Source organism: Brachybacterium sp. NPDC056505, from assembly GCF_042794925.1.
Lineage (GTDB): Bacteria > Actinomycetota > Actinomycetes > Actinomycetales > Dermabacteraceae > Brachybacterium > Brachybacterium kimchii.
In genome coordinates this window covers 165,942-220,818 of record NZ_JBHTSV010000001.1, presented here as the reverse complement: position 1 = coordinate 220,818, position 54,877 = coordinate 165,942, and the positions used below count along the sequence as shown (strand labels likewise).

At 71.4% G+C, this 54,877-nt stretch carries 52 protein-coding genes (2 of these 52 only partly in view); 22 read left to right on the top strand and 30 right to left on the bottom strand.

Annotated elements, in window-relative coordinates; translation table 11 throughout:
• From ACFQ53_RS01045 to ACFQ53_RS01035, 3 genes are all read right to left on the bottom strand, one after another.
• Positions 1-662: the 5' portion of an HpcH/HpaI aldolase/citrate lyase family protein gene (locus tag ACFQ53_RS01045; protein WP_377854061.1), read on the bottom strand. Its footprint begins 160 nt before the window's first position; the window shows 662 of its 822 coding nt (coding positions 1-662); its start codon is at positions 660-662; its stop codon lies beyond the left edge, outside the window.
• Positions 663-768: 106 nt separating this feature from the next.
• Positions 769-1,875 (bottom strand): Gfo/Idh/MocA family protein, encoded by a 1,107-nt coding sequence (locus tag ACFQ53_RS01040; protein ID WP_377854058.1) that lies wholly within the window; start codon positions 1,873-1,875, stop codon positions 769-771.
• A complete protein-coding gene (locus ACFQ53_RS01035; protein WP_377854056.1) occupies positions 1,869-2,858 on the bottom strand; it encodes a Gfo/Idh/MocA family protein in 990 nt (329 codons plus the stop codon). Before ACFQ53_RS01035 ends, ACFQ53_RS01040 begins: the two co-directional genes overlap by 7 nt.
• A gap of 169 nt (positions 2,859-3,027) precedes the next feature.
• On the opposite strand from ACFQ53_RS01035, the gene ACFQ53_RS01030 reads away from it, so the two are divergent.
• Positions 3,028-4,167, top strand: coding sequence for a pirin family protein (locus ACFQ53_RS01030; RefSeq protein ID WP_377854053.1), 1,140 nt, complete (start codon positions 3,028-3,030; stop codon positions 4,165-4,167).
• Complete coding sequence (locus ACFQ53_RS01025) at positions 4,164-4,637, top strand: GNAT family N-acetyltransferase (protein ID WP_377854050.1); 474 nt, start codon at positions 4,164-4,166, stop codon at positions 4,635-4,637. The genes ACFQ53_RS01030 and ACFQ53_RS01025 overlap by 4 nt, the downstream gene beginning before the upstream one ends.
• A 61-nt stretch (positions 4,638-4,698) precedes the next feature.
• On the opposite strand, the gene dld is transcribed toward ACFQ53_RS01025, so the two are convergent.
• Positions 4,699-6,441 (bottom strand): D-lactate dehydrogenase, encoded by a 1,743-nt coding sequence (dld, locus tag ACFQ53_RS01020; protein ID WP_377854047.1) that lies wholly within the window; start codon positions 6,439-6,441, stop codon positions 4,699-4,701.
• Positions 6,442-6,601: 160 nt separating this feature from the next.
• Entirely contained in the window at positions 6,602-6,973 is a 372-nt protein-coding gene (locus ACFQ53_RS01015) for an MmcQ/YjbR family DNA-binding protein (RefSeq protein WP_377854044.1), read from the bottom strand.
• 214 nt (positions 6,974-7,187) lie between these two features.
• On the opposite strand from ACFQ53_RS01015, the gene ACFQ53_RS01010 reads away from it, so the two are divergent.
• Both ACFQ53_RS01010 and ACFQ53_RS01005 read left to right on the top strand, forming a co-directional pair.
• A complete protein-coding gene (locus ACFQ53_RS01010) occupies positions 7,188-7,499 on the top strand; it encodes a putative quinol monooxygenase (protein ID WP_377854042.1) in 312 nt (103 codons plus the stop codon).
• 321 nt (positions 7,500-7,820) lie between these two features.
• A complete protein-coding gene (locus ACFQ53_RS01005; RefSeq protein ID WP_377854039.1) occupies positions 7,821-8,705 on the top strand; it encodes an alpha/beta hydrolase in 885 nt (294 codons plus the stop codon).
• A 173-nt stretch (positions 8,706-8,878) separates the two neighbouring features.
• On the opposite strand, the gene ACFQ53_RS01000 is transcribed toward ACFQ53_RS01005, so the two are convergent.
• Together ACFQ53_RS01000 and ACFQ53_RS00995 are read right to left on the bottom strand one after the other, a co-directional pair.
• Positions 8,879-10,060, bottom strand: coding sequence for a PQQ-dependent sugar dehydrogenase (locus ACFQ53_RS01000; RefSeq protein ID WP_377854036.1), 1,182 nt, complete (start codon positions 10,058-10,060; stop codon positions 8,879-8,881).
• Between the two features lie 16 nt (positions 10,061-10,076).
• Positions 10,077-10,475, bottom strand: a complete 399-nt coding sequence (locus ACFQ53_RS00995) for an NUDIX domain-containing protein (RefSeq protein ID WP_377854033.1) — start codon at positions 10,473-10,475, stop codon at positions 10,077-10,079.
• A gap of 323 nt (positions 10,476-10,798) precedes the next feature.
• Between ACFQ53_RS00995 and ACFQ53_RS00990 the strand changes: the two genes are divergently transcribed.
• Positions 10,799-11,230, top strand: coding sequence for an acyl-CoA thioesterase (locus ACFQ53_RS00990; protein ID WP_377854031.1), 432 nt, complete (start codon positions 10,799-10,801; stop codon positions 11,228-11,230).
• Between the two features lie 233 nt (positions 11,231-11,463).
• Here ACFQ53_RS00990 and ACFQ53_RS00985 read toward each other — a convergent pair whose 3' ends face one another.
• The 6 genes from ACFQ53_RS00985 to ACFQ53_RS00960 form a co-directional block, all read right to left on the bottom strand.
• A complete protein-coding gene (locus ACFQ53_RS00985) occupies positions 11,464-12,477 on the bottom strand; it encodes a Gfo/Idh/MocA family protein (RefSeq protein ID WP_377854028.1) in 1,014 nt (337 codons plus the stop codon).
• 102 nt (positions 12,478-12,579) lie between these two features.
• On the bottom strand, positions 12,580-13,557 hold the full coding sequence (locus ACFQ53_RS00980) for a Gfo/Idh/MocA family protein (protein WP_377854025.1): 978 nt from the start codon (positions 13,555-13,557) through the stop codon (positions 12,580-12,582).
• A 133-nt stretch (positions 13,558-13,690) separates the two neighbouring features.
• Positions 13,691-15,076 carry an extracellular solute-binding protein gene (locus ACFQ53_RS00975; protein WP_377854022.1) on the bottom strand — a complete coding sequence of 462 codons (1,386 nt, stop codon included), beginning with the start codon at positions 15,074-15,076 and terminating at the stop codon, positions 13,691-13,693.
• Between the two features lie 138 nt (positions 15,077-15,214).
• Positions 15,215-16,591: an extracellular solute-binding protein gene (locus ACFQ53_RS00970; RefSeq protein WP_239205478.1), complete on the bottom strand. Its 1,377-nt coding sequence runs from the start codon at positions 16,589-16,591 to the stop codon at positions 15,215-15,217.
• Positions 16,588-17,508 carry a carbohydrate ABC transporter permease gene (locus ACFQ53_RS00965; RefSeq protein ID WP_239205476.1) on the bottom strand — a complete coding sequence of 307 codons (921 nt, stop codon included), beginning with the start codon at positions 17,506-17,508 and terminating at the stop codon, positions 16,588-16,590. Before ACFQ53_RS00965 ends, ACFQ53_RS00970 begins: the two co-directional genes overlap by 4 nt.
• On the bottom strand, positions 17,508-18,503 hold the full coding sequence (locus ACFQ53_RS00960; RefSeq protein WP_239205474.1) for a carbohydrate ABC transporter permease: 996 nt from the start codon (positions 18,501-18,503) through the stop codon (positions 17,508-17,510). The genes ACFQ53_RS00965 and ACFQ53_RS00960 overlap by 1 nt, the downstream gene beginning before the upstream one ends.
• A gap of 304 nt (positions 18,504-18,807) precedes the next feature.
• Between ACFQ53_RS00960 and ACFQ53_RS00955 the strand changes: the two genes are divergently transcribed.
• Positions 18,808-20,088 carry an ROK family protein gene (locus ACFQ53_RS00955; protein ID WP_377854017.1) on the top strand — a complete coding sequence of 427 codons (1,281 nt, stop codon included), beginning with the start codon at positions 18,808-18,810 and terminating at the stop codon, positions 20,086-20,088.
• A gap of 38 nt (positions 20,089-20,126) precedes the next feature.
• Here the strand turns inward: ACFQ53_RS00955 and fdhA are convergent, their stop codons facing one another.
• Positions 20,127-21,353, bottom strand: a complete 1,227-nt coding sequence (gene fdhA, locus ACFQ53_RS00950) for a formaldehyde dehydrogenase, glutathione-independent (RefSeq protein ID WP_377854014.1) — start codon at positions 21,351-21,353, stop codon at positions 20,127-20,129.
• A gap of 176 nt (positions 21,354-21,529) precedes the next feature.
• On the opposite strand from fdhA, the gene ACFQ53_RS00945 reads away from it, so the two are divergent.
• A complete protein-coding gene (locus tag ACFQ53_RS00945; protein ID WP_377854011.1) occupies positions 21,530-22,513 on the top strand; it encodes a DMT family transporter in 984 nt (327 codons plus the stop codon).
• Positions 22,514-22,539: 26 nt separating this feature from the next.
• Here the strand turns inward: ACFQ53_RS00945 and ACFQ53_RS00940 are convergent, their stop codons facing one another.
• From ACFQ53_RS00940 to ACFQ53_RS00930, 3 genes are all read right to left on the bottom strand, one after another.
• On the bottom strand, positions 22,540-23,901 hold the full coding sequence (locus ACFQ53_RS00940) for an MFS transporter (protein WP_377854009.1): 1,362 nt from the start codon (positions 23,899-23,901) through the stop codon (positions 22,540-22,542).
• Positions 23,902-23,944: 43 nt separating this feature from the next.
• Positions 23,945-24,640, bottom strand: coding sequence for a DJ-1/PfpI family protein (locus tag ACFQ53_RS00935; protein WP_377854006.1), 696 nt, complete (start codon positions 24,638-24,640; stop codon positions 23,945-23,947).
• A gap of 115 nt (positions 24,641-24,755) precedes the next feature.
• Positions 24,756-25,976, bottom strand: coding sequence for an MFS transporter (locus ACFQ53_RS00930; protein ID WP_377854004.1), 1,221 nt, complete (start codon positions 25,974-25,976; stop codon positions 24,756-24,758).
• Positions 25,977-26,104: 128 nt separating this feature from the next.
• Here ACFQ53_RS00930 and ACFQ53_RS00925 point away from each other — a divergent pair, with 128 nt between their 5' ends.
• Positions 26,105-27,112, top strand: a complete 1,008-nt coding sequence (locus ACFQ53_RS00925) for a GlxA family transcriptional regulator (protein WP_377854001.1) — start codon at positions 26,105-26,107, stop codon at positions 27,110-27,112.
• On the opposite strand, the gene ACFQ53_RS00920 is transcribed toward ACFQ53_RS00925, so the two are convergent.
• The gene (locus ACFQ53_RS00920) at positions 27,102-28,076 is read right to left on the bottom strand and encodes a LysR family transcriptional regulator (protein ID WP_377853998.1); all 975 of its coding nucleotides are present in this window, start codon (positions 28,074-28,076) and stop codon (positions 27,102-27,104) included. The genes ACFQ53_RS00925 and ACFQ53_RS00920 overlap by 11 nt on opposite strands.
• A 212-nt stretch (positions 28,077-28,288) precedes the next feature.
• Here ACFQ53_RS00920 and ACFQ53_RS00915 point away from each other — a divergent pair, with 212 nt between their 5' ends.
• From ACFQ53_RS00915 to ACFQ53_RS00905, 3 genes are all read left to right on the top strand, one after another.
• Entirely contained in the window at positions 28,289-29,125 is an 837-nt protein-coding gene (locus ACFQ53_RS00915; RefSeq protein ID WP_377853996.1) for an aldo/keto reductase, read from the top strand.
• A 250-nt stretch (positions 29,126-29,375) separates the two neighbouring features.
• Positions 29,376-30,308, top strand: coding sequence for an aldo/keto reductase family oxidoreductase (locus tag ACFQ53_RS00910; RefSeq protein ID WP_377853993.1), 933 nt, complete (start codon positions 29,376-29,378; stop codon positions 30,306-30,308).
• Positions 30,305-31,306, top strand: coding sequence for an HAD hydrolase family protein (locus tag ACFQ53_RS00905; protein ID WP_377853990.1), 1,002 nt, complete (start codon positions 30,305-30,307; stop codon positions 31,304-31,306). Before ACFQ53_RS00910 ends, ACFQ53_RS00905 begins: the two co-directional genes overlap by 4 nt.
• Positions 31,307-31,330: 24 nt before the next feature.
• Here ACFQ53_RS00905 and ACFQ53_RS00900 read toward each other — a convergent pair whose 3' ends face one another.
• The 3 genes from ACFQ53_RS00900 to ACFQ53_RS00890 all read right to left on the bottom strand — a co-directional run bounded on the left by ACFQ53_RS00900 (position 31,331) and on the right by ACFQ53_RS00890 (position 33,966).
• Positions 31,331-32,131: an ABC transporter ATP-binding protein gene (locus ACFQ53_RS00900; RefSeq protein ID WP_377853987.1), complete on the bottom strand. Its 801-nt coding sequence runs from the start codon at positions 32,129-32,131 to the stop codon at positions 31,331-31,333.
• A gap of 255 nt (positions 32,132-32,386) precedes the next feature.
• Positions 32,387-32,809 carry a hypothetical protein gene (locus tag ACFQ53_RS00895; protein ID WP_377853984.1) on the bottom strand — a complete coding sequence of 141 codons (423 nt, stop codon included), beginning with the start codon at positions 32,807-32,809 and terminating at the stop codon, positions 32,387-32,389.
• Between the two features lie 56 nt (positions 32,810-32,865).
• On the bottom strand, positions 32,866-33,966 hold the full coding sequence (locus ACFQ53_RS00890; RefSeq protein WP_377853981.1) for a LacI family DNA-binding transcriptional regulator: 1,101 nt from the start codon (positions 33,964-33,966) through the stop codon (positions 32,866-32,868).
• Between the two features lie 478 nt (positions 33,967-34,444).
• Between ACFQ53_RS00890 and ACFQ53_RS00885 the strand changes: the two genes are divergently transcribed.
• The 5 genes from ACFQ53_RS00885 to ACFQ53_RS00865 all read left to right on the top strand — a co-directional run bounded on the left by ACFQ53_RS00885 (position 34,445) and on the right by ACFQ53_RS00865 (position 39,532).
• Complete coding sequence (locus ACFQ53_RS00885; protein WP_377853978.1) at positions 34,445-35,485, top strand: carbohydrate ABC transporter permease; 1,041 nt, start codon at positions 34,445-34,447, stop codon at positions 35,483-35,485.
• Complete coding sequence (locus ACFQ53_RS00880) at positions 35,482-36,390, top strand: carbohydrate ABC transporter permease (protein ID WP_377853975.1); 909 nt, start codon at positions 35,482-35,484, stop codon at positions 36,388-36,390. The genes ACFQ53_RS00885 and ACFQ53_RS00880 overlap by 4 nt, the downstream gene beginning before the upstream one ends.
• Before the next feature lie 64 nt (positions 36,391-36,454).
• Positions 36,455-37,849 (top strand): ABC transporter substrate-binding protein, encoded by a 1,395-nt coding sequence (locus ACFQ53_RS00875; RefSeq protein WP_377853973.1) that lies wholly within the window; start codon positions 36,455-36,457, stop codon positions 37,847-37,849.
• The gene (locus ACFQ53_RS00870) at positions 37,849-38,829 is read left to right on the top strand and encodes a glycerophosphodiester phosphodiesterase (RefSeq protein ID WP_377853971.1); all 981 of its coding nucleotides are present in this window, start codon (positions 37,849-37,851) and stop codon (positions 38,827-38,829) included. The genes ACFQ53_RS00875 and ACFQ53_RS00870 overlap by 1 nt, the downstream gene beginning before the upstream one ends.
• A 253-nt stretch (positions 38,830-39,082) precedes the next feature.
• A complete protein-coding gene (locus ACFQ53_RS00865) occupies positions 39,083-39,532 on the top strand; it encodes a VOC family protein (protein ID WP_377853968.1) in 450 nt (149 codons plus the stop codon).
• A gap of 34 nt (positions 39,533-39,566) precedes the next feature.
• Here ACFQ53_RS00865 and ACFQ53_RS00860 read toward each other — a convergent pair whose 3' ends face one another.
• Positions 39,567-40,769, bottom strand: coding sequence for an AI-2E family transporter (locus tag ACFQ53_RS00860; RefSeq protein WP_377853965.1), 1,203 nt, complete (start codon positions 40,767-40,769; stop codon positions 39,567-39,569).
• Positions 40,770-40,920: 151 nt separating this feature from the next.
• Here ACFQ53_RS00860 and ACFQ53_RS00855 point away from each other — a divergent pair, with 151 nt between their 5' ends.
• Positions 40,921-42,522, top strand: a complete 1,602-nt coding sequence (locus ACFQ53_RS00855; protein ID WP_377853962.1) for a M81 family metallopeptidase — start codon at positions 40,921-40,923, stop codon at positions 42,520-42,522.
• Between the two features lie 37 nt (positions 42,523-42,559).
• Here the strand turns inward: ACFQ53_RS00855 and ACFQ53_RS00850 are convergent, their stop codons facing one another.
• Together ACFQ53_RS00850 and ACFQ53_RS00845 are read right to left on the bottom strand one after the other, a co-directional pair.
• Complete coding sequence (locus ACFQ53_RS00850; protein WP_377853960.1) at positions 42,560-43,171, bottom strand: DinB family protein; 612 nt, start codon at positions 43,169-43,171, stop codon at positions 42,560-42,562.
• 16 nt (positions 43,172-43,187) lie between these two features.
• On the bottom strand, positions 43,188-43,763 hold the full coding sequence (locus ACFQ53_RS00845) for a DUF664 domain-containing protein (protein ID WP_377853957.1): 576 nt from the start codon (positions 43,761-43,763) through the stop codon (positions 43,188-43,190).
• Positions 43,764-43,919: 156 nt separating this feature from the next.
• Here ACFQ53_RS00845 and ACFQ53_RS00840 point away from each other — a divergent pair, with 156 nt between their 5' ends.
• On the top strand, positions 43,920-44,876 hold the full coding sequence (locus ACFQ53_RS00840) for a helix-turn-helix transcriptional regulator (protein WP_377853954.1): 957 nt from the start codon (positions 43,920-43,922) through the stop codon (positions 44,874-44,876).
• Between the two features lie 18 nt (positions 44,877-44,894).
• Here the strand turns inward: ACFQ53_RS00840 and ACFQ53_RS00835 are convergent, their stop codons facing one another.
• The gene (locus ACFQ53_RS00835) at positions 44,895-45,449 is read right to left on the bottom strand and encodes a CGNR zinc finger domain-containing protein (RefSeq protein WP_377853951.1); all 555 of its coding nucleotides are present in this window, start codon (positions 45,447-45,449) and stop codon (positions 44,895-44,897) included.
• A 154-nt stretch (positions 45,450-45,603) separates the two neighbouring features.
• Between ACFQ53_RS00835 and ACFQ53_RS00830 the strand changes: the two genes are divergently transcribed.
• Entirely contained in the window at positions 45,604-46,767 is a 1,164-nt protein-coding gene (locus ACFQ53_RS00830; RefSeq protein ID WP_377853948.1) for an epoxide hydrolase family protein, read from the top strand.
• Positions 46,768-46,817: 50 nt separating this feature from the next.
• Positions 46,818-47,558, top strand: coding sequence for a 3-keto-5-aminohexanoate cleavage protein (locus tag ACFQ53_RS00825; protein WP_377853945.1), 741 nt, complete (start codon positions 46,818-46,820; stop codon positions 47,556-47,558).
• A 177-nt stretch (positions 47,559-47,735) separates the two neighbouring features.
• Here ACFQ53_RS00825 and ACFQ53_RS00820 read toward each other — a convergent pair whose 3' ends face one another.
• The 5 genes from ACFQ53_RS00820 to ACFQ53_RS00800 are packed head-to-tail and all read right to left on the bottom strand — an operon-like array spanning position 47,736 to position 52,833.
• Positions 47,736-48,854: a LacI family DNA-binding transcriptional regulator gene (locus ACFQ53_RS00820; RefSeq protein WP_377853943.1), complete on the bottom strand. Its 1,119-nt coding sequence runs from the start codon at positions 48,852-48,854 to the stop codon at positions 47,736-47,738.
• Complete coding sequence (locus ACFQ53_RS00815; protein WP_377853940.1) at positions 48,854-49,537, bottom strand: DUF624 domain-containing protein; 684 nt, start codon at positions 49,535-49,537, stop codon at positions 48,854-48,856. Before ACFQ53_RS00815 ends, ACFQ53_RS00820 begins: the two co-directional genes overlap by 1 nt.
• 4 nt (positions 49,538-49,541) lie before the next feature.
• Positions 49,542-50,465 (bottom strand): carbohydrate ABC transporter permease, encoded by a 924-nt coding sequence (locus ACFQ53_RS00810; protein ID WP_377853937.1) that lies wholly within the window; start codon positions 50,463-50,465, stop codon positions 49,542-49,544.
• 11 nt (positions 50,466-50,476) lie between these two features.
• Positions 50,477-51,487, bottom strand: a complete 1,011-nt coding sequence (locus ACFQ53_RS00805) for a carbohydrate ABC transporter permease (RefSeq protein ID WP_377853934.1) — start codon at positions 51,485-51,487, stop codon at positions 50,477-50,479.
• The gene (locus tag ACFQ53_RS00800; protein WP_377853931.1) at positions 51,487-52,833 is read right to left on the bottom strand and encodes an ABC transporter substrate-binding protein; all 1,347 of its coding nucleotides are present in this window, start codon (positions 52,831-52,833) and stop codon (positions 51,487-51,489) included. The genes ACFQ53_RS00805 and ACFQ53_RS00800 overlap by 1 nt, the downstream gene beginning before the upstream one ends.
• Positions 52,834-53,058: 225 nt before the next feature.
• Here ACFQ53_RS00800 and ACFQ53_RS00795 point away from each other — a divergent pair, with 225 nt between their 5' ends.
• Positions 53,059-54,663 (top strand): alpha-N-arabinofuranosidase, encoded by a 1,605-nt coding sequence (locus ACFQ53_RS00795; RefSeq protein ID WP_377853928.1) that lies wholly within the window; start codon positions 53,059-53,061, stop codon positions 54,661-54,663.
• 31 nt (positions 54,664-54,694) lie between these two features.
• Positions 54,695-54,877, top strand: partial view of a sialidase family protein gene (locus tag ACFQ53_RS00790; protein WP_377853925.1) — the 5' end (the start) only. It continues 1,089 nt past the right edge of the window; 183 of the gene's 1,272 nt are visible here — the first part of the coding sequence; it begins with the start codon at positions 54,695-54,697; the stop codon falls past the right edge of the window.

Here is a 54,877-nt window from a genome sequence, read left to right as displayed (position 1 = left end):
GTCTCGTTGATGACGCTGAGCTGGTCGGGCTCCAGGCAGAGCTTCCCCGTCATCCCCAGGGAGACCGCGGTCGTCGCCTGCTCGCGCAGGATCGGGTGGCTCGAGCCGACCGTCGGCCCGTCGATCGGCCCGGGGAGGTCACCGATCCGGCTCGCGACCACCAAGCGGGAGCGGGGGTAGGCCATCGCGAGGTCATCGGCGCTGGTGCCGGTGTCGCGGCGGTAGTCGCCGCTGCCGAAGGCGATCCGGAATGCACCGCGTGCGCGGGCGATCGGGACCGCCTCCTCGATGCCGAGCGCCGATTCGACGAGCGCGACCACGGGGGTGGCGCCGCCGAGACGCTCGAAGGTCTCGGTGACCTGCTCGGCCGACTCGGTCTTGGCGAGCACGACCCCCTCGAGCCCGGGCAGTCCGGCGAGCTCGTCGACGTCCTCGCCCCAGAACGCGCTGGCGCGGTCGTTGATCCGAACCCAGGCGGCGCCGTCCTGGAGCCAACGGGCCACGTCGGCCCGCGCCCCCTCCTTGTGCTGCGGATCGACCGCGTCCTCGATGTCGAGCACCACCTGATCGGCGCGGGACCGCGAGGCGGTGTCGAACTGGTCGGCGCGGCGTCCGGAGACCAGCAGCCATGAGCGCGAGAGCTCGGCGGGCACGTGTACCACGGGGGTGTCCTCCACTGGTGTCGGCGGTGCGGCGGCACCTCGGGCACGAGGCCCGAGGTGCTGCGGGTCCGTGCCGAGGCTACGTCAGCAGTGGTCCGCCGGCGCGTCAGGCGCCGCGGAGAGCGGCGAGCGCCACGGGCTGGCCCGAGGCCACGGACTCCTGCGCGGCGGCGACAACCTTCACGGTGCGCAGCCCCGCGTCGCCGCTGGGCTCGAGCACGGCGGGGGCGTCCGTGCCGGCCGTGCGTGCGTCCGCCCCGGCCGTGCGGGCACGGACGCCCGCGAGGAACGCGTCGAGCATGAGCGCGTCGAGGTCGGCGCCGTAGGGCAGCCACTGCCCGAACCCGCCCACGTGCTGCGAGAACGGGTCGATCGCCAGCTGGCCCTCGGTGCCCACGGCCTGGATGGTGACGCCGCCCCAGGTGGGGGCATCCGCCGGCTGCGACCACGAGCAGTCGATGGTCGCGACCATGCCGTCGGGGTAGGTGAGCGTGACGAGCCCTCCCGTCTCCGCACCGTCGCCAGCCCGATCGGCATAGAGGATCCTGTTCGTCACCGCGTGGACGGACTCCGGCTCACCGAACACGGAATCGAGGATCTGCGCGATGTGCACCGTGTGGTCGACGAGCGCGCCGCCGCCGGAGAGGTCGACATCGGTGAACCAGTCGCGTCCCGTGGGCAGCTTGCCGTTGTTGGCGCCTGTCACGCCGACGACCTCGCCGAGGCTGCCGTGCGCGACCGCCTCGCGCAGGGATGCGACCTGCGGGGCGAAGCGCACCGGGAAGGCGGTCATGAGCAGCACGCCGGCCTCGCAGCAGGCGGTGACCATCTGCTCGGCGTCGGCCACGGTGGTCGCGAGCGGCTTCTCGCACAGCACGTGCGCGCCGCGACGCGCGGCCTCGAGGACGAGATCGCGGTGGTGGGCGTTCGCGCTGGTGACCACGACGGCGTCCGGCCCGTGCGTGCCGCCGTGCCCGTCGGACCACGAGTCGAAGGCCGCCTCGTGGCTGCCCACGATCCGCGAGCGCTCGGAGACGTGCACGTCGCCGAAGCCATCGGGGTCGGAGACGACGAGGTCGACGTCCTCGCGCGCATCCAGCAGGGACGCGTAACCGGCGGCGTGGGTGTGGGCGCAGCTGAGCAGGGCGATGCGCAGAGGGCGGTCCTCCGCGCCGTCGTGCCGGTCGGCCACCTGGTCGTCCGCTGTCAGCATGCGATCCTCCGTCCGGTCGCGATGGATTCGAGGGCGGCGAGCGCGACCTCGACCGCGGTGACGCCGTCGGCCCCGCTCACGCGCGGGGTGGAGCCGGTCTCGAGGGCCGCGACGGCGTCGCGGATCTCGAGCGCGTAGGGGCTGGCCATGCCGGAGACGTCGGGCAGGTAGTCGCCGCCGGAGCTGCGGCGGGCGGTGGCGACCTCGTCCCAGGAGACGCCGTCACCGCTCCCGGAGTCGTACTCGAGGCGTCCGCCGTCCCCCGCGAGGGAGAACGTGTAGCGGAAGACGGTCCCGGGTGCGCCCCAGAGTCCGCGGCAGTGGCTGATCGCGCCGCCCTCGTGGGTGAGGACCACGTGGGCGGTGCGCAGGGAGCCGTCCTCGCCGCGCCGGTTCTGCTGTGCGAACACGCTGGTCACGGGGCCGGCCATCCAGATGGCCTGGTCGAGATCGTGGATCATCTGGTCCATGACGATGCCGCCCGAGCGGGACTCGTCGGCGAACCAGGGCTGCCTCGGCATCGCGCCGGTGCGCTCGAAGCGCAGCACCGCCGGCGTGCCGATCGCACCGCGCTCGATCGCCTGCTTCGCCGCCGCGTACTGCGGGAAGAAGCGGACCACGTGCGCGGGGAACAGGAGGCGCCCGGCGCGCTCGGCGTGCTCGACCAGGTCGCGGGCGTCCTCCGCGCGCAGCGCGAGCGGCTTCTCGCAGACCACGTCGCGCCCGGCATCGAGCGCCTGGTGGACGATCCCGGGGTGGCTGGGGGTGGGGGTGCAGACGTCGACGACGTCGACCGCGGCGAGCAGCTCGTCGAGGTCGTCGTGGAGGATCGCGCCGAACTGCTCGGCGAAGGCCTCGGCGCCCTCGAGGCTGAAGGCGTGCAGTTCGGCGTCGGCATCGATCCAGCCGGGGGCGTGCGCGCGGGAGATCCCGCCGGTGCCGATGATGCCGGCGCGCAGGGGGCCGGCGGGTGGGGCAGTCATCTCGCTCCTCGGAGGGGTCGTCGCGGAGGGTGCCGTGGCGCACTCGGCTGGTCCTCGAATCTACCGTCGGGCCCGACGACCGGCAACACGACTCGCAGCCCGTCCGACTGCCGGGCACGGATGCCCGCGCATAGGCTGGACCTGCGCCGGCGCGCAGAGGGAGGCGACGATGTCGACGACGGAGAAGCATCCGCGCGAGCTGCTGTGCTCGGCCGCCCCGGGCACGGACCGGACCTCACGAGCGTCCGGGCGAGGCGCCCCGCGCCCGAGCGTGCTCACCCCGCGCGACGTGCCGCTGGGCGGGCCGCGCGCGATGACCGTGCGCCGCACCCTTCCGCAGCGGGCCCGCTCGCTCATCGGCCCCTGGTGCTTCGTCGACCATTTCGGCCCTGACGACGTCGCCGCGACCGGCGGCATGGCCGTCCCCCGCCACCCGCACACGGGCCTCGCGACGGTGACGCTGCTGTTCGAGGGGCAGATCGACCACATCGACTCCACGGGGTTCGCGAACACGGTGCGCCCGGGCGAGGTGAACCTGATGATCGCGGGCCGCGGCGTCTCCCACTCGGAGTTCTCGACCGCGAGCACCACCGTGCTGCACGGCGTGCAGCTCTGGTACGCGCTGCCCGATGCCGAGCGGAGCGGCCCACCCGCCTCCCAGCACCACGTGGCTCCGCTCGTCGACGTCGGGGGCGCGGCGGTCCGCACCTATCTCGGGCAGCTCGCCGAAGGCCCTGCCTCCCCCGTCGTCACCCGCACCCCGGCCCTCGCCGCCGAGATCCTGCTCCCGGCAGGCGCTCACCTCGAGCTCGCCCTGGATCCGACCTTCGAGCACGGCCTGCTCGTGGACACGGGCGCAGCGCGCGCGGGAGCCGGCGCGGGTGCGGGAGGCGGCGCGGGCGCGGGCGGCGATGCCGCCGTCGACCTCCCTGCCGACCACCTCGCGCACGTCGAGGTCGGCGCCGACGCGCTGAGCATCGACGCCGGTCCGGAGCCGACGCGTCTGATCCTCCTCGGCGGGCCGCCCTTCGCCGAGGAGATCGTCATGTGGTGGAACTTCGTGGGCCGCAGCCACGAGGAGATCGCCGCATTCCGTGCGCAGTGGCAGCGCGAGATCGGTGGGGAGGACGACGACGCTGCGCCCGAGGCGGCTGGTCCGGCGGCGAGCCCGTCGGACATCCACCGCTTCGGACCGTTCCCCGAGCGCACGCCCGCTCCCCTGCCGGCGCCCACGCTCCCGAACGCGCGCATCACAGCCCGCCGCCGGCCCCGCAGACCCGCAGACCCTCACGAAGGAGATCCCCGATGAGCGAGAGCCAGATCCCCGAGACGCCCGGTGCGCCGGAGCCCGATGGTGCGCACCACGGCGCACCGGACGAGGCCGCGCCGGACACGACCGCGCAGGACACCGCCGCGCCCGAGGCGGAGGCCGACGGCACGCCCGATCGTGCCTTCATCCGCGACAACCCCGGGAAGAGGCGGTTCGACGTCTTCGTCGGCGAGCACCATGCCGGGTTCTCGAAATACCGCGACGTCGACGTCGACGGCGCCGACGCCCCGCAGCGCATCTTCTTCCACACCGTCGTCTTCGACGAGTACGAAGGCCGTGGGCTCGCCTCCACCCTCACCCGCACGGCGCTCGAGCAGACGGTGCGCGAGGGGCGGCGGATCGTCGCCGTCTGCCCGTACGTGGCGCGCTGGGTCGAGCACCACGAGGAGGCGGCCGCGCACGTCGACGCGGTGCAGCCCGAGCACCTGGCCGCGATCGAACAGGTGTGAGCGGGGCCCGCCGTCAGCTCCGGGCGGAGACCGACCGTCACCCGTGGGCAGGGAGCTGCCGTCAGCCGTGGGCCGGCGCGTCCGCCCAGTCCCTGTGCGCCGTGGTCTCCCCGACGCCCGCGTTGAACATGTTGCGCGGGTCCATCTCGCGGAAGTGCGCGACCATCGGCTCGGGGGCGGGGTAGATGCGCCCAAAGTTGTGCTCGGCGGGGACGGCGGCGCCGCGGTCCTCGAGCAGCGTCCTCATGCGCTTCTTGAGGGCCACGGGGTCCACGCCCGCCTTCGCCACGTGGTCCTGGTGCATCACGTGGCAGAAGAAGTGCCCGAAGTAGACGCTCTCCAGCAGCTGGTCGGCGATCTCCTCGGGCAGCACCTCGAGCCAGTCCTCGTCGTCGCGGCGCAGCGCCACGTCGAAGGTGACCATGGCCGACGCCTCCTCGCGGTGCATCGTGAAGTACCGGCCGGCGGCGCTGGCCACGCCGAAGCGGATGAGGGTGGCGCTCTGGGCCTCGTCGGCGTCGCACTCGAAGAACTCGCCCTCGTGCTCGGGCGCGGCGAAGAAGTCGGTGAGCAGGCGCTGCGTGGCCTCGCGCTCGCTGCCGCTGACGACGAGCAGCAGGTGATGCTCGAAGCGGTCGCGGAAGTCGAGCAGGCGCTTCGGGAGCTTCTCGGGGATCAGGCCGAAGAGTTTCTGGGAGATCTCGTCGGCGACCGAGGGCCCGAAGCCGGGGACCTTCTCGAAGACTCCGTTCGCCCAGCTCTTGAGCGCGAACATGCGCACCAGGGTGCGGCTTCCGGCGTGCTTGAGGGAGATGTAGGTGTCCTTGCCGTACTCGGCGGCGAGGTCGAAGGCGTGGGAGCTCATGTACTCCCCCGAGATCGGCAGCGGACCGTCGGAGGCGAGGAACGCGCGGCGCAGCGCCTCCAGATCGGAGGGGCGGTCGGTGCCGATGTAGAAGGTCGCCCTGTCCCTCTCGAGCGGGAACGTGCGGGTGCGCACCGCGAACACCATGAGCTTGCCGGCGCAGCCCGAGGCCTCGAACAGGAACTTCGGGTTCGCGTTGTACCGGGCGGGGGTGTCGGCGATCTCGCGCACGTGCTCGGCGTAGTCCGTGCCGGTCGAGTCCTCCGGCGGAGGGGTCACGTCGGCCGGGTCCCAGTCGCCGCGCTGGACCTTGTCGAGGATGTGCGTGGGGTCGGTGCCGAGGTCGATGCCCAGGTGGTTGACCAGGTGGATCGTGCCGTCCTCGTCGACCCGGGCGAACAGCGCGTGCTCGGTGAACGCGGGACCCTTGCGGATCTGGCTGCCGCCGGAGTTGTTCGCGATCCCGCCGACGACGGACGCGCCGATGGAGCTCGACCCGATCACCGAGTGCGGTTCGCGTCCGTGCTCGGCGAGGGTCTCCTCGAGCTCGAAGAGGGTGGCTCCGGCCAGGCAGATCGCCTCGCGGGCGTCGTTGATGAGATGGATCTGGTCGATGCGCAGCGTCGAGATGATGACGATGTCGCGGTCGTAGTCCTGGTCCCCGGGGCCGGAGCCGCCGGTCAGGCCGGTGTTGGCCGCCTGGGTGATGACGATGAGGTCGTGGTCGACGCACACCTGCAGGGCGCGCCACATGTCCACGAGGGAGCCCGGTCGCAGAACGGCCAGGACGTCGCCGGAGCCGAAGCGGTCGCCGGTGGCGTAGGGGGCGGTCGCGCGCTTCGAGGTGAGCACGTGCGAGGACCCCATGATCTGGGCGAAGGCGTCGAGGGCCTGCGCGGATCCGGCGCTCGTGGATCCCTGGTTCCGCCGTGTGCTCATGTCCGGATGCTCCATCGCTGTCGGGGATTCTGTGCGGCCGCGGGGCCATCGGCCAGCGTAACCATCCAACGACGGTCCGCCGGGAATGGCGAGGGCCGTTCTCGGACCGCGAGAGGCGGGAGAGGCGCAAGAGGCGGGGGCGCGAGAGGCGGGGACCGCTTCACTCCCCCGGGTGCAGGGACCGCGGGGCGCGCGCGTCCCACGCGTCCTCGAGCAGTTCGCGGAGGTCCTCGTCCTCGACGGTCTCCAGGCGGACCAGCACGCTCGGGTGGTCGCGGTAGTGGTCGGTGGTGAAGAAGCGGTCGGGGCGGGCGGCGATGAGCGCCTCGCGCTCACCGACGTCATGGCACCAGGCAACGAGGATCTCGGCGTCGGGGCCGACGAGCCGGTCCACGATCTCGGCGCGGCGCGGGCCGCGGACGGTCGCGAACACCTTCCCGGCCACGCGGAAGGCCGGGGAGCCGTAGGAGGTCGACTCCTCGACCTGGGGCAGGACGGTCGCGAGGCGGCGGACGTCGTCCAGAGTGCTCATCGTGGTCTCCTCCGACGGAGCGCGGGCCGGGTGCTCGGCGGCCTGCAGGACCGGGCGGCTCTGCTCGGTGCGATCTGGCGCGAGTGGTCCGCCCAGTGGTTGTCCCAGCATCGCACGGTCCACATCCTGGGGTGCGCTCGATGCCGCTGAGCTGGATTGATACGTTCGGGCCACCGGCGGGAGGCCGCCGGACCGACGCGAAGGAGCTGTCCCGATGACCGTCATCGTCACCGCCGTGTTCTACCCCCAGGCAGGGAAGAAGCAGGAGCTCGTGCAGGCCATGCAGCGAGGCATCGTCGCCGTCCACGAGGAGCCCGGCTGCGAGCTCTACTCGATCCACGACGCCGAGGACGGCACCATCACCATGATCGAGAAGTGGACGACCGTCCAGGACCTCGACACCCATGGCGCGGGCGAGGCCGTCGGCATCCTCAACGGGGACATCGCCGAGCTCATCGAGAAGCCCACCCTGGTCACCCGCATGACTCCGCTGCCCTCCGGCACCGAGGCGCAGGGCGCGATCTGACGGATCGGACCGGCCCTGCGGGCGAAGCCGAGCCGGAGATCTGGCCGCCCGCCGTCCCGAGCACTTCGACCGCACGGTCTCGACAGACCCCGTGCACCACGCGTAGTCATAGGTCGGGTCGCGTGCTCTATTCGTCGTGACCCGACGTATGACTACGCGAAGTGCACGCCCCCGCTGGAGACCGACTTTTCGGCCGGTGCGCGCGAACGCTGATTCCGCCCTTCAGACCGGCGGGAGCACATGGTCAGGACGCCCGGCCTGAGACTCGACCGCCCGGGAAATGCGTTGCCGGCTCGTGCCCTGCGCCCTAGCGTCAGCCGCGTGAGCACGATCGTCCCGTTCCGCGCCCTGCCCCTCGATCTCGAGGATGTCGTCTACGCGCACGGGCCCGATTCCGTGCGCGCCCCGGGCGTGTCCCCCGGCACGACCGAGGAGATCGCGCTCGAGGACAGCGCACTGTTCCCCGGTACTCACCGACGGATCTGGATCCACACGCCCCCGGGCATCGCCCCCGGTGACCCCACCGGTGTGGTCGTCTTCCAGGACGGCGGCTGGTACCTCGACCCCGAGGGCGAGGTGCGCGGCGGCATCGTCCTGGACAACCTGACCGCCTCCGGCGCCATCCCGCCGACCATCGGCGTCTTCGTCGAGCCCGGCACACGGCGCACCAGCGCTGAGCCCGGTTCGGAGCAGAGTGCGGAGCCTGCGCCCAGGCAGCGCAACCTCGAGTACGACGCGGCCGACGACACCTACGCCCGCTTCCTCCTCGACGAGGTGCTCCCCCTGGTGAGGGCGCGCAGGAGCATCCTCGGTGACCCCCGTCGCACGATCCTCTGCGGCGGCAGCAGCGGCGGCGACTGCTCCTTCACGGCCGCCTGGCACAGGCCCGACGCGTTCGGCGGCGCGATCTGCTGCCTCTCGAGCTTCGCGCAGATGCCGGAGGGCAACCCCTATCCGGCGCTGATCGCGTCGACTCCCCCGCGACCGCTGCGGTTCTTCCTGCAGATCGGCCAGCGGGACCTGAACCACGACCAGCCGCACATGAACTGGCTCGCCGAGAACCTGCGCACCGCGGCCTCCCTCGCGGAGGCCGGCTATGACCTGCGCGTCGAGCTGGGCGACGGCGGGCACAGCCCGAACCACGGCGGGGTGGTGCTCCCCGATGCGCTGCGCTGGATGCTCCGGGGCCCCGTGCACCACGCGTAGTCGTAGGTCGGGTCGCGTGCTCTATTCGTCGTGACCCGACGTATGACTACGCGAAGTGCACGCCCCCGCTGGAGATCGCCGGCCGGGAGCGTCCCGACTCATCCGGAACCGTGCCCTTGCGCGTCGGCCCGGGTCCCCCCCCACCCTCGGCCACTCCGCGAGAGCCCCGCACCTCATCCGGCGCTCACCCGCAGCAGTCGGTCGTCGCCGTCAAAAGGCGAGCCGCGACCGTCGGTGTTGTTCGTGAGCACCCACAGGGAGCCGTCGGGGGCGATGACGGCGTCGCGCAGCCGGCCATGTGCACCGACCAGTCGCGGCGTCGAGGTCGAGAGGTCGCTCAGGGGCACGTCGATGAGGCGCTCGCCGCGCAGGGCGGCGATGTGGATCGTGCCGTGGGAGATCGCGATGCCGCTCGGGCTGGCCTCCGAGGGGTGCCACTGCTGCTGGGGGTCGACGAGGCCGTCCTCGTGGGCGATGCCCTCAGCGGTGGGCCACCCGAAGTTCTTCCCGGCCTCGATGACGTTGAGCTCGTCCCAGGTGTCCTGCCCGAACTCGCTCGCGTACATCGTGCCGTCCTCGTCCCAGGCGATGCCCTGCGGGTTGCGGTGCCCGAAGCTGAAGACGGGCGATCCCGGGAAGGGGTTGTCCCCGGGCACGGACCCGTCGGCCTCGAGGCGCAGGATCTTCCCGGCGAGCGCGTCCACGTCCTGCGCGGCGTCCCGGTCCCCGGCGTCGCCGGCCGTCGCGTAGAGCTTCCCGTCCGGCCCGAAGGCGAGGCGCCCGCCGTTGTGGTTCGCGGCCGACGGGATCCCGTCGAGCAGGGTCGTCGCCTCGCCGAGCCCCAGCGACCCGGGTGCGCCCGTGATCCCGAAGCGCTGGATCCGGTTGCCGTCCGCGGAGGTGGAGTGCGCGAACAGCACCCCGTCGCGCACGGCCATCCCCAGCAGCCCGGCCTCCCCCTGCGGGGCGACGCCGGGGATCGTCGCGACGGTGCGCAGGGACCCGTCCGGTGCCCGTTCGAGGACGCGGGCGCTGTCGCGCTCGCTGATCAGCGGAGTCTGCCCGTGGAACGCGATGGACCAGGGCGCCTCGAGGCCCTCGGCGAGGACCTCGACGTCCTCGGCGCTGCGCGACGAGGGTCCGCCCTCGTCCGACGGCGATCCGCCTCCGGCCGACGACGACCCGCTGCTGTCGGTCGCACGGTCCTCGGGCTCGCTCCCCTGCGGTGATGTCCCCGTATCGGTGCAGGCGGCGAGCCCTCCGAACGCGAAGAGCGAGAACGCTGCCGCAGTCCGGCGGGTCAGGCGCGGTGCGCCGTCGTCGCTCTCTCGGTATGGATGGTCGGTGATGCGCATGCCGCCTCCTCGCGGTTCAGCGTCCTCCTGCGATCATCCCCGTGATCCAGCGCGGATGCACCCCTCCACCGAGCTGCTCGAGCGCAACGCGCGGGCTCAGCCACACGGGCTCGTAGGTGCCGTGGACCTCGGCGTCCCGATCCGTCTCGGGCCACCCCAGGCGCAGAGGAAGCCGGTGGCGGGCGCGTCCGAGGAAGATCCACTGCTCACCCTCGACGACGACCTTGCTGGTCACGAGCTCCACGTCGGCGCCTCCCAGTCCTGTCTCCTCGGTGAGCTCGCGCAGCGCGCCGGCCAGCGGATCGGCGTCGTCCGGTTCGAGGCCGCCCCCGGGGAGCACGCCATAGGGATCGCGACCGGGTCGTGTGCGCAGGACCATCACGATCGCCGAGTCGTCGGGCGAGAGGACGAGCATCCGCGCCCGCGAAGGAGCCAGGGCCGGGGGCTCCGCAGCGCGCCGGATCGCGACGTCGACATCCCAGCACAGACGCCCGGCCCCGTGTCTCCCATCCCCACCGGCTTCGCGACCTTCGCTGTCTTCGCTGTCTTCGCGATCGTCGCGGCCTTCGCCGTCCTCGCCGCCTTCGCGGTCCTCACTGACCATGCGCTCGATCCTGCCATCCGGCCTCCCGCCCGTGCCTCCTGCCCCACACCCGCTGCGCCGTCCAGCGCCGTCCAGTACAGGCTGCGCCACACAGGCTTCATGAGAGCGTGCGGCGATCTCTACGATGTCCAGACATGGAGACTTCCCCGTCCGAGCCGGTCATGTCCTTCCGCACCCGCAAGTGGGTGCGCCCCGAGGACCTCAACGCCAACGCCACTCTCTTCGGCGGCAGCCTGCTGCGCTGGATCGACGAGGAGGCGGCCGTCTACGCGATCATCCAGCTGGGCCACCAGCGCGTCGTCACGAAATATATGTCGGAGATCGTGTTCGTCTCCTCGGCCCGCGAGGGCGACATCGTCGAGATCGGCCTGGTCGCGACGAAGTTCGGGCGCACATCACTGACGATGCGCGCCGAGGCCCGGAACCTGTTCACCCAGCAGAGCATCCTCACGATCGACGAGCTCGTGTTCGTCAACGTCGACGCGGACGGGCGGCCCGCGCCGCACGGCTACACGGAGATCACCTACGACCGCGACCGGGTGCCCCGAGGCGATCTGCAGCGGTGAGCCGGTCCGCTGCGCGCGGATCACCACCCTCGACGACGCGCTGCCCGTGCACCTGCGTGTCGTGCGCGCCTGACGAGCTCCGGGGCATCGTGCGGGTGTGAGCGGCCGCGGATACAGCGGATCCCCCATCGGTCACGGGACGCAGAGGGAGGCCGGGTGACGCACGCTGTGCGACACCCGACCTCCCTCTGGTCCGCCGTGGAGCGGCGGGTGCCTGTTCTCAGCCCGAGGGCTCAGGCGCTCATGACCTCCGCAGCGGCACCGGTGCGGGCGCTCTCGTAGGCGGCGAGGATGATGCCGAGCACGGCGATGCCCTCCTCCTCGGTGTTGAGCGGGCGCTTGCCGGTCTCCAGGCAGGTCACGAAGTCGGCGATCTCCGCGGCGAAGGTGTCGATGGGCTCGGCCGCGTACACCTGCTCCTCGTCCTCCGCGCGCAGCTTCACGCGCAGGGTCGAGCCGTCGGAGCTCAGCGAGCCCTTCTCGCCGACCACGGAGAAGCGGTCGGTGCCGGGGGCAGCCTGGTAGGCCCAGGAGGTGACGAGCTGGCCCACGCTGCCGTTGTCGAAGCGCACCAGGACCTGCGCCGAGTCCTCGCCCTCCATGAACTTCAGGCGGTGGGTCGACATCATCGAGAAGACCTCCTTCGGGCGGCCACCGCCCGAGAGGTGCATGAGCAGGTAGGTCGGGTGGTAGCCGGTGTCGATGTACTCGCCGCCGCCGCTGGTGGCGGCGTGTCCGCGCCACCCCATCGACTCCGGGCTGAAGTCGTTGAAGAACGAGTCGGTGGTGCGCATCTCGTAGACGTCGCCCAGTGCGCCGGAGTCGATGACCTCCTTGGCCTTGGCGACGGCCGGCATGAACAGCTGGTTGTGCGCGCACATGAGTGTCACGCCGGCGGCGTCAACGGCCGCGCGGACCTCGGCGGCCTCCTCGGCGGTGAGGCACAGGGGCTTCTCGCACAGGATGTGCTTGCCGGCGCCCGCCGCAGCGACGATCGCGGGCTTGTGCAGGTGGTGGGGCAGGCAGATGTCGACGGCGTCGACGTCCGGGTCCTGCACGAGCTCGGTGAAGTCCGCGTAGCCCTTGGCGCCGATCTCCTCGGTGCGCAGGGCGAGGGTCTCGGGGTTCGCGTCGGCGATCGCGACCACGCGCGCGCGGTCGGGGATCGTGGAGTAGCCCTTGAGGTGGGCGTTGGCGATGCCGCCGCCGCCGATGAGGCCGATGCGGACGGGAAGGGTGACGGTCATGGGGGTGCTCCTTCGTGAGCGGATGTCAGGGGTGTGTCAGGGGTGGAGTGGGGCGGGCCCTGCAACGGGTGCAGGGTTCGGCGGACCGTGCGTGTTGCCTGGTCAGATCCCGGCGTCGGCGTTCGCGGCGACGACCAGTGCGGTGAGGGCGCGAGCCCGGGCGAGGTTCTCGAGCGTGGGCTCGCCGGTGCGGATCGCCTGGACCCACTGCCAGAACGGCGCGTCGATGTCGCTGGGGACCTCGACCTCGGTGGTGCCCTCACGGGTGGTCAGCAGCATCTTCTCGCCGCCGAAGCCGTAGAGCAGGGAGCCCTCGGTGCCGTGGACCTCGATGGTGAAGCCGCTGGCAGGGGTCACGAAGCCGGTCTCGATGACGCCGATGGCGCCGTCGGGCGTGGTGATCGTGACCGAGGCGTTGTCCTCGACGCCGCGCCCGGTGATGTCCGTATAGCTCGAGCGGACGCTCGAGGCGTCCTCCCCCAGGATCAGCTGGGTGAGGTAGACGGGGTGGGCGGCGAGGTCGGAGAACGCGCCGCCGATGGCCTCGGCCGGGTCGTAGAAGCGGGCGGGCAGCCAGTCGCGGGTCGACCCGTCGTGCGCGAGTCGCACGCGCGCGTAGGTGATGCGACCCAGGGTGCCGTCCTCGAGGATCTTCCGCAGGGCCACGGTGTAGCCGTGGGAGAGCCGGGGCAGGGACACGGTGAGCGCCACGCCCGCTTCGCCGGCCGCGTCGATGAGGGCATCGCAGCCCTTGACGCTGGGCGAGAGCAGCTTCTCGGTGAACACGTGCTTGCCCGCGGCGATGACCTTGCCGAGGATCTCGTCGTGCACGGTGGTGGCGGTGGTGTTGGTGACGCCGTCGAGGTCCTCGCGGGCCAGCAGGGCGTCGAGATCGGCCTCGAAGGGCACGCCCAGGCGCTCGGCGAGCTCCTGGCCGCGCGCGATGTCGTCGTCCCAGACGGCGACGAGCTCCGTGTCCGGATGCTCGATCGCCGCCCGACCGTACTCCTCGGCGTGCACGTGCCAGGCGGAGAGCACGGCGATGCGCAGGGGCGCTGCCGCGGTGGAGGGGGAGGTCATGGAGAAGATTCCTGCTTCCGTCTCGTGGGGTTGGTGCTTTCCTGACCGGCCGACGGGGCCGGGGGTCTGTGGTCCCGCCGGTGGGCCGGGGGGTTGTGGTCCGGTTCGAAGAGTGCGGCCGACGGGCCGGTGTTCACTTCTCACCATCGGGGATCTGCTGGGGTTTCCCATAGGTGTCGGGCATCTTGTAATCGGGGAAGAGCTCCATCTTCGGGACGACCATCGCCTGGTTCTCGTCGACGGCCTGCTGAGGGGTCTTGGAGCCGATGGCGACTGACGTCTTCGCGCGGTCGAGCGTGTCGGACGCGGCGGAGCCGACCGGGATCGGCGGCCGCGAGGTGGAGTTCGGCAGCATCTGGCGGAACAGCTCGGCGTCGGGGTCGTACTTCTTCTCGGTGATCGCCCGCAGGTGCGTGGGCAGGCTGCCGAGCTTCGGGACGACGATCGACTGTCCCGCGAAGCCCGTGAAGTGCTTCATGAACTCCCAGGTGGTGCGGGACATATTCGATCCCTTGGGCAGGACCAGCGAGAAGCCGCCGGACCAGGTGTACGTGGGGTCGCCGTGCTTCGCGACCGGCAGCCAGGTCCACTTCAGGGGCAGCTTCGGGGCGTACTTCTTGTTCCCGGAGATCTGCCAGGGCCCTCCCGTGGTGATCGCCAGGTGCTCGCCGAAGACAGCATTCTGGGTGGGCGGCGCGTTGGGCGGCTGATAGGTCGCGAAGAAGGCGTCGACCCGGGAGTAGGGGAACTCCTCGGCCCAGTCCGCATAGAGGTCGAACACGGACTTCCACTGCGGGGAGTCGAGCACCACCTGACCGGTCTCGTTGTCGTAGACCTGCGCGTCCAGGCCGAACGCCCAGGTGTAGGGCATGCCCTGGTCGGCCCAGGGTGCGAATCCGAGGCGGTCGTAGTTCCCGCGGGAGTCCTGGTGGGTGATCTGCCGCGCGGCATCCCGCAGCTCGTCCCAGGTGAGGACGTGCTGCTCGGGGTCGAACATGTCGAGGTCGACTCCGGAATCCTTCAGCACGTTCTCGTTGAAGAGCAGCCCGCGGGCGTCCGTCGATGTCGGAAGTCCGTAGAGCTTCCCGTCGTAGGTCAGCTCGTCGACGGCGAACTGGATCCACTGGGACTTGAACTCCTCGGGCGAGACGTCCTCGAACTTCTCGATGAGGGTGTCCACGGGCTCGAGCAGACCGATGGAGGCGTTCTGCACCGCATTGAAGCGGTCCATCCACCACACGTCCGGCGCGGTCCCGCCGCGCACCGCCGTGATGATCTGGCTCATGTCAGCCGCACCGCTGGAGGGCACCTGGTCGATGCTGACCTGCGCCCCTGCGCCGGCGTCGGTGGCCAGGAAGGCATCGCGCGCCGCTTCGTCCTTGTCCTTGTCCGCGGCGCCCATCCCCCAGTAGCGGACGGTGCGCGGGCCGGTCGGTCCGCTGCCCGCGCACGACGTCGCGCCCAGCCCTGCCGCGAGGACTGCGCCGGCACCGGTGAGGAGCTGTCGTCGGTCGAGCATCGGGCCTCCCTTCCGAAGGTGGTGCGAGTCCGAAGGCGGGGTGCATCCGTGACCGGGCGGGGCCGGGCATCGGGATGGCAGGGGAAAGAAGCGGGGCGCATCCCGGGCTGCGCTCGTCGGCCCGGGATGCGGCCCCGGTCAGCTGCCGGGGACGGGGCTGGGTTTGCCGTAGGTCTCGGGCATCTTGTAGTCGGGGAAGAGCTCCATCTTGGGCGCGATCATCTGCTGGTTGGACTCCACGGCCTGCTTCGGGGTCGAGGAGCCCAGGGCGACCGAGCTCTTGGTGCGCGTGAGCGTGTCCCACATGGCCGACCCCACCGGCAGCGGCGGGCGCGAGGTGGAGTTCGGGAGCATCGTGCGGAACAGCTCTGCCTTGGCGTTGTACTTCTTCTCCTGGATGGCCTTGATGCTCGTGGGCAGGTTCCCGAACTGGGGGACGACGATGCTCTGCCCCTCGAAGCCCGCATAGAACTTCATGAACTCCCAGAGGGTCTTCGTGATGTTGGCGCCCTTGGGGATGACCAGGCACTGCCCGCCCGACCAGGTGTAGGTGGGGTCCCCTTCCTTCGCGACCGGCAGATAGGTGAAGTCCAGGGGAAGATCGGGGGCGTACTTCTCGTTGCCGCTGATCTGCCAGGGCCCCGAGGTGTCCACGCCCAGGCGGCCGCTGAACATCGCCGTCTGCGTGGGCGGCGCGTTCGGCGGCTGGTAGGTCGCGAAGAAGGCGTCGACCGAGGCGTAGGGATACTGCTCGGCCCAGTCGGCATAGAGCTGGTACACCGACTCCCACTGCGGGGAATCGAGGGTGACGGTGGCGGTCTCGTTGTCGTAGGCCTGGGCGTCGAGCCCGAAGCCCCACGTGTATGGCCATCCCTCGGAGAGCCAGGGAGCGAAGCCGAAGCGCTTGTAGTTGCCGCGCTTGTCGATGTCCACGATCTTCTCGCAGGCCTCGCCGAGCTCGTCCCACGTGATGACGTGCTTCTTCCAGTCGAACAGATCGAGGTCGACCCCCGCATCCTTGAGGACGTCCTTGTTGTACAGGAGTCCGCGGGCGTCGGTCGTGGCCGGCAGCCCGTACAGCTGGTCGTCGTAGGTCAGCTCGTCGATGGCGAACTGGATCCACTGGGACTTGAACTCCTCGGGCGAGACGTCCTCGTACTTCTCGATGAGGCCGTCGATGGGCTCGAGCAGGCCGATCGAGGCGTTCTGCACCGCGTTGAAGCGGTCCATCCACCACACGTCGGGAGCTGTCCCGCCGCGCACCGCGGTGATGATCTGGCTCATGTCCGCGACGCCGCTCGACGGCACCTGGTCGACGTAGATCTCCGCGTTCTTGCCCGCGTCGGTCTTCTTGAAGGCGTCGATGACCTGGTTGTCCTTGTCGACGTCGGCCGCACCGAGGCCCCAGTAGCTGACCACGTTCGGTCCCGCGGCAGGTGCCGAGGCGCAGGCGCCCAGTCCGACGGCCGCACCGGCGGCCGTGGCTCCGGCCAGGAAGGATCGTCTGGAGATCACTTGAAGCCTCCGATCGTGATGCCGCGGATGAAGTACCGCTGGAAGATGAAGAACAGGAGCAGCAGCGGCAGGATCACCAGGAAGCTGGCGGCCATCAACTGGTTGAAGGAGACGTCCTGCGCGTTGACGGAGCGGAACGTCTGCAGACCGATCGAGAGCGTCTGGACCTTCTGGTCCTGCAGATAGATCAGAGGTCCCATGAAGTCGTTCCACGAGCCGACGGCCGAGAAGATCGCGACGGTGGTCAGCGCCGGCATCGCGGTGGGGAACGCGATCCTCCACAGGATCGTCCATTCGCTCGCGCCGTCCACCCGGGCGGCGTCGAGCATGGGCTGAGGGATCTGCTTGAGGAACTGTCTCAGCAGGAAGACGTAGAACGCACTGCCGAACATGGCCGGCAATATCAACGGGAACAGCGTGTTCACCAGCCCCAGTCGGGCCCACATGTCGAACATCGGGATCAGGGTGACGGGGAACGGGAGGAACAGCGTCGCGATGACGACGTAGAAGAGCTTGTCGCGGCCCGGCCAGTCGATGCACGCGAACCCGTACGCGATGATGAAGTTCGAGATCACCGACAGCAGCACCACCGAGATGGTGATGATCGCGGAGTTCGCGAAGAACTGCAGGAACGGCATCGCGGTGACGGCCTTGACGAAGTTCCCGAACTCGACGTTGTGCGGGAACAGCGTGGGCGGGAACTTCGCGAGCTCCTGGTCGGACTTGAGCGCGGAGACGATCATCCAGTAGAGCGGCATCAGGAACAGGATGCTGAGGATGATCATCACGATGCGCGCGATGAGCGTCGAGTGCCAGGAGCGCTTGGTGCCGTCGGCACGGCGGTTGTACTGCTCGGCGTTGGCCTTCTTGCGCCCGGGGACGATGTTCTCCGGGGGTGTCTGGATCATGGTGCTCATCAGCCGGCCTCCACGTCGTAGTTCACGAACCGGCGCGACAGCCAGTAGACGAGCAGGGCCAGGGCCAGCCCCACGAGGAACAGGATCACCGCGAGTGCGGATGCGTATCCGAGCTCGGCGAAGCCGAAGGCGTTCTTGTAGAGGTACATCATGTAGAACAGCGCGCCCGCGTCGGGATCGCCCGTGCCGTTGGTGACGATGAATGCCTCGGTGAACACCTGCAGGGACCCCGAGATGCCGGTGATCAGGTTGAACAGCAGAACCGGGGAGAGCAGCGGGAACGTGATCGAGAAGAACTGGCGCAGGGGGCTGGCGCCGTCCACTCGGGCCGCCTCGTAGATCGTCTTCGGGATGTTTCGCAGACCGGCGAGGAAGATGAGGGCCGCGTTGCCCGCACCCAGCTGTGCCATCAGGATGATCGCGATCTTCACCCCGGTGGGATCACCCAGGAGGTTGACGTTCGCACCCCCGAAGATCTTGAGGACCTGGTTGAACACGCCGAACTGGGGATTCAGGAACACGATGAAGATGAAGGACATCGCGAACGCCGGGATCAGCGAGGGCGCATAGAAGATCGTCCTGTACCAGGCGACCTCGCGCACGTTCTGGTTCATCGCGATCGCGAGCGCCAGAGCGATGATCAGTCCCAGCGGAACGGCGATGATGGCGTAGAAGATCGTGTTCGACGCCGCCTTGCCGACCATCGGGTCGGTGAAGGCCGTGACGTAGTTCTGAACTCCCACCCACGTGGGCGCCTCCATCCCGGAGTACCGCGTGAAGCTCAGGGCGATCGAGTACGCGACCGGGTAGATGATGAAGATGACGACCCCGATGATCCAGGGGGAGATGAACAGCAGGCCGGTGCGCAGCTTTCGGCGCTGGCCCGCATTCATCCCGCGCTTGCGGCGTGCGGGAGGGGCGGGCGCCGCACTGCCCAAGGCGCCTGAGGCGCTCGCGGGGCCGGCCGGTGGGCCGACGGTGTCGGTGACACTCATCGTGGTTCCTTCCTCGGTCTCGGCGGGCCGTCTCCGGCGCGTCGGGGGCTCTGCTCACGTGGGAGTCGGAGCGGGAACGATGGGATGGGGAATCTGGTCGGGAAGCGGGCCGGACGGCGATGTCGTGAGGCCCGGGTGTCGGCCCCGCTGGCTGCGGAGACCGGAGTTCGTCGGCGGGGATCGAGCACCGCGTCGATGCGGTCCATTCCGCATCGCGGGCCATCCCGCGCCTCTCGGTGACGTACATTACTCACACTGTTGGACTAAAGGCAACGGGGCTCGCCCCGCGGTGGAAGGAGCACTCGTGCGCGGGTCATCCATGCCGGACATCGGCGCCAAGAACGAGCTCGTCGTGCTCGACGCGATCCGCAGTGCGCCCGAGGGCAGCTCGCAGTCCGAGGTGGTGCGCCGCAGCGGGCTCTCCCGGCAGGCGGTCAGCCTCATCACCCGTCGGCTCATGGAGCGCGGCCTCGTCGAGACCGACGGCACGCTCTCCGCGGGCCGGGGGAAGCCGCGCACCGTGCTGCGTGTCGTGCCGTCGTCGCTGCTCGCGGCCGGCGTGCATCTGGATCCCACAGGGATCACCGTGGTCATCGTCGATCTGGGGGCGAACGTCGTCGCGGAGAAGGCGCTCGGACCCCCGGGCTCGGACCCCGATGCGGGGGTGGCGCGGATCGCGGCGGGACTCGAGGAGCTGCTCGCGACGATGTACGAGGACGGCTGGCGCACGCCCGGCGGCCAGAGCGCGCGCGAGGCGCTGCTGGGCATCGGCGTCGCGGCCCCCGGCGGGCTGGACTGGCGGCGCGGCGTGCTCGTGGATCCGCCCTGGATGCCGGACTGGTGGGACACCCCGCTCGTGGAGATGCTCTCGCGGGCGACGGGCCGCACGGCCCTCCTGGACAAGGACACGAACGCTGCGCTCGCGGCGGAGATCTGGGCCGGCGAGCGCCTGAGCGAGCAGACGCTGCTGTACGTCTACGTGAGCGTGGGCGTCGGCTCGGCGGTCTCGAGCGCGGGTCGCGTCCAGCGCGGCTCGACCACGCAGGCCGGGGAGATCGGGCATCTGCCGACGGGTCTCGACGGTCCCGTGTGCGGCTGCGGCAGGCGCGCCTGCCTCTCGACGTTCACGGACGTGCACGCGATGCTGCACCGGATCGACGCCGCGGAGTGCCCCGCGGGGAGGTCGGCCGGGGGCCGCGGGGCGGTTGCGGCGGCGGAGATCGATGTGGACGAGCTCTCCTCCGCTTCCCTCGAGGCCGACGGCGAGCGCCTGGACGCCCTGCTCGCGGCGGCGACGTCGGGCGACCGCCTGGCCGCACGGATCGCGCAGGAGCACGGCACCGCGCTCGGCGAGGCGCTGCGCACCCTGATCGGGATCCACGACCCGCACCGCGTGATCATCGGCGGCCCCTACTGGCGCGCGCTCGAGCCCTTCGCCATGCCGCAGGTGCTCGAGCGCGCGCTGCAGGGCAGCGGCGGACGCCGCGGCGTCACCATCAGCTCCTCCGCCTTCGGCGACGACGTGGGCGCGATCGGCGCGGCCACCCTCTACCTGGGCAGGGAGCTCTCCCCCACCGTGCGCTGACCGGGCCCGAACCCCAGGGCCCGGACCCGGTCAGCGGATCAGCTCGCCGTCGCGAGCCCCGTCGTCCCGTGGGGGTCGATGACGAACTTCTTCGCGGCCCCCTTGTCGAACTCGGCGTAGCCGCGCGGGGCGTCGTCGAGCGAGATGACGGTGGCGTTCACGGCGTCGGCGATGTGCACGCGGTCGTGCAGGATCGCCTCCATGAGCGGGCGGTGGTAGCGCATGACCGGGCACTGCCCGGTCATGAAGCCGAGCGCCTTCGCCCAGCCCAGGCCGAGGCGCAGGGAGAGCGACCCCTCCTTGGCCGCCTCGTCCACGCCGCCGGGGTCGCCGGTGACGTAGAGCCCGGGGATGCCGAGGGCGCCGCCGGCCTTGGTGACGTCCATGAGGGTGTTGAGCACGGTCGCGGGCGCCTCCTTCGCGTCGTGCCCGTGGCCCTTGGCCTCGAAGCCCACGGCATCGACGCCGCAGTCGACCTCCTCGCGGCCGAGGATCCTCGCGATCTGCTCGCGGGGGTCCTGCTCGGCGACGTTGATCGTCTCGCAGCCGAAGGCGCGGGCCGTGGCGAGGCGGTCCTCCTGCATGTCGGCGACGATGACGACGGCCGCCCCGAGCAGCTGCGCGCCGACGGCGGCGGCGAGACCGACCGGCCCCGCCCCCGCGATGTACACCGAGCTGCCTGGTCCGACGCCCGCGGTGACGGCTCCGTGGTAGCCGGTCGGGAAGATGTCCGAGAGCATCGTGAGGTCAAGGATCTTCTCGAGGGCCTGGTCCTTGTCGGGGAACTTCAGCAGGTTCCAGTCGGCATAGGGCACGAGCACGTACTCGGCCTGCCCTCCCACCCAGCCGCCCATGTCGACGTACCCGTAGGCGCTGCCGGGGCGGTCGGGATTCACGTTCAGGCAGATCTCGGTGCGCCCGATCTTGCAGTTCACGCACCGCCCGCAGGAGATGTTGAACGGCACCGAGACCAGGTCGCCGGTCTTGATGAACTCGACGCCGGGGCCCACGTCGATCACCTCGCCGGTGATCTCGTGCCCCAGCACCAGCCCCTCGGGGGCGGTGGTGCGGCCGCGGACCATGTGCTGGTCCGAGCCGCAGATGTTGGTGGTGACGACCTTCAGGATCGCCCCGTGGGGCAGCTTCCGGCCGATGTTCGCGGGGTTCACCCCCGGTCCGTCCTTGAGCTCGTAGCCGGGGTAGTCGATGTCGACGACCTCGACCTTCCCGGCTCCCTTGTACGCGACTGCCCGATTGCTCGACATGGTGGCCTCCTCGGCTCCCCAGCGGCGCGTCCGACCTCGTTGTCCCGCGCCCTGCCTCATGGTGGGCACGCGCGTCGACCGTGGTCAAGAGGCGGCGGGCCCCGTCTGCCCGCGCGCTGCGCATCGGTGTCCGGATCCCGCTGGCGCCGCCTCCGCCGCTGCCGGATCATGGGCCCATGCCCGATCCCTCCGCCGCGCATCCCCCGGTGCCCTCCTCCGCACCTGCCCCGGCGCTCTCCCCGGCACCGACCCGCCCCTCGCATCCCGCCCTGCCGTGGCTCGCGGCCCTGCTGGTGATGATCATGTGGGCGTCCTCGTTCGTCGTGATCCGGGCCGGCGGCGCGGACTTCTCCCCCGGTGCGATGTCCCTGCTGCGCAGCGGATCCGCAGCCGTGGTGCTGCTCCCGCTCGCTCTCCTCGGTCGCGTGCGCATGCCGCGGAGTCCGCGGCTGTGGCTGGGCGTGATCGGGTGGGGCGTCGCCTGGTTCGCGGCGTACACGGTCGTGCTCAACGCGGCGGAGCTGCTCATCGACGCGGCGACGGCCGCGATGCTGGTCAACGTCGCGCCGCTCATCGTCGCCGTGGCCTCGGGACTGCTGCTGGGCGAGGGTCTGCCCGTGCGCCTGGTGGCGGGGATCCTGGTGGCCTTCGGAGGCATCGCCCTGATCACGGTGGCCACCTCGAGCGGGCGCGTCTCCGGCGCCGGCCTGCTGCTGGGGTTGCTGGCCGCCCTGCTGTACGCCGGGAGCGTGCTCGCGCAGAAGACGCTGCTCCCGCATGTCGACTCGACCTCGATGACGGTGGTCGGCATCGTCGCCGGGTTCCTCGCCTGCCTCCCTTTCGCACCGGCGCTGATCGGGGAGCTCGCGGAGGCGTCCGCCGCCTCGATCGTCACGGTCGTCTACATGGGCGTCTTCCCCACGGCGTGCGCGTTCCTGCTGTGGGGGTACGCGCTGACCAGCACCCCGGCGGGGGTGCTCAGCTCCTCCTCGCTCATCGTCCCGGGGATCACGGTGGCGATGGCCTGGATCGTGCTCGGCGAGGTCCCGCCGCCGCTGGCCGCGCTCGGCGGTCTGCTCTGCCTGGTCGGCGCCGGCTCCGCCGTCGCGCCGAGCGTCCTCGCCGCCCTCCGTCGGCCCGCCGGGCCCGCGGCCGGATAAGGGCGCTCCGCGGAAAGGATGCGGCGCTAGGCCACGACCTCGCCGTCCTCGACCACCTCGGCGCCGCGGCCGCCCGTGGCGCGCAGGTGCCACAGCCATAGCACGGTCCCGGCGCAGACGAACGCCAGCGCGGTCGCCGCCAGTGTGACCAGGGAACCCGTCACCAGCGGTGCCACGACGCCCGCGAGGAGCGCGTTCAGCACGAGCGAGGAGAAGGTGCCCAGCGAGGCGGCGGCGCCGCGGGCGTGAGGGAAGAGGTCCATGATCTCGAGCTGGATGGGCGCGAAGATCAGGGACACCGTGAAGCCGATCAGCATCGGGCCGACGAGCACGGGGATGAGCGCGGGCGAGATCGTGCCGTCGGGCGCGGGGGCGAGCGCCACGAGCAGCAGGTTCAGTGCGGTCGCGCCGAGCGTCGCGAGGTAGCCGATGGTGATCATGCGCGTGCGCGGAAGGCGGTCGGCGAGCCGGCCGACGGCCTGGGCGCCGGTGAACATGCCGATGATCAGAGGCATGAACAGCACCCAGAAGTCCTGCTCGCCGAGCCCCAGCAGGCGCACCACGATGATCTGCGCCGATGCGATGAACAGGAACTGGGCGGCGAAGCCGAACGCCGTGGCGAAGGCGATACGGACCATGAGCGCCGAGGCGCCCACGTGCACGAGCGAGCCGACGAGGGAGCCGATCCGCAGCGGTGAGCGCCGCTCGGGCGGGAGCGTCTCGGGCAGCAGGATCGTGAGCACGATCGCGAGCAGCCCGTAGATCCCGATCCCGCCGAACACCCAGCGCCAGTCCCCCAGCAGCAGGAGCCAGCCGCCGATCACCGGCGCGAGCGCGGGGGCGATCGAGAAGATGGCCATGACCTGGGCCATCAGTCGCTGCGCCTGGGCTCCGGAGTAGAGGTCGCGCACCATGACGCGGGAGATGATCGTCGCCGCGCCGGCGCTCATGCCCTGCAGGATCCGCAGCAGCACGAGGCTGCCGAAGGAGGGGGCGAGCACGCAGGCGAACATCGCGAGCACGTAGATCGTGAGGCCCGCGAGCATGACGCGCCGGCGGCCCAGCGCGTCGGACAGCGGGCCGTGGAAGATCGACATCACCGCGAACGCCGCAAGGTAGGCGGAGACCAGCTGCTGCAGCGCTCCCTCGGACTCGCCGAACTCGGCGCCGATGCGCGTGAAGGCGGGGAAGACCGAGTCGATCGTGAACGGGCCGATCATCGTGATCGCCGCGATCGCGACGGTGATGAAACCACGGGGCCGACGAGGTGCCGCCGCGGCGGAGCGCGCAGCCCGCTGGATGCCGGCACCGCCCGACGGGGAGGCGGCGGAGGGCTGTGGGGAGTCGTCGGGGTCGGGGGAGGGCTGCGCAGGATCGGCCGTGCTCACGCGGTCAGCCTAGCCGGGCGTCCCAGATTCTGGACAGAGCGTCTCAGGACCCGAGGCTCTCCGCTGCGCGCAGCACGAGGGGCTCACGGCTGCGCCGGGCAGCGCGCATGACCTCCTCGACGTGAGCGGGGTCGACCTCCGGCGCTCCCGGCGATCCGGCGTCGAACGGCGGCTGCGGGTCGTACTCCATGGCGAGCTGGACGCCCTTGGCGACGTCGTCCCCGAAGATCTCCGCGGCGAGGGTGAGCGCGAAGTCGATGCCGCTGGTCACCCCTCCCCCGGTGAGCAGGTCGCCGTCCCGCACCACGCGCTCGCGCACGGGGATCGCTCCCAGGTGCCGCAGCAGCGGGTGCACCGCCCAGTGGGTCGTGGCGCGTCGGCCCCTCAGCAGACCGACCGCCCCGAGCACGAAGGCGCCGGTGCACACGCTCGTCACGCAGCGCGCGCCGGCCGCCTGGCGCCGCACGAAGTCGAGAGCGACGGGGTCCTCGAGGGTATCGAAGGCGCCCTGGCCGCCGGGGATCATGAGGACGTCGGCCGGCTCCGCCTCTTCGAAGGTGACCGTGGGCAGCAGGGAGAAGCCGGCGTCGGTCGGGACAGGTTCGTGCCGATGCCACGCGAGGTCGACCACGGCGCCCGGCAGGGCCGCGAAGACCTGCGCGGGCCCGGTGAGATCGAGCTGCGTGACCTGCGGGAACAGCAGTGTCGTGAAGCGGAGCGGGCGGGGCGATGCTGCCATGGTGCGGTGCTTCCTCTCCCGGCGGGCCGGGCGCCTCGGCGTCGGCGTCCGTCGGATGCGATGGGTGCGATGGGTGCGGTGGGTGCGGGCGTGGATTCAGGAGGGGGCAGCGGGCTCATCGGGGCGCGGGGCACGGCTGCTCCGCGAGCGGCTGGCGGCGAGGGGCTCGGCGCGGAGGGAGCAGCCAGGCGCCCAGGGCCAGGGCGGCGACCGTGACCGTCGCGACCGCGTAGACCACCCCGGCGGCGCCGAGCCCGATGAGGTCGCTGAGCAGTCCCGCGCACAGGGCGGAGGCCCCGTAGGCGAGGTAGCCGACGATGTAGAACGCCGCGAAGAACCCTCCTCGCTCGTGCGGCCGGACGTTCGGCAGGAGGATGCGCAGGGTCGCGGAGAAGACCGCCCCGTACCCGACCCCGGTGACCAGCGCCCCCGCGATCACCAGGGACGCGTCGCCGGTGGCGAAGGAGGCGCACTCGGCGAGGACGCCGAGCATCACCGCGACGTACCCGCCGGGCACGAGCATGCGCGGGGCGATCCGCGGGGCGAGCACGAGGGTGCAGAGCGTGGCCACGAGCGGCTGGGTCGCCACGATCAGCGCCGAGGGCAGGCCGACGCCGAGGTGCAGGACGCTGCTGGCGAGCGACCCTCCCAGGCCCAGGATCAGTCCCGCGGACATCCAGATCGCGATGATCCCGGGCGCGAGCCGGAGGAACCGCCCGCGCACCGCATCGGGGATCCGGATCCGCGGGACCAGCGAGGCCAGGGCTCCGGCGCGCGTCGGGACGGTCTCCGGGGAGAGCGCCAGCAGGACGGCGGCGAGGAGGACCACGGCGAGCGCGACGGCGAACAGCACCGTGTTCGGGCCCGATGTCCCCTCGATGGCGATCCCCGCCAGCACCACGCCGATCCCGAGTCCGCCGGCGGTCGTCACGCTCACCGCGGTGTGCGCGAGGCGCCGGTGCCGTTCGGGGGCGAGCTCCACGATGGACGCGCTGAGCGCGGCGGTCGCGGCGCCGATCGCCGCGCCCTGGACGGCGCGCGCGATGACCAGGGCGCCGATGGTGTGGGCGCGCAGGAAGAGCAGCAGCGCGAGGGCGGTCAGCAGCAGGGAGCCGACCGCCACCGGACGCCGCCCGAGGTGGTCGGAGAGCGACCCGCAGGTCAGCAGCGCGAGGAGCAGAGTCAGGGCATAGACGGCGAAGGCGCCGGTGAGGGCGCCGTCCGAGAACCCCCAGGCCTCCTGGTCGTAGCTCAGCAGGACGCTCGGCGCTCCCGCGGCGGCCATGGCCGCCATGAAGGCCAGCACGGAGACGCAGCAGGCGGCCCATCGGGGCATCGAAGGCACGGTGATCAGGGTCCTCTCGGGTTCTCGTCCGGCTCTCATCGGCCGACGGATCCCATCCTGCGAGCGGCGAGCGCGACGAGGACAGTGGCATAGATGCCGATATGTGCAAGTATTGCGCCATGCCCCCACTGGCCCCATACGACCCGCACGATCCGCAGCACTCGTCGGCCCCTCCGGCCCGCCATCGGGTCGCCGTGCTCGTGATGCCCGGGGCGCTGCCGCTGGACGTCGGCATCCCGCTGCAGGTCTTCGCGGAGCGCCCGGGGACGTCGTATGCGCTGAGCATCTGCGCCGAGAGCCCCGGCGCCGTGCCCGCCGCTTCGGGGCTCGTGTACCAGGTGGGGCAGGGGCTGGAAGCCCTCGCGAGCGCCGACACGGTCATCGTCCCGGGCTATGCGCCCCCGGATCGGCCGGTCCCCCAGCCCGTGCGCGAAGCGCTGGTGGCGGCCCACGAGCGCGGAGCGCGGCTGGTGTCGATCTGCTACGGCGCCTTCGCCCTGGCCGACGCCGGCCTGCTGCGCGGGCGGCGCGCGACGACCCACTGGGACGCGGCGGCGCAGCTCGCGAGGACCCACCCGAAGGTGGAGGTGGATCCGAACGTGCTGTTCGTCGACGAGGGCAGCGTGCTCACCTCGGCCGGGGTCGCAGCCGGCCTCGACCTGTGCCTGTACATCGTGCGCAAGGACCTGGGGCCCCGGACGGCCAACGAGATCGCGCGGCGACTGGTGGCCTCACCCCGCCGTGCCGGCGGCCAGGCGCAGTACCAGCCCACCGGGTGGATGCCCGTCGCGGGCGGCGAGCAGCTCGAGGAGGTGAGGACGTGGGCGCTGACGCATCTCGACGACGACCTCACGACCCAGCAGATGGCCGACCGCGCCCGGATGTCCCGTCGAACCTTCGAGCGCCGCTTCGTCGAGGAGACCGGACGCCCTCCGCACCGCTGGATCCTCGGCGCGCGCGTGGACCTGGCGCGCCGCCTGCTCGAGGACAGCGACCTGCCGATCGATCAGATCGCCTCGCGCGCGGGCCTCGGCACGGGGGCGAACCTGCGGCTGCACTTCCGGCGCGCGCTGGGCACCTCGCCCGCCGAGTACCGCAGGACCTTCTCCGCGACCCTCACGCAGTGACCGGGACGCCCCGCGCCCGGGCGGTGTCGCTGTCGCGAGGCGGGTCCTCGCTGGGTGCGCCCTCACAGGGCGCGTCCTCGCAGGCCGTCGTCTCCCCCAGGAGCTCGAGCAGGAGCGCGGACGGGGCGTCGGCCGCCGGGGCGAGGGGGCAGATGGCGCTCACGGACCAGCTGGGCTGGGCGGCGCCCGGGAGCTCGCGGGTCACCAGCGTGGCCGCCTGCGGCTTCCGCGCGACGTGCGCGGGGACGATCGCGACGCCGAGCCCGCGGGTCACGAGGTCCAGCAGGGTGTGCACGTCGTTGACGCTGCAGCGCACGCGGCGGTGCACGCCGTGGGTCGCGAGCAGGTCGTCGTTCATGGTGCGCACGCCCCAGGTCTCGGAGAAGTCGACGAAGTCGGCGCCGTCGAGCATCTCCCAGCGCAGGGTCGTGCGTCGGGCGAGGCGGTGATCGGGCGGGACGACGAGCACGAGCGGCTCCCCGCCCAGGAAGGTGTGGCGCAGCGCGCCGAGGTGCCGGTCGGTCGCGACGAAGGCGACGTCGAGCTCGCCCTCGCGCACCGCCCCCACCAGCTCGTGCGAGCCGGCCTGCGCGAACTCGGTCGCGATCCCCGGGTGGCGCTGGTGGAAGGTCGAGAGCAGGGCGGAGACGTCCACGAGCCCCAGGCACTGCTCGGCGCCCACGCGCAGGGAGCCGCTGATCGCGGGGCCGACGCGCATCACGGCCTCGCGAGCGCGCGCCGCCTCCTCGAGCAGGGTGCGGGCGTGCGGGAGCAGGGCGAAGCCGGCGGCGGTCGGCTCGACGCGGCGGGTGGTGCGCTCGAACAGCGGCGTGCCGAGCTCCTGCTCGAGGCCGCGGATCGCACTGCTGAGCCCGGACTGCGAGATGCCCGCGAGCTCGGCCGCGCGGGTGAAGTGCCGCTCGTCGGCGAGCGCCACCACGTACTCCATCTGCCTGAGGTCCATATCCGCCCCGCATCCCTCGTGTCCATCGCCGATGTGCCGGGGTCGGCCCGGTCCGCCCGTCGGCGCGGCCTGTTCGTCGCCGCGGCCCATCGGCCTGCCCGGCCCGTCCGTCGACCCGGCCCGGCTCATCCTCTCATCTACGAGTCGGCACCATGAATGGCATCGCTGCGAGCTGTTGGACTTATATATCGAGGCTTCCTAGGCTCGGTGCCATGACTGTTCCCACCATCAACCTGAACTCCGGACATGCGATCCCCCAGCTCGGCTTCGGCGTCTTCAAGGTCCCGGCCGACGAGGCCGAGAAGGCCGTGACCAGCGCCCTCGAGGTCGGCTACCGCCACATCGACACCGCCGCCATCTACGGCAACGAGGAGGGCGTGGGCGCCGCGATCGCCAAGAGCGGCATCCCGCGCGACGAGCTGTTCGTGACCACCAAGCTGTGGAACGATCGCCAGGCCGGCGAGGAGCCGCACGCGGCGATCCGCGAGAGCCTCGAGAAGCTCGGGCTCGAGTACGTGGACCTCTACCTCACGCACTGGCCCACCCCCGAGAAGGACACCTACGTCAACGCCTGGCAGAAGCTGCTGGAGATCCGCGACCAGGGCCTCTCCCGCTCCGTGGGCGTCTCGAACCACCTGCCCGAGCACCTCGACCGCCTCGTGGAGGAGACCGGCGTCGTGCCGGCCGTCGACCAGATCGAGCTGCACCCCGCTCTCCAGCAGCGCGACGTGCTCGAGTGGGCCGGCAAGAACGGGATGCACATCGAGTCCTGGGGCCCGCTGGGCCAGGGCAAGTACCCGCTGTTCGAGGAGTCCTCCGTGGCCGACGCGGCCTCCGCGCACGGCGTTACCCCCGCGCAGGTCGTCATCCGCTGGCACCTGGAGCGCGGCTTCATCGTGTTCCCGAAGTCCACGCACCGCGAGCGCATGGAGCAGAACTTCGACGTGTTCGGCTTCGAGCTGACGGGCGACGAGGTCGCCGCGATCGACGCTCTCGACTCGGGCGACGGCTCGGGCCGCGTGGGCACCCACCCGCTCGAGTTCAACTGACGGCGAGCGGCGCGCGCCCGAGAGCACGCGCCGCCTGACAGCACGCGCCGCCTGACAGCATGGGCCGGGGCTCCGTCCGACGGGTGGAGCCCCGGCCCCGCCCGTCGGACCGGGGACTCACCTGTCCCCATCGCCCGTCGGGCCGGCCCGTCCGCCCCGCCAGCTCCCGCCCCTTCTGCCTCCGGCGAGCACCGCTCACCGGCCCGACCGCGTCCGCGGCCGATCTCATGACGACACAGGAGTCTCTGCGATGAAGCATTTCCCCCTTCCCGGCACCGAGATCACGGCACCGAACGTGGTGCTGGGCCTCATGCGGATCAACGACAAGTCCGACGAGGAGATCCGCACCCTCGTGAACACGGCCCGCGACGCGGGCATCGACTTCTTCGATCACGCCGACATCTACGGCGGCGACCACCTGTGCGAGCGGCGCTTCGCCGAGGCGATGCACCTGAACGCGAACGAGCGCTCCGAGATCACCATCCAGACGAAGGCCGGGATCGTCACCGACGGCCCCTACTTCGACTACTCCTACGAGCACCTGATCGAGTCCGTCGAGGGATCGCTGAAGGCCCTGCGCACCGACTACATCGACATCCTGCTGCTGCACCGTCCCGATGCGCTCGTCGAGCCCGACGAGGTGGCCCGCGCCTTCGACGACCTGCACGCCTCCGGCAAGGTGCGCGCCTTCGGCGTCTCCAACCACACTCCCCGCCAGATCGACCTGCTCAAGCGCTCGGTGACCCGGCCGCTCGTGGCCAACCAGCTGCAGCTGTCGATCACGCACTCGCCGATCATCGCGCAGGGCATCGCCGCGAACATGAGCGGCGAGGAGCAGTCCAGCGTCCTGGACGGCGGCGGCATCCTCGACTACTGCCGCCTGAACGACATCACCGTCCAGGCCTGGTCGCCCTTCCAGGGCGGCTTCTTCGACGGCGTCTTCCTGGGCAGCGACAAGTACCCGGAGCTCAACGCCGTGGTGGACCGCCTCGCCGCGAAGTACGACGTCGCCCCGGAGGCGATCGCGACCGGCTGGATCACCCGCCACCCCGCGAACATGCAGGTCGTGCTCGGCACCACCACGCCGCAGCGCGTCACCGACTCCGCCGACGGCTCGGAGCTGCCGCTCACCCGCGCCGAGTGGTACGAGCTGTTCCGCGCGGCGGGCCACCGGGTGCCGTGATCCCCGAAGGCGGCGCTCCCGGCGGGGCCGGCGGGGACGGCGAGGACGGCGCGGCAGGCGGGGCCCACGGGGTCGACGCGCACCGGGTGAGCCGGGAGCACGTCGCCGACGAGCATCGACTGCGCCGGGTGGCGGTCGCCGAGCGGCAAATACGGGACATCTCTGCCATATCTGGCAGAGATGTCCCGTATAGGCCGGTCCATGACATCGCCGACGGGAGCGGCGCCGCCGACGGGGACGGTGTCGCCGACGGGGGCGGCGCCGCCGACGAGCCCGTGGTGCTCGACGTCGACGGCACCCTCTGCTTCGACGGCCGCACCCTCGCGGACGACATCGTCGAGGCCCTGCGCCGCGTCGGCGAGCGGCACCCACTGGTCTTCGCCTCCGCGCGGCCGGTGCGCGACCTGCTGCCCGTGCTCCCGGAGGAGCTCGCCGGCAGCGCCCTGATCGGCGGCAACGGCGCCTTCGTGCGGCGGGCTCAGAGCGCCGACGTCGAAGTGGTCGGCTTCCCCGCCGCCGCCAGGGCCCTGCTCGACGAGATCATGGAATCGCGGTGCCTGCCCGCGCTCGTCGACGGGCCCTGGGACTTCTCGTTCACGGGCGACGAGCAGCACCGCATCTTCCGCCAGCTCGACGCCGGAGGCCTCGCCCGCAACCTGCCGCGCAGTGCGCTCCCCGACTACGCGAAGGCAGTGCTGTTCACCGAGGATCCCCGAGTCATCGAGCAGTTGCGGGGCGCCGGTCTGACTGTGTCCGTCCATCCCGACGAGCACCTGATCGACGTGGCGCCGAGCAGTGTCACCAAGCACTTCGCGCTGCGCCGCCTCGGCATCCTCGACGGCTCGTACACCGCCGTCGGCAACGACGTGAACGACGTCGAGCTGCTGCGTCACGCGCGCCGCAGCATCCGGGTCGGAGAGCACCCCGCGCTCGACTTCGCCCATCGCACTATCGATCGGGGGAGCGTCGCCGAGGCCCTCACCTCACTGGTCGCATGAGACGAAGGACCACCGCCGGTTCCCTCACCGCCGGATCGAGCGTGCGCTCCAGCGGCCGTCCTCGTGGCGCACCGCGATCGGATGGTCGAAGGCCGCGGAGACGGCCTCGGTCGTGAGCACGTCCCGGATCGGGCCGTGCGCGCTGGGGACGCCGTCGCGCAGCAGCAGCGCATGGGTGACGGTCGTCGGGATCTCCTCGAGATGATGGGTAACCAGCAGTGATGTGAGTCCCGGGTGGGTGGTGGGGAGCACCTCGAGGGTCTCCATGAGCTGTTCGCGGGCGGCGACGTCCAGGCCCGTCGTCGGCTCGTCCAGGAGCAGCAGCTCGGGGTCGGTGACGAGGGCCCTGGCGATGAGGGCGCGGCCGCGCTCGCCCTGGGAGAGCGTGGGCCAGGTCGACTCGCGCTTGGCCCCCAGTCCCAGCATGTCCATGAGCTCGCGGGCCCGGTCGACCTGCGCCGACTCCGGGACCCAGCGCATCATCCTCTCGGCGGTGCCGGTGAAGCCCGTGAGCACGACCTCCTCGATGGTGAGCGGCGAGCGCACCAGGTGGCGCGGGTCGACGTGCCCGATGCGCTCGCGCAGCGCGCGCAGCTCGACGCGGCCCACCTGGTCGCCGAGGATGCCGACGGTGCCGCTCGTGGGGTGCGCGTTCCCACCGGCGAGACCGAGGATCGTGCTCTTGCCGGCGCCGTTCGCACCCAGCATCACCCAGTGCTCGCCCCGGCCGATCGCGAAGGTCACGCCCGGCAGGATGAGCTTCCCGGAGCGCTGGAAAGTGACGTCCTCGAAGGAGAGGACGGGGGCATCGGGGGCGGTGGTCATGGTCCTCCTCGGGGACGTGGTCGCTCGGCGGGTGGGCCGACGGGCGGACGCGGTCGACGAGCCGACGGGCAGATAGTCGACGCCTACACGCAGAGAGGCCGGCGCCCGGATCCGGCCGGCCGGCACACGGCAACGAAGACCGCGGCACCGCCCGGTCTGCAGGACAGCGCCGTCCGATCCTGCCAGGCAATGCTTCCCGAGCACGAGAGTGGTCAGATCATGGGCACCCGAATGACCGCTCGCCCCGCGCGACGCTCAGCCGACGGCGCGGGCACCGTCCTCAGTCGTGCACGTGACCGCGCCCCGCGCGGTCATCCCCAGCCAGTCCTTCACGGTGCGGTCCCACCAGGAGGCATCGAAGGTGCACGTCGCGGCGTCGTCGACCCGGGTCGACACGAGCGCCATGTTCTCCCGCGTGACACCATCGCGGATCCTGACGGCACCGCACTCCACCGTCGTCACATAGACGCTGGCGCCAGGAGCGGAGTGCCTTCCGCCGCCCGAGGCCTGCGGCTTCGCGGAGACGACAGTGCAGGTCACGGGCTGCACGCCGACGCTCCGCCCCACCACGACCACTCCCCCTGCGAGAGCCAGCACCACGAGCAGGACGACCGCGATCGGCCAGCGCCTCGGGCGCGATGCGCCACGGCCGCGCCCCTGCCCCGTCCGTGCGGTCATGCGACGCATCGTCCCATGACGCCCGCTGCCGGGACCGCTCTCCCCCGGACAGCTCGTCACCCCACGGGCCCGAGCGAGCTCCCCTCCATGAGCCGCCCGACGCGCAGCACGTGCCGCGCCGCCCCTCCGGCCCCATCGACTCCGTCCTGGGCGCCCCGCTCTTCCGCGTCCGTGAGCTCGACCATCCGCTCCACGGCCTCGTGCGCCACGGCTTCGATCGGCAGGCGGATGGTCGTGAGTCCCAGCAGGTCGAGCCCGTCGCTGATGCCGTCGAAGCCGACCAGGTGGACGTCCTCCCCGATCCGCACGCCTCGCGTGCGGGCCGCCCGCCAGAGCTCGAGGGCGGCGTAGTCGACGGGGGCGACGATGCAGCTCAGGTCCTCACCGGCCGCGACGTCAAGAGCCCCGGCGACGCCGGTCCGCACGGGCAGCAGGTCGATCTCGCGCACCGTCGCGCCGCGCTCGCGCAGCCGCTCCCGCACGCTGCGCATGCGCAGCTCGAACACGCGGGAGTAGAGCACGGGCGCGACGAGCAGTCCCACCCGGCGGTGGCCGAGGGCGAGGATGCGGTCGGCCATCATCCGGCCGTGGGCGGCCTCGTCGTAGCTGATGGATTCCAGGCGCGGGTCGTCGTTGGGACGGCCCACGACCATCACCGGGACGGCGGCGTTCGCGGCGACGATGTCCTCGGGCGGGGTGACGCCGGTGGCGACGAACGCCCCGGCCACGCGCATGCCCACGAGCCTCCGCAGGCCCACGACCTCCTCGGGTCCGTACTCGTGGGGGAAGGCGGAGACGCTGATCAGGTGGCGCCCGCGCTCCTGCGCCGCGGCCTGCAGGGAGCCGATGAGCAGTCCGTAGGCGGGGTTCGTGGCGTCGCGGACGACGAGCCCCAGCACGGTGCGCTGGGTGAGCCCGCCGGCGAGCCCGCCCGCGACCAGGTTCGGCACGTAGCCGAGCTCCCGCGCGGCCTCGTGCACGCGGATCTTCGCGTCGTCGGAGACGCTCGAGCCGGGCTGGAAGACCCGCGAGACCGTCGAGCGCGAGACGCCCGCGCGCCGGGCCACGTCGTCCATGGTCGAGGTGGGGCGCGCGGGTGCGGACGCGGGGCGCGGGGATGCTCCGGGATCCTGCGACTGGTACGGCGAGGGCTGCATCTTCTGTCCTCCGGAGGAGAGGGGTCGACGGCACTCTGCACGGCCCCCATCACAGCTCCACGACGATCACATGGCGCCCGGGTGACACCACGGAACCGGTCCGCGGAGCGCTCGCGACGGGCGCGGGGCGTTCGCCTCAACGTCTCCGGAACTCTGCGTGAACCCCGGGGGACGTCGGCCCCCGAACCGGGCGCCGCCAGGGCCCGCGACCGCCTCACCTCGTCTTTGGGAGCGCTCTCACCTGGCGTTCCATGTCCAGGCCACCGCCTCGTCACGCCGCGTTCGCGAACATTGCCCGTCCTCCCGGCCCTTCCTACGGTGAGATCGCCTCGCCCCGGAGCCCGCCTCCGGAAGCGCCCTGGAGCAGGTCTCCGGACCGGCCCGCCGACGCACGGCGCGCATCCTCCAGGGCATCTCCGCAGCGATCCGCGAGGCGCGTCGAGACCCCTCTTCGTCCTCTGATCCCGAGGAGCCCCGCATGTCCTCCTCCGCCGCTGTCCCCGCCACGACGGCCGGTCGGTCCGCCGTCCTCTCACCCCCCGCTCCCACGACCCCGGACGCCGGGGAGACGGGGTCCGACGCCGGGCAGGCCGCGTCCCGGCCGCCGCTGCGCCGTCGGCCCATGAGCCCCGTGCGCCGCCGACGCACGATCCGCGAGGGCCTGCTGTTCTGCCTGCTGATCCTGCCGAACCTCGCGGCGATCCTCGTCTTCTCCTACTGGCCGGCGATCTACAACATCGTCCTGAGCTTCATGGACTGGGACCTGGTCGCGCCCATGCCCGAATGGGTGGGGCTCGAGAACTACATCGACCTGTTCACCGACCCGGAGTTCTGGTCGGTCATGCTGAACACGCTCGTGTTCACCACGGTCACCGTGGTCGGATCGCTCGTGGGCGGAGTCCTGCTGGGCACGCTGCTGGCCACGAAGGTGCCGTTCACCGGGATGGTGCGCACCTTCGCGTTCGCCCCGCACATGCTCCCGGGGGCGGCCGTGGGCATGCTCTGGCTGTTCATGTTCGACCCGAGCTTCGGCCTCTCGCGCTTCCTGTTCAACCTGGTCGGGATGGAGTCCCCGCAGTGGACCACCACCTCGGACTGGTCGCTGGCCGCGGTCACCGTCGCCTACCTCTGGCAGCGCCTCGGCTTCGTCACCGTCATCTACTACACGGCGATCCTCGACCTCCCGAAGGACATCCTCGAGGCGGCCTCGCTGGACGGCGCCCACGGCGTGACGATGCTGCGCCACATGGTGCTCCCGCTGCTCAGCCCCATCACCTTCTTCCTGTCGGTGACCGGGGTGATCGCGGCGGCGCAGGCCTTCGACCTGATCTCGATCCTCACGAACGGCGGGCCCGGGATCTCCTCCTCCACCCTCAGCTGGATGATCTACGAGGAGGCGTTCCAGAAGTTCGACATCGGCAAGGCCTCCTCCGCCGCGACGGTGCTGCTGGTCCTGCTGCTGGTGCTCACATTCATGCAGGTCCGCTTCGGCGAGAAGAAGGTGAACTACGCGTCATGACCACCACCGTGCGCACCCCGGGCCCGCTCTCCCGTCTGCTCCCCGGCCGCAGCCGCCAGGAGGACCGCACCGCCGGTGCCGTCCGTCGGCCGCTCTGGCAGACGATCGTGCTGACCATCCTCGTCATCGCCTCGCTGCTGGTGTTCCTGGTCCCGATCTACTGGCTGTTCAGCGGGGCCGTGAAGTCGAACTCCGACATCTACTCCTGGCCGCTGAAGTGGTTCCCCACCTCACTGCACCTGGACAACTTCTCCTCCGCCTGGAACGCCGCTCCCTTCGACCGGTTCCTCGTGAACTCGGTGATCACGACGTCGGTGGGCACGGCGCTGGAGATGTTCAACGCGATCCTGTGCGCCTACGCCTTCGCGTTCGTGCACTTCCGGATCAAGCGCTTCCTGTTTCTGTTCCTCATCGGCTCGATGATGCTGCCCGGCCACGTCACCCTGATCGTCAACTACATCACCGTGGGGAACCTGGGCTGGCTGAACACCTACCAGGGCCTGATCCTGCCGGGCATCGGATCGGCGTTCGCGATGTTCCTGCTCTACCAGCAGATGCGCACGATCGACCCCGAGATCATGCAGGCCGCCGAGGTCGACGGCGCCGGGCACCTGCGCCGCATGGTGCTCATCGTCGTCCCCATGAGCTGGCCGATGATCCTCACCGCGACCCTGATCGTGCTGGTCGGGAAGTGGAACGAGTACGTGTGGCCGCTGATCGTCACCTCGACCGCCTCGATGCGCACCCTGCCCATCGGCCTGCTGTTCCTGCGCAGCCAGGAGGGCTACACGAACTGGGGCGCGCTGCTCGCGGGCACCGTCATCGCGGCCGCCCCGATGCTGCTCCTGTTCTTCCTGGCCCAGCGCCGCATCATCGGCGGCATGGCCGCCGGGGCGCTCAAGTGACCCGTCCGTCCCCGACCGCACCCATCCGCACATGACCCACCCCCGCACTCCTGGAGGCCCTGCCATGTCCCGTTCGCTCCTCACCCCGTCCCGTCGCCTGGCCACTCCCAGCAGGCGCTCCCTCCTGGCGGGCCTCGGCCTGGGGGCCGTGGGCCTCGGCGCCGCCGCCTGCGGCGCCCCCGGCGGCTCCGACGACGCCTCGGAGCCCGTGCGCGACGGCTTCTCGCAGGCCGACCTCGAGATCCCCTCGAAGTACAAGGGCCGCACCGCGATCCTGTTCTGGGCGCCCTTCACCGGGAACCTCTACGCCGAGGTCCAGAAGCTGTTCACGAAGTTCAACGAGTCCCAGGACGACATCGTCGCGATCAGCGAGTCCCAGGGCTCCTATGCGGACCTGAACCAGAAGTTCACGGCGTCCCTGCAGGCCAAGGCCGTGCCGGACATCGTCTGCTTCCCCGAGATGCAGTGGCTGCAGTTCTACTTCTCGAGTGCTCTCGCCCCGCTTGACGACTACTTCGACGACGACTGGAACCTCGACGTCTACCTGCCCAACTACATCAACGAGGGCAAGGCCGCCGGCAGCACCTATGTGGTGCCCTTCGCCCGCTCGAACCCGCTCTACTACTACAACAAGACGGTGTACAAGAAGCTCGGGCTGCCCGAGGAGGGCCCCAAGACCTGGGACGAGCTCGCCGAGTTCGCCCCCGAGATCACGAAGCTCCAGGTCGACGGCAAGCCGATGTCCGCGATGACGTTCAGCTCGGCCGACGAGTGGTTCGGCCAGGCCGACATCTGGGCCTTCGGCGGCCAGAACTCCAAGGACTTCGACGTCACGATCAACCAGGACCCGGGCGTCGAGTGGCTCGAGTGGCAGCGCAAGTTCATCCACGAGGACAAGTTCGCGTACATGGCGAAGTCCTCCGGCACGGACTTCACGACCGGGATCTCCGCCGGCACCCGCGGCTCGACGGCCTCCCTGCGCGGCTTCACCGACGAGGCGGACTTCGAGGTGGGCGCCGCGTTCATGCTGGGCCAGGTCAACGCCCCCACGAAGGTGCCCACCGGCGGCAGCGGGCTCTCGATCGTGCGCTCGGACTCCAAGGAACGCCAGGACGCCTGCGCGGAGCTGTTCCGCTTCCTCGCCGAGCCGGAGAACTCCGCGCAGTGGCACAAGGGCACCGGATACGTGCCGATCGTGAAGACGGCCAAGGACACGAAGATCGTCAAGGACCTCGTGAAGGAGGACCCGAACTTCAAGGTCGCCCTCGACCAGCTGGAGAACGCCCACACGGCCGACCGCACGAACTGGTTCCAGGGCGCGGTCACCGACATCGCCGCCGCGATGGCCCAGGTCTACGGCGACAACAAGGAGGCGAAGCCGGTGCTCGACGCCCTCGCCCCGAAGCTCCAGGAGGTCATGGACGACAATCGCGAGGACATCGAGAAGGTGCTCGGCTGATGCCTCCGCTGATCGTCGGGCACCGCGGCGCGAAGGACGTCCTGCCCGAGAACACCCTGATCTCCTTCCGCCGCGCGATCGCCGACGGCGCCGATGTGCTCGAGTGCGACGTGCACCTGAGCGCCGACGGGCGCCTCGTGGTCATGCACGACGCCCGCATCGACCGCACCGTCTCGGAGGACTCGCCCCGCCGCTCGGGTGCGATCGCCGAGCTCACCGCCGCCGAGCTGGCCGACGTGCGCGTGGGCGGCGGCCGCGAGGGCATCGGGCACGAGGCGGCGCCCGTCGGGCTCGCCGGGGTCCCCGGGGCCCACGGGTCGGACGGGTCCGCCGGGACGGGCGGCGACTCGATCGTCGAGGGTCAGAAGGTGCCGTATCTCGAGGAGGTGCTCGACCTCGCGGCGGACGCGGAGGTCCCGCTCCTGCTCGAGGTGAAGGCACCCGCGGCGGCGGAGCCCGTCGCGCGTCTGCTGCTCGCCCGCGCCGCGGCCGGGAGCGGGGCGGGCGCCGCGGGCCCGTCGTCGCTCGCGGACGGAACCCCGTCGTCGGTCGCGGACGGGACTCCGTCGGCCGACGAGGGGCCCGGCGGCGCCCCGGCGTCGCATGCGCTGGTCGAGGCGTCGGGCAGGGACCGGGTCGTGGTGATCTCGTTCCTGCGCGAGGTGCTCGAGACCCTGCGCGAGGTCGCTCCCCGACAGGCGATCGGCCTGATCACGAAGACGCCCACGGAGGACGACTGGGAGTACGCGACCCGGATCGGCGCGCGTACCTTCGGCCTCACCCTCACCAACCTGCGCGAGCACGACGTGATCCGCGCGCAGGAGGCGGGGATGGCCCTGAACGCGTGGACCCTCAACGACCCGGACGCGGTCGTCTTCGCGGCCGAGATCGGCGTCGACACCCTCACCACGGACGATCCCGCCTGGGCGCGCGCCGTCCTGGACGCGACCGCCCTCGAGCAGTCGGCGCTCGCCCGCTGACGTCGGCCCGCACAGGTACCGCCTCTTCCGAGCCCGGGCTCCTTTGCCGCCCCGGCCCCCTGGGCTTCGATGTCGCCAGGTGAGGTCTCAACGCCATGGAGAGCGTGAGACCTCACCTGGCGACATCGAAGGCGGTGCCCGCGCCGGGAACGGCCCGGCCCCCCGCCCCGCGGGGACGGTGAGACCGGGGCGCCTGGCGCCCATACTGGAGGTCTCATCCGCCCGGAATCGCAGACCACCACCGGAGGCCCCGATGCGCCGCATGCTCCCGTTCCTCACACTCCAGCCCGCGCGCGGTCAGCACGCCGCCGAGGCGATCGCCCTGTACACGAGCCTGTTCGACGAGAGCCGCGTGGTCAGCCGCGAGCCGTGGCCGGAGGGAGCGCCCGGCCTCGAGATCCTGGAGGATCCGGCGCAGGCCGTCCAGCTCGCCGAGATCGAGATCATCGCGGGTCAGCGCCTGCGCCTGAGCGACACCCTCATGAAGCACGGCTGGGACATGACCCCGGGCGTCTCGCTGTGGATCGACTGCGCCGACTCCGCCGAGCAGGAACGCGTGTTCGGCGCGCTCCTCGAGGGCGGTATGGCCCTGATGCCGCTGGACGACTACGGATTCGGCCCCTTCGGCTGGGTCCAGGACCGCTTCGGCGTCACCTGGCAGCTCGGGGTCGCGGCCGACGACCCGCACGACCCCGTGCTCTGAGACAGCCCCCGGAGCGAGATCCGGGGCCGACGGGTCAGTCCGCGTCGGTCCTCTCGTCCCGTCCGGCCTCGTCGGTCCTCTCGTCCCGCTCTGCCCCGTCGGTCGTCTCATCCGGCTCCGCCCCGTCGGTCGTCTCGCCCTGCGCCGCCCCGTCGGCCCCGCTCGCCGCGAGCCGATCCGCCGGGGACTCCTCCGCCGCCCTCGGCGAGTCGGCGAGGAAGGCGTTCAGCCAGCGCGCCTGCGGGTCGGAGTCGACGAACAGCTCCTTGACCAGCAGCGTCATCGGCACCGACAACAGCGCGCCGGCGGCGCCGAGCACCCAGGACCAGAACAGCACCGAGAGGAACGAGACGCTCGCGGAGAGGCCCACGGCGTGCCCGGTGACGCGGGGCTGCACGAGCCCCTGCAGGATCATGGCGACCGCGACGCAGAGCGCGACCACCGCGACCGCCGTCCACGGGCCCTGGGCGAGCAGGGCCATGAGCGTGGGCGGGATCATCGCGAAGATGAAGCCGATGTTCGGGATGTAGTTGCACAGGAACAGCAGCACGGCCCAGACCCCGGGCAGCGGCACGCCGAGCGCCCACAGGGCGAGCCCGTCGATCACCGCGACCACGGCGCCGAAGGCGGTGGTGACCAGCCAGTAGGTCCGCACGGAATGCGCGAAGTCGAGCAGTGCATGGTGGGCGCGGGGGTGGGTCCGGCGCACCACGTCGAGGCGCCCGGGCAGGCCCGCCGCGTCCAGCCCGAAGAAGATGATCGTGGCGACGGCCGCGGCGAGCAGTCCGCCGAGGGCGCCCAGCGAGCTGAGCGCCTGGTTCAGCAGCCCGAAGAGGCTCGAGAAGTTGAAGTCGGAGAGCCACTGGTCGATCTGGTCCTGGCCGACCCCCCAGCCGGCGAGGCGGTCCAGGCTGCTCTGCAGCAGCGCGTTGAACTCCGTGCCGTACCGGGGCAGCTGCCCCACCAGCTGGGAGATCGACCAGCCGATCGCGAGGAAGAAGACGGCGAGCGCGAGGAGCACGGTGAGCATCGCGGCGATCGAGCCGAGGATCCGGGGCGCGCCCAGGCGCTCGATCCCGCGGGCGAGGGGCTGGACCGCGATCAGCAGGTTCAGGGCGAGGAACACGGGCACGACCAGGCCCGCGACCTCCTGCATCCCCTCGAGCACGAGCCAGATCGCCGCGAGGCCGACGAGGATCATCAGACCCCGGGGCAGGAGGGCGCGGCGCTCGTTCATGGAAGGATCGTAGGACGCCGACGTGCGCCGGGTCACCGCCGTCCCGCGGCCCGCCGCGCGGGTCGATCCGTCCCGCACCCCGCCCCGGTCCGTCCCGACCCTCCGCGGCCGGCCCGACCCTCCCCGCCCGCACGACGATCACGGAGCACCGATGCCCCACGAACCCTCCAGCGCGCATCCGGCTGCCGCGCAGACCCGCACTCCCCTCCCCCGCATCGCGGTCTGCGGGATCCACATCGAGTCCTCGACCTTCACGCCGTACGTGTCGACGGCCGCGGACTTCGACGTGCGCCGGGGCGAGGCGGTGCTCGAGCGCCACCCGTTCCTCGCCGCGGGATCGCCGCTGCGGGAGGCGGCCGCGTGGCACGGCGTGCTGCACGCCGGGGCCCTTCCCGGCGGGCCGCTGGACCGCGAGGACTTCGAGGCCTGGCGTGCGGAGATCCTCGAGGGTCTCGCGGAGCTCATCGCCGGATCCGAGGACGGGCCGCCGCTGGACGCCCTGTGGTTCGACATCCACGGCGCCATGAGCGTGCTCGGTATGGACGACGCCGAGGGCGCGCTGATCACCGCGATCCGCGAGGTGATCGGCGAGGACGTGCTCGTGGGCACCTCGATGGACCTGCACGGCAACGTCTCGCCGGCCCTCTTCGCGGGCTGCGACCAGCTCACCTGCTACCGCACCGCTCCGCACGTCGACGTCGCCGAGACCCGCGAGCGGGCAGTGCGCAGCCTGCTGGATGCGCTCGCGGCGGCGCCCGTCGGCCGCCCGGCCCCGAAGCCCCATCGGGCGCTCGTGCATGTGCCGATCCTGCTGCCCGGGGAGATGACGTCGACCCGCGTCGAGCCCGCGGCCTCGCTGTATGCGCGGATCCCGGAGCTCGCCGCCCGCGAGGGCGTCACCGACGTCTCCTACTGGATCGGCTTCGCCTGGGCCGACGAGCACCGCTGCCAGGCGGCTGTCGTCGCCTTCGGGGCCGACGGGGAGGCCGTCGACGCCGCCGCCCTCGAGCTCGCGACCGCGATCTGGGAGGCCCGGCATGACTTCGTCTTCGTCGCTCCGACCGGCACGTTCGAGGAGTGCCTGGATGCGGCGATCGCCTCTTCCGCGCGGCCGTTCTGGATCTCGGACTCCGGGGACAACCCCGGCGCGGGCGGGGCGGACGACACCACCGGGTGCCTCGCCGCGCTCGCCGCACGCCCCGAGATCCGCGCGGGCGAGGTCACCGCGCTGCTGGTCTCGATCGTCGATCCCGAGACGGCGGGACGCGCAGCCGCTCTGGGAGTCGGCGGGCGGGGCGAGGTGAGCGTCGGCGGACGCATCGACGCCCGCGACCCCGGTCCCGTGCCGCTGCACGTCGAAGTCGAGGCGCTCGACGACTCCCCCGCGACCGGCGTCGCCGCGGTGCTGCGGGTGCTCGCGCCGACGGGAGGCGAGTCGCCGACGGAGCCGAGGCCGTCGGAGCCGCAGGCGACGGGGCTGCAGGTCGTCGTCACCTCGCGCCGCGCGCAGTTCTCGACCGAGGCGATGTTCGCGCGCCTGGGTCTGACGATGACCTGGGCCGACGTGGTGGTCGTGAAGATGGGCTACCTCGAACCCGACCAGCACGCCGCGGCGGCCGACTGGATGATGGCGCTGACCCCGGGCGGGGTCGACCAGGACCTCGTGCGGCTGGGTCACCGCCGGATCGCCCGGCCGATGCTCCCCTTCGACGCCGAGATCCCGGCCCCATCGGCCGCGGACGTGCTGCGCTGATCCGGCGCCGCACCCGGACCCGGACCCGCGCCTGAACTCAGCCCCGGTGGGCGTAGAGGTCGCGCAGCAGCGCGATCTCGGCGAGGTGGTGGATGAGCTCGCGGTTGATGTGGGCGACGATCGCCGCCCGCGGATGCTCGGCGTACGGGCCCTCGGACGGCCCGCAGGGCAGGGAGAAGTCCTCCTCGCTCCAGGAGCGCAGCCCGGTGATCCAGCGCGCGTACTCGGCATCGAGCTGGGTCAGCGCCTCCTGCGCGCCGCCCGCGTAGTCCCAGCTGAAGTAGTCGACCTCGGGCCCGTCGAAGTGGCCGTGGCTGCGCATGGCGAGCACGCCCACGATCACGTGCCCGAGCCGCCAGGCGATCGTCGTGAACGGAGGCGGTGTCGGCTCGGGGAACTCGAAGTCGATCACCATCTCGCCGCTGCCGCCCTGCGTGCCCGAGCGGACCTCGCTGCGCGGGTGCACGCTCCAGGCCGGCCCGGCGGCCTCGGGCGTCGGATCGTAGAAGTATTCCTCGTCGGTGAGGCCCTCCAGGCGGGGCCGGGCGATGTCCTCCCAGTGCCCCTCGATCTGGGCGAGGAGGGCGCCGCGGGTGGTGGTCTGGTCGTAGTCCCCGTGCTGATCCGGGGTCACGTGCTGATCGCTCATCGTGCTCTCCTTCTGCTCACCAGCCGGCGGGCGGCCAGGTGCCGCCCTCGGCGAGGGCGTTGAGCTCGTAGGTGCCCTTGCCGTCGATGCTCTCGCGGATGATGTCCGCGTGCCCGGTGTGCCGGGCGAGCTCCTCGATGAGGTGCAGGGCGCTCCAGCGGTTGTTCCAGTGCTCGGCGCCCGTGAACCACGGGGCGTCGGGGATCGGGACGTCGGTGTCGAGGTCGACCTTCTGCAGCAGGGAGCCTGCAGCCCGCGCCTGCTCCTCGAGGGCGTCGATGAGCCCCTGCGCCGTGTCGTCCGCCCGGATCGCGGCGGCGTCGATCGTGCCCTCGGCCTGCGCCTGCTCGGGGGTGCGCTCGGCGCCGGTGCTGGGCTGCGGCGCCTCGCTGATGCCGGCGAGGATGTTCTCGGTGACGAAGAGGGCGTGCCTGGCCAGGGCGCCGAGGCTCATGGTCGAGACGCTCGGCGTCGCTGCGAGCTGCTCGGGGGTCAGGCCGTGGAGGGTGGTCCCGAGCTGGCGGATCTGCTGGGAGGCGAAGGTCGCGAGGGCGTCGCGCTCGTCGGTCACATCTGCGGTCAGGAAGGGCATCTCTGTCTCCTCGGATCGTGCGGCGCGCCGTGGCGCCGACGGGGATGTCCGCCGGAGGCGGATCGATCGGCCGACGGCGGTTCCATCGACCGGCAGAACCGATGCTCCTCGCGCATGCGGACAGTTCCTGTCCGCGATCTCGTGCAGACTCTCTCCATGACCGACGTGACCCGAAGGACCCTGCGCCTGCTGAACCTGCTGCAGTCGCGCACCGTGTGGACCGGCCCCGAGCTCGCCGACGAGCTGGGCGTGACCACGCGGTCCGTGCGGCGCGACGTGGACCGCCTGCGCGACATGGGCTACCCGGTGCTCGCCTCCAACGGGCACGGCGGCGGCTACCAGCTGGGCGCCGGGCGGGCCCTGCCACCCCTGCTGCTCGAGGGCGACGAGGCGACCGCGATCGCCGTCGCCCTGCGGCTCGCGGCGGGCTCCGGGATCGACGGGCTCGGCGAGCAGGCCGTGCGCGCGCTCGCGAAGCTCGACGGGATCCTCCCGCCCAGCGTGCGCGCCGAGGTCTCGGCGATCACCGACGCCCTGCACGTCGTGGATGCGCACGCGGGCGCCGGCGGCATCCTCTCCTCGACCCTGGTCACGCTCGCCCGGGCCGTGCGGGACGGGGTGCAGGTGCGGGTGGACTACGAGCGGGCCGACGGGCATCGCGCGACCAGGCGCCTCGAGCCCTACCGGGTGCTGTCGATCCAGGGCCGCTGGTACCTGTTCGCCTGGGACCTCGACCGCGAGGACTGGCGCACCTTCCGCCTGGACCGCATGCATGAGGTGCGCGCGAGCACCTTCCGCTTCACCGCCCGCCCCGCCCCCGACATCGAGACCTACGTGCGCGAGTCGATCAGCGTGGGCGCGTACCCGATCGGCGCCCGGGTGCGGATCCTGCGCCCGGCGAGCGAGGTCGCGCCGCGCATCCCCGCCTTCGCCGGCACGATCACGGCCGACGGGGAGGACGCGTGCATCCTGCGCTCGGGTGCCCGGGACCTCAGCTGGATCGCGGTGCAGCTCGCATGGCTGGGCCTGCCGATCGAGGTGATCGAGCCGCCCGAGCTCGCCGCGGAGATCTCGCGGATCGGGACGTGGGCGGGTGGGGTGCGCGAGGGATGAGCGGGCCTCGCACGCCGCTCACGGATGGCGGGCGCTGAAGCGCGCCTTCTTCTCCTTGTTCCCGCAGGTGTTCATGTCGCACCAGCGCCGAGTGCGGCTGCGGCTGGAGTCGAAGAACGCGGCTCGGCAGGTCGGTGAGGCACACAGCGCGAGGCGGCCGTCGCGCGCACCGGAGATGATGTCGATCGCGTCGGCGGCGATGACGCCGAGCGCATCCTCGAGGGCCCGCGCCGGGCGGAGCTCCCACACACGCTCCCCCGTTGGGGACAGTCGCGTCGACGCATGACCACCGGCACTGCGCAGGTTGATGAGCTCCACGGCCGATGAGGGCAGTGCTCGACCGCTCGCGGACGCCGTGGCGGCGGCGTGGATCGCCTCTCTGAACTCCCGCGCGCGCTCGAGCTGCACCGGGCTGCACGAGGGGACATCCAGCCCGAAGATCGCCAGCCACTCCACGAGCCGTCCGGGGGTGGGGATGCGCTCCACGGGGTCGCCGCTCCGCTCGGTGAGCGTGCCGGTGAAGTTCGTCGAGAGCACGCTGCCCAGTCGGAATTCGGGAGGCTCTGCAGGCATGGAACCACCGTAGCCCGTTCCTGGGACTGTCGACGCGGATGTCCTGCCGCTCCTGCGCCGGCCGCAGAGAACTGTCTATGCTGGTTCGGAACTGGCATTGCCAGTTCATCCGAGCGAAAGAGTCCCGCGCACCCCTCCCCGCACAGGAGACGTCATGTCCGACACGACCCGAGACATCCGAGAACTCCGCGTCGAGACCCACGAGGGCGATCTCGAAGACCTCCGCGATCGCCTCGCATCGACGCGGCTTCCCGAGCCGGAGACCGTTCCCCGTTCCGGCCAGGGCCCGCAGCGCTGGGCCCAGGGCGTCCCGCTCGCCGACCTCACTGAGCTCATCGCCTACTGGCGCACGGACTACGACTGGAGGGCGTTCGAGTCCCGCCTCCAAGAGATCGGGCAGCAGGTCACCCGGATCGACGGACTGGACATCGCGTTCCTGCATCGGCGCTCCCCCCGCCCGGATGCGACACCGTTGGTCATGACGCACGGCTGGCCTGGGAGCATCGCGGAGTTCGTCGACGTCATCGACGCCCTCGCCGAGCCGGCCGACCCGAACGCTCCCGCGTTCCATGTGGTCGCTCCGTCCTTGCCGGGGTTTGGCTTCAGCGGGAAGCCGGCCAGCACCGGCTGGGGCATCGAGAAGATCGCCGCCGTCTGGGTCGAGCTCATGGAGCGTCTGGGATACCGGCGCTTCCTCGCGCACGGCGGCGACTGGGGCGGTGTCATCACCACTGTCCTCGGCGGGCGGTTCCCGCAGCAGGTCATCGGGATCCACACGCTCGTCGCGCAGCCCCCTCCCGGACTGAGCACGGACGCCCTGACCCCCGGCGAGCGCGCGATGGTCGAGCGCTCGCAGACGTTCTGGGCACGGCGGGCGGCCTACGCGAAGGTGCAGGCGAGCAGCCCCCAGACGATCGGCTACTCCCTGGTCGACTCCCCCGCCGGTCTCCTCGCCTGGATCCTGGAGAAGTTCGCCGCGTGGACCGACACCTGGGACAGCCCCTGCGAGACGATCTCGCGGGATCGGCTCCTCGACAACGTGACGCTGTACTGGCTGACGCGCAGCGGAGCGTCGTCCGCCCGCATCTACGCGGAGAGCCACGATTCGCTCTCCCCGGCACTGCGCGTCGACGTCCCGACCGCCGTCACCACCTACCCCCACGACATCGAGACCTGGCCCCGGCCGTGGGCGCAGGAGCGGTTCCGGGACATCGTCCGATGGCACGAGCCGGAATCGGGCGGTCACTTCCCGTCACTGGAGACGCCGGAAGCGTTCATCGAGGACGTGAGGGCGGGGCTCGCGGCGGTGAGCCGCTGAGCACCAGGCGCAGGGCCTCGTCCGTCGCACCGCCTGACTAGCCTGTGCGCATGCTTCTCCAGGTCTGTCCGAACGGCGCCCGCACTCCTGACGAGCACCCTGCCCTGTCCGCCGATCCGTCGGCGGTCGCGGCCGACGTCGCCGCGTCCGTGCAGGTCAGTGAGGCGACGGCACATGTGGGCGTCGGATCTGTCCACATCCACCCCAAGGACCAGGACGGTCGTGATTCGCTCGCGTTCGCGCACGTCGATCGATGGATCCGGACCTTCCGCGGCGCGTGCCCGCGCGTCGAGCTCGGTGTGACGACGGGTGCGTGGAGCGCCTCGGACCCCGCGGAGCGCTGCGCACTCATCGGCGCATGGCAGGAGCTGCCCGACGTCGCCTCCGTGAACTGGCACGAGGACGGGGCCGAGGACGTCGCCGATCTGCTGCTCTCACGAGGCATCGGCGTGGAGGCGGGCGTCTGGACCAGGGAGGCGGCCGAGCGGTGGGCAGCATCCCCGCTCGCAGGCCGCTGCACGCGCGTGCTCGTCGAGATCCAGGACATCCCCGGCGACCAGGCGCCCGCGGAAGCCCGGGCGATCCTCGACATCATCCGCGCGGCCCGCCCCGCCGCGAGCATCCTCCTGCACGGCGAAGAGCGCTCCGCCTGGCCCGCGTTCGAGATCGCGCGTGGACTGCGCCTGGACACCCGCATCGGACTCGAGGACACCCTGGTCCTCCCCGGCGGCGCGGCTGCCGTCTCGAACGCCCAGCTCGTGGACCTCTGCGGGGCACGCTTGGCGGAATGACGGCGCGCGCCCCCGAAGCCGCGCAGCGCCCGAAGAGCGTGGTGGATCTCGTGCCCATCCCCAACCCTCCTCGTCAGATCGACGACGAGCGTCCGAGATCGGTCGGCGCTCAGGCTCCATCCGCTGTCGACCGTCGGCCGGCTCGTCTCGCCTGCCCCACCGGTCCGGTCCTTCGCGTCACCCCGCGCTCCCCCGCACCACCAGACGGTAGGGCGCCTCGATCACGCGCGCGGGACCGTCGTACCCGCCGATCCTCTCGATGAGCAGATCCAGGACGGTCGCGGCGAGCGCCTGCTTGTCGGGGTCGATCGTGGTCAGCGGCGGAGTCGTGAAGGCTGCCTCGCGGATGTTGTCGTAGCCGATCACGGCGACCTGGCCGGGCACGCCGATCCCGGCCGTGCGCAGCCCCAGCAGCACGCCGCGGGCGAGGTCGTCGTTGCCGCACACGATCCCGTCCACCTCCGGGTGCGCCTCCATGAGCTCTCGCACCGCGCTGAGCCCGCCCTCCTGGCTCCAGGTGGGGACCGTGGGGACGACGGGCTCCGGCGCACCCGCCTCGGTGAGCGCGCGGCGCACGCCTCCCAGGCGCAGGCGGCTCGTGGAGTGGGCCTGGCGCGACTCCGTGGTGGGCAGCATCCCGAGGTAGGCGATGCGGCGGCGGCCCAGGCCGAGCAGATGAGCCGTGGCGTCGTGCGCCGCGCGCTCGTTGTCGGTGCGCACGTAGTCGCTGCCGGCGGGCAGCGCGGCCTCGGCCAGGTGCTCGCCGATGAAGACCGTCGGCTGGATGGTCCCCCCGAGCCCCGCGATGACGTCCTCGCCGATCAGCAGCGGGTTGAACACGACGCCGTCGCCGAGGACCCGGGTGAATCCCGAGAGCACGCTCGCCTCCTCGTCGCGGCCGGCGGCGGTGCTGTGCAGCATGATGCTGCGGCGGCGCCTCTGGGCCTCGTCGGCGAACGCCTGGGCGAGCTCGGAGAAGTAGGTGCCCGCGAGCGAGGGGATCGCCAGCGTGATGAGCCCGCTGGTGCCGGTGCGCATCTGCTGCGCGCCGACCTGCGGGCGGTAGTTCAGGTCGCGGATCGCCTGCTGCACGCGCTCACGGGTCGCTGACCCCACGTTGGGCCGCTCGTTGACCACGTTGGAGACGGTCTTGATCGACACCCCGAGCCGCTCGGCGATCTCCCGCATCGTCACGTTCCGCGGACGCGGAGATCCGGCCGGCGGAGTCTGGGCGGAGGGGTCGTGATCGAGGGCCGACGAGGGCTCGGCCGACGGCACGGCCCGCTCGTCGACCATCACACCGTCGCGGCGTCGAGCCGCGACTGCCAGGAGCGCACGAGGACGAGGGTGGTCACGGCGACCAGGATCCCACCTCCCAGCAGCAGGCCGACGGGCTGGATGATCCCCGAGACGATCCCGACCGCGACCAGGGTGATCGCCCAGGAGACGGTCGCCATCGGCAGCAGCACGATCCCGGCCAGAGCCCCGCGCCACAGCATCGGCGCAGGCGCGTCGGGCCGCAGCACGTGCAGGGCGATCGCGTGGAAGAGCGCGAGCACGCTGATCGCCGCGAGGACGCCCGCGGCCACGAAGCCCGCCGGGAAGAACCACGCCGGCAGCGCCCCGGCGATCCCGAGGGCGAGGTTCGCCCCTGCGGCGAGGCCGATCACGAGGAACGGACCGGCCGCGCCGTTCGCGGGCCCGAGCTCCGCACGGAAACGGCCCAGCACCGCACGGGCCGCACCGCCGAACCCGCTCTTGCCCTCGAGAGGGTCGGCTCCCGGGACCTCCCCGCGGAGCGCGGCCGCGAGGGTCGCGGTGGCCGGGGCGATCCCGCCGATCACGCCGCCGCACAGCACCAGCACCACCCAGGCCACGTGGAGGGCGAGCAGCCGCGGCAGCCAGGCGAGCGCGGCCATGACGCCCTGCACGGCGCCCGATCCCTCGGCCCCGACCCGGTCCTCCCGCACCTGCGTCATCGCCTCACCCCTTGTTCCCGGTCAGCGCGATCGACTCGATGATCTGGCGCTGGAAGATGAGGAACACGGCGAGCACGGGCACGAGCGCGATGATCGAGGCGGCCATGATCAGCGGATAGTCGGTCTCCACCGCGTAGGTCGCGTTGAAGTTCGCGATCACCAGCTGCAGGGTGTGCACGTTCTCGGAGTTCAGGTAGATGATCGGGCCCAGGTAGTCGTTCCAGGTGCCCATGAACCACAGGATGACCTGCGCGGCGATCGCGGGGCGGATCAGCGGCAGCACGATCCTCCAGAAGATCTGGGGATGGTTCGCACCGTCGATCACGGCGGCCTCGATGAGGGAGTCGGGCACGCTCATCAGGTACTGGCGCAGGAAGAACACCATCATCAGGTTCCCGAACAGTCCGGGGACGATGAGCGGGAGCAGGGTGTCGACCCAGCCGATCTTCGAGAACAGCATGAAGGTGGGGATCATGAGCGCGGGGAACGGGATCATGATCCCGCCCAGCAGCGCGAGGAACAGGGCGTTCTTGCCGGGGATCCGCATCTTCGAGAACGCGTAGGCGGCGAAGCACGAGGTCACCGTGCCCACCGTGATCACGGTGAGGGAGATGATCGCGGAGTTCGCGATGCCGCGCAGCAGCGGACCCGCCTCCCACACCCGCAGGTAGTTCGCCCACTGCGCGGGATGCGGGATCCACTGCGGCGGCAGCGCGAACACGTTCTCCTGGGTCTTCAGGGAGGTCGAGAGCATCCATGCCAGCGGCAGCAGCATGGTGAACGCGCCCAGGCACAGGACCACGAACACGATGACGTCGGCCGGGGACTGGAAGCGGCGCTCGCTCTTCTTCCGCCGACGGCGGGCGGCATCGGGCGCGACCCCGGAGGTCTGCAGCGGGGCGGTCGGGACGGCACTGGTGGCAGCCATGTCGGGCCTCCTCATTCCACCGTGAAGACGTTGCGGGAGTTCAGGTAGAACTGGAAGGCCGTGACCAGGAAGATCAGCGCTCCCAGCACGAGCGACATCGCTGTCGCGTACCCCAGCTTGAGGTTCTGGAAGCCCTGCTGCCAGATGTACCAGACGATGGTCGCGGAGCCGAACTCGGGGCCTCCGGTGGGGGTCATGATGTTGATCTCCGCGAACATCTGGGCGCCGCCGATGATGCCGGTGACCACCAGGAAGAACGTGACGGGACTGAGCATCGGCAGGGTGACGTGGCGGAAGCGCCGCCAGGCGCCCGCGCCGTCGAGCATCGCCGCCTCGAGCAGGTTCCGCGGCACCGACTGCAGGGCCGCGAGGTAGAGCAGGGTCGAGAACCCGAGCCCCTTCCAGACGCCCATGAGGATCAGCGCGGGCTTGACCCAGGTCTTCTCCGCGAGCCAGTTGGGGCCGTCGATGCCGACCATGCGCAGCAGCTCGTTGACCAGGCCGAAGTCGCCGTTCAGCGCCCATTGCCAGAGGATCGAGATGGCCGCGACGGAGGACACCCCGGGCAGGTAGTAGATGACGCGGAACGCCGCGCGGCCGGGCATGCGCCGGTTCAGGGCGATCGCCAGGGCCAGCGAGATCGCGAGGCCGATCGGGATCCCGATCATGAGGAACAGCGTGTTCCACAGCGACTGCCAGAACTGCGCGTCGCCGGCCATGGTCCGGAAGTTCGTCAGCCCCGAGAACACCGGGGACGACAGCCCGTTCCAATGGGTGAAGGCCGCGTAGCAGGAGAACAGGAGCGGGGCGAGGGCGAACAGCGCGAAGCCGAGCACCGGGGGTGCGATGAAGATCCGGCCCCAGATCCGCTCGGGGCGGGTGAGGCGGCCGCGGCCGGGCGGCCGGGACGCGCCGGAGGTCCGGGCCCCGGCCGAGGCGCGCGCGGAGCGTCGGCCGGGCCGGACGAGAGCGGCGGGCGGCGGGGTGTTCGCGGCGGGGCCGACGGGCGTGGTGGCGCTCATCAGGAGTTCGCCTCCTGGTCGATGCGGAGCTGGTCGTAGCCCTGGTCCAGGAATCCCTGCATCACGGGCTGCGTGGTCTTCAGGTACTCCCCGACGTCCTGCCGGCCCTCGAGCACCGGTTGGATGTTCGTGAAGAAGGTGTCGAGCCACTCGGGGGTGTAGGTGCGGGTGTTGGGCACGAAGTGCCCGTAGTCCTCGACGATGTCGATGTACTCCTGCTTGTTCCGCGGCTCGATCGACGTGTCCTTCACCCACTCCTTGGCGCGGGTGCGGGTGTTGGGGATCGTCTGCCCCTGGCCGACGATGATCTCCTGCGCCTCGGGGTCGCAGGAGAGGAACATGGCCAGCTCGGCGGCGCGGTCCGGGCGCCGGCTGTTCGCGGAGACGCCGATCCCGAGCGAGCCCACGTTGGTCGCCGAGACGCCCGAGCGACCCGTCGGGTAGGGGCACAGGTCGAAGTCGAAGTCGAGCGTGCGGTAGAGCGTCAGGTCCCACGGGGCCACGGGGAAGAACCCGATCTGGCCGCGCAGCCAGCGCTGATAGCCGTCGAGCCCCTCGGACTCGTTGATCGAGGGCGTGACCTTGTGCTTCTCGCGCAGGTCGACGACGTACTGGAGGGCCTCGGCGAACTCGGGGGTGTCGACGGTGACGGTGCGGGCGTCCTCGTCGACCCAGTCGGCGCCGTTGGACCATACGTAGGAGTGCAGCTCGGCGGTGATGTTCACCGAGTTGCCCCAGCTGTCGGTCTTCCCGTCGCCGTCGCGGTCGCCGGTCAGGGCCTTGCAGCGGTCCAGGAACTCGTCCCAGCTCAGCGGCTCGTCGGGGTCGGGCGGTTCGACGCCCATCTCCTCGAAGAGCGTCTTGTTGTACCCGAAGGAGAAGGGGCCGACGTCCTTGGGCATCGCGTACAGCGGGCCCTTGCCGATGCTCTCCCCGTCGAAGCGGTAGAGGTCCAGGCCCGCCTGCCAGATGTCGTCGACGGGCAGATCGGTGGCGTCGACGTACTGCGACAGGTCCGCGAGGACCCCGTTGGTCACGTACGCCATGGTGCGCGTGGGCTCGAGGTAGAAGAGGTCCGGTGTGGAGTTGCCCAGGATCGCGGTCTGCAGCTTCGTCGCGTACTGGTCGACGCTCGTGGAGATGAGGTTGACCTGGATGCCGGTGCGGCGGATGAACACGTCCACGGCGCGGGCGAAGACGTCGCGCTCCTCCGTGGAGCCGCGGAACATGAAGGTCAGGACGTCGGGGTCGGAGGAGTGGAGGTTCCCGCAGCCGCTCGCCGCGCTCGCCGTGGTCGCAGCGGCGGCGGCCCCGAGGGCTCCGGTGAGGAATCGTCGTCGTCTCATGGGATCCGTTCTGCCTCGTCCCGTCCGTGTCGCGTCTGCGTCGTCGCAGCCCGGTCTCCCCGTCGAGACCCCGCGGATTCGTTGTGAGGTGTGGCACAAGGTACATCGTTGAACTAGAGTCGGCAAGCATCGGCCCGCGGACACGTCCGACCGCCCCGGGGAACGGTCCCCGGCGGCCCGCTGTGCATCTGCTGCCCTCGATCCCGTGGGCCGGAGGAGTCGGTCATGACCCTGCACGCCGCCGTCCACCTTCACCCCCGTCTCGCCGTCGGCCCCGTGCGCCGCCGCACCTTCGGCAGCTTCGTCGAGCACATGGCGCGCTGCGTCTACACGGGGATCTACGAGCCCGATCACCCCAGCGCCGACGCCGACGGCCTGCGCACCGACGTCCTCGAGCTCGTGCGCGAGCTCGGCGTCTCGAGCGTGCGCTACCCCGGCGGGAACTTCGTCTCCGGCTACCGCTGGGAGGACGGCGTGGGACCGCGCGAGCACCGCCCGGTGCGCCGCGACCTCGCCTGGCACTCCACCGAGACCAACGCCTTCGGCCTCGACGAGTTCATGACCTGGGCGGACGCTGCGGACGTCGAGCCGATGTACGCGGTGAACCTCGGGACCCGCGGCACCCAGGAGGCGCTGGACGTCCTCGAGTACGCGAACGGATCCGTCGGCACCGACCTCGCCGACCATCGCGCGCTGAACGGCCACGCGGAGCCCTACGGCATCCGCATGTGGTGCCTGGGCAACGAGATGGACGGGCCCTGGCAGCTCGGCCACGTGCCCGCCCGCGACTACGCGGTGCTCGCCGCCGAGACGGCCCGCGCCATGCGCCGTGCGGATCCCGACCTGGAGCTCGTGGCCTGCGGCTCCTCCCATGCGGGGATGCCGACGTTCGGGGCCTGGGAGCAGGCGGTGCTCGAGGCCGGCTACGACGCGATCGACATGCTCTCCGCCCACGTCTACTACCGCGAGTCGCGCGGCGACCAGGCCTCCTACCTGGCTTCGGCCGACGACATGGACGCCTACATCGACGCCGTCGTCGCGACCAGCGACCACGTGCGCGCGCTGCAGGGCGCGGACAAGCGCATCATGATCAGCTTCGACGAGTGGAACGTCGTCGCCTCCCGCGGGAACTCGGGCACCGAGCCCAGCGGGGAGGACTGGCCCGTCGCGCCGCGCTTCGCCGAGTCCGCGTACAGCGCACAGGACGCCGTGGTGGTCGGATCGCTGCTGATCAGCCTGCTGCGGCACACCGACCGCGTGGCCTCCGCCTCGCAGGCGCAGCTGGTCAACGTGCTCGCGCCGATCCGCACCGAGGTCGGCGGAGCGGCCTGGCGCCAGAGCATCTTCCACCCCTTCGCGCTGACCTCCCGGCACGCGCGCGGCCAGGTGCTCGTGACCGGCGTCGACTCCCCCGCCGTCGAGAACCGCCGCTTCGGCGAGAGCGCGGCGCTCTACTCGGTCGCCACGTGGGACGAGGTGACCGGGCAGCTCGCCGTCTTCGCGGTGAACCGCTCGGGGGCCGACGCGCTCGAGCTGGACATGGACCTCGCGGCGTTCGGGGACGCAGGCGTCGGCGGGCGTGCAGGGGACGGCGGGCGTGCAAGGGGCGGCGAGCACGCAGGGTTCGAGCTCGTCGAGGCCGTGCTGCTGCACGAAGACGATCCGCACCGCACGAACTCGGCCCGGCGCCCCGAACGGGTCGTGCCCCATCCCCTGCAGGACGTGGATCTCGAGAATGCAGGCGACGACGGCGCCCTCGCGACCACCCGCCTCTCCGCGACCCTGCCCCCGATCAGCTGGACCATGATCCGGCTGCAGAGAACCCAGTGATCCCGCATCCCCAGAAGAGGACGTGACGCAGATGCAACGACGCACCCTGACCACCGCACTCACCGCCGCCCTGACCGGCTACGCTGTCGCCGGCATCGCCGGCCCCGCATCGGCCGCCGGGCCCCCCGGAGGGCCGGGCGGCTCCGGGGCCGGTGCCGGCGGAGGGAACGGACCGACGGGCGGTGCGGGCTCGGGCTCCGGCGCGGGTTCCGGC

Bases quoted from the DNA above. Each gene is read 5' to 3' on its own strand.
- ACFQ53_RS01040 (WP_377854058.1), bottom strand. From the start codon at position 1,875: ATGCTGACAGCGGACGACCAGGTGGCCGACCGGCACGACGGCGCGGAG.
- ACFQ53_RS01035 (WP_377854056.1), bottom strand. From the start codon at position 2,858: ATGACTGCCCCACCCGCCGGCCCCCTGCGCGCCGGCATCATCGGCACC.
- ACFQ53_RS01030 (WP_377854053.1), top strand. From the start codon at position 3,028: ATGTCGACGACGGAGAAGCATCCGCGCGAGCTGCTGTGCTCGGCCGCC.
- ACFQ53_RS01025 (WP_377854050.1), top strand. From the start codon at position 4,164: ATGAGCGAGAGCCAGATCCCCGAGACGCCCGGTGCGCCGGAGCCCGAT.
- dld (WP_377854047.1), bottom strand. From the start codon at position 6,441: ATGAGCACACGGCGGAACCAGGGATCCACGAGCGCCGGATCCGCGCAG.
- ACFQ53_RS01015 (WP_377854044.1), bottom strand. From the start codon at position 6,973: ATGAGCACTCTGGACGACGTCCGCCGCCTCGCGACCGTCCTGCCCCAG.
- ACFQ53_RS01010 (WP_377854042.1), top strand. From the start codon at position 7,188: ATGACCGTCATCGTCACCGCCGTGTTCTACCCCCAGGCAGGGAAGAAG.
- ACFQ53_RS01000 (WP_377854036.1), bottom strand. From the start codon at position 10,060: ATGCGCATCACCGACCATCCATACCGAGAGAGCGACGACGGCGCACCG.
- ACFQ53_RS00995 (WP_377854033.1), bottom strand. From the start codon at position 10,475: ATGCTCGTCCTCTCGCCCGACGACTCGGCGATCGTGATGGTCCTGCGC.
- ACFQ53_RS00990 (WP_377854031.1), top strand. From the start codon at position 10,799: ATGGAGACTTCCCCGTCCGAGCCGGTCATGTCCTTCCGCACCCGCAAG.
- ACFQ53_RS00985 (WP_377854028.1), bottom strand. From the start codon at position 12,477: ATGACCGTCACCCTTCCCGTCCGCATCGGCCTCATCGGCGGCGGCGGC.
- ACFQ53_RS00980 (WP_377854025.1), bottom strand. From the start codon at position 13,557: ATGACCTCCCCCTCCACCGCGGCAGCGCCCCTGCGCATCGCCGTGCTC.
- ACFQ53_RS00975 (WP_377854022.1), bottom strand. From the start codon at position 15,076: ATGCTCGACCGACGACAGCTCCTCACCGGTGCCGGCGCAGTCCTCGCG.
- ACFQ53_RS00965 (WP_239205476.1), bottom strand. From the start codon at position 17,508: ATGAGCACCATGATCCAGACACCCCCGGAGAACATCGTCCCCGGGCGC.
- ACFQ53_RS00960 (WP_239205474.1), bottom strand. From the start codon at position 18,503: ATGAGTGTCACCGACACCGTCGGCCCACCGGCCGGCCCCGCGAGCGCC.
- fdhA (WP_377854014.1), bottom strand. From the start codon at position 21,353: ATGTCGAGCAATCGGGCAGTCGCGTACAAGGGAGCCGGGAAGGTCGAG.
- ACFQ53_RS00945 (WP_377854011.1), top strand. From the start codon at position 21,530: ATGCCCGATCCCTCCGCCGCGCATCCCCCGGTGCCCTCCTCCGCACCT.
- ACFQ53_RS00935 (WP_377854006.1), bottom strand. From the start codon at position 24,640: ATGGCAGCATCGCCCCGCCCGCTCCGCTTCACGACACTGCTGTTCCCG.
- ACFQ53_RS00930 (WP_377854004.1), bottom strand. From the start codon at position 25,976: ATGCCCCGATGGGCCGCCTGCTGCGTCTCCGTGCTGGCCTTCATGGCG.
- ACFQ53_RS00925 (WP_377854001.1), top strand. From the start codon at position 26,105: ATGCCCCCACTGGCCCCATACGACCCGCACGATCCGCAGCACTCGTCG.
- ACFQ53_RS00920 (WP_377853998.1), bottom strand. From the start codon at position 28,076: ATGGACCTCAGGCAGATGGAGTACGTGGTGGCGCTCGCCGACGAGCGG.
- ACFQ53_RS00915 (WP_377853996.1), top strand. From the start codon at position 28,289: ATGACTGTTCCCACCATCAACCTGAACTCCGGACATGCGATCCCCCAG.
- ACFQ53_RS00910 (WP_377853993.1), top strand. From the start codon at position 29,376: ATGAAGCATTTCCCCCTTCCCGGCACCGAGATCACGGCACCGAACGTG.
- ACFQ53_RS00900 (WP_377853987.1), bottom strand. From the start codon at position 32,131: ATGACCACCGCCCCCGATGCCCCCGTCCTCTCCTTCGAGGACGTCACT.
- ACFQ53_RS00895 (WP_377853984.1), bottom strand. From the start codon at position 32,809: ATGACCGCACGGACGGGGCAGGGGCGCGGCCGTGGCGCATCGCGCCCG.
- ACFQ53_RS00890 (WP_377853981.1), bottom strand. From the start codon at position 33,966: ATGCAGCCCTCGCCGTACCAGTCGCAGGATCCCGGAGCATCCCCGCGC.
- ACFQ53_RS00885 (WP_377853978.1), top strand. From the start codon at position 34,445: ATGTCCTCCTCCGCCGCTGTCCCCGCCACGACGGCCGGTCGGTCCGCC.
- ACFQ53_RS00880 (WP_377853975.1), top strand. From the start codon at position 35,482: ATGACCACCACCGTGCGCACCCCGGGCCCGCTCTCCCGTCTGCTCCCC.
- ACFQ53_RS00875 (WP_377853973.1), top strand. From the start codon at position 36,455: ATGTCCCGTTCGCTCCTCACCCCGTCCCGTCGCCTGGCCACTCCCAGC.
- ACFQ53_RS00870 (WP_377853971.1), top strand. From the start codon at position 37,849: ATGCCTCCGCTGATCGTCGGGCACCGCGGCGCGAAGGACGTCCTGCCC.
- ACFQ53_RS00865 (WP_377853968.1), top strand. From the start codon at position 39,083: ATGCGCCGCATGCTCCCGTTCCTCACACTCCAGCCCGCGCGCGGTCAG.
- ACFQ53_RS00860 (WP_377853965.1), bottom strand. From the start codon at position 40,769: ATGAACGAGCGCCGCGCCCTCCTGCCCCGGGGTCTGATGATCCTCGTC.
- ACFQ53_RS00855 (WP_377853962.1), top strand. From the start codon at position 40,921: ATGCCCCACGAACCCTCCAGCGCGCATCCGGCTGCCGCGCAGACCCGC.
- ACFQ53_RS00850 (WP_377853960.1), bottom strand. From the start codon at position 43,171: ATGAGCGATCAGCACGTGACCCCGGATCAGCACGGGGACTACGACCAG.
- ACFQ53_RS00845 (WP_377853957.1), bottom strand. From the start codon at position 43,763: ATGCCCTTCCTGACCGCAGATGTGACCGACGAGCGCGACGCCCTCGCG.
- ACFQ53_RS00840 (WP_377853954.1), top strand. From the start codon at position 43,920: ATGACCGACGTGACCCGAAGGACCCTGCGCCTGCTGAACCTGCTGCAG.
- ACFQ53_RS00835 (WP_377853951.1), bottom strand. From the start codon at position 45,449: ATGCCTGCAGAGCCTCCCGAATTCCGACTGGGCAGCGTGCTCTCGACG.
- ACFQ53_RS00830 (WP_377853948.1), top strand. From the start codon at position 45,604: ATGTCCGACACGACCCGAGACATCCGAGAACTCCGCGTCGAGACCCAC.
- ACFQ53_RS00825 (WP_377853945.1), top strand. From the start codon at position 46,818: ATGCTTCTCCAGGTCTGTCCGAACGGCGCCCGCACTCCTGACGAGCAC.
- ACFQ53_RS00820 (WP_377853943.1), bottom strand. From the start codon at position 48,854: ATGGTCGACGAGCGGGCCGTGCCGTCGGCCGAGCCCTCGTCGGCCCTC.
- ACFQ53_RS00815 (WP_377853940.1), bottom strand. From the start codon at position 49,537: ATGACGCAGGTGCGGGAGGACCGGGTCGGGGCCGAGGGATCGGGCGCC.
- ACFQ53_RS00810 (WP_377853937.1), bottom strand. From the start codon at position 50,465: ATGGCTGCCACCAGTGCCGTCCCGACCGCCCCGCTGCAGACCTCCGGG.
- ACFQ53_RS00805 (WP_377853934.1), bottom strand. From the start codon at position 51,487: ATGAGCGCCACCACGCCCGTCGGCCCCGCCGCGAACACCCCGCCGCCC.
- ACFQ53_RS00800 (WP_377853931.1), bottom strand. From the start codon at position 52,833: ATGAGACGACGACGATTCCTCACCGGAGCCCTCGGGGCCGCCGCCGCT.
- ACFQ53_RS00795 (WP_377853928.1), top strand. From the start codon at position 53,059: ATGACCCTGCACGCCGCCGTCCACCTTCACCCCCGTCTCGCCGTCGGC.